This window comes from Enterobacter sp. ECC-219 (assembly GCF_043966805.1).
GTDB lineage: Bacteria > Pseudomonadota > Gammaproteobacteria > Enterobacterales > Enterobacteriaceae > Enterobacter > Enterobacter cloacae_N.
The window spans coordinates 856,937-914,607 of the sequence record NZ_CP143680.1 but is presented as its reverse complement, the minus strand read 5'-3'; the positions used below and the strand labels follow the sequence as shown (position 1 = coordinate 914,607).

45 protein-coding genes, 6 tRNA genes, 3 rRNA genes and 1 riboswitch (2 of these 55 running past the window's edge) are annotated in these 57,671 nt (G+C 55.1%); of the genes, 18 read left to right on the top strand and 36 right to left on the bottom strand.

What is annotated here, in order from left to right; all coding sequences use genetic code 11:
- The 7 genes from aceA to V1603_RS04200 all read right to left on the bottom strand — a co-directional run.
- Positions 1–1,184, bottom strand: partial view of an isocitrate lyase gene (aceA, locus tag V1603_RS04230; RefSeq protein WP_192984274.1) — the 5' portion only. Its footprint begins 121 nt before the window's first position; 1,184 of the gene's 1,305 nt are visible here — the first part of the coding sequence; the start codon lies at positions 1,182–1,184; its stop codon lies off the left edge, out of view.
- Between the two features lie 31 nt (positions 1,185–1,215).
- Entirely contained in the window at positions 1,216–2,817 is a 1,602-nt protein-coding gene (gene aceB, locus V1603_RS04225; protein WP_163330881.1) for a malate synthase A, read from the bottom strand.
- Between the two features lie 270 nt (positions 2,818–3,087).
- Complete coding sequence (metA, locus tag V1603_RS04220; RefSeq protein ID WP_061099595.1) at positions 3,088–4,017, bottom strand: homoserine O-succinyltransferase; 930 nt, start codon at positions 4,015–4,017, stop codon at positions 3,088–3,090.
- A gap of 177 nt (positions 4,018–4,194) precedes the next feature.
- Positions 4,195–4,310: ribosomal RNA gene (gene rrf / locus V1603_RS04215) — 5S ribosomal RNA — on the bottom strand.
- 68 nt (positions 4,311–4,378) lie between these two features.
- Positions 4,379–7,283, bottom strand: a 23S ribosomal RNA gene (locus tag V1603_RS04210).
- Positions 7,284–7,466: 183 nt separating this feature from the next.
- Positions 7,467–7,542: transfer RNA gene (locus V1603_RS04205), tRNA-Glu, on the bottom strand.
- A gap of 85 nt (positions 7,543–7,627) precedes the next feature.
- Positions 7,628–9,167: ribosomal RNA gene (locus tag V1603_RS04200) — 16S ribosomal RNA — on the bottom strand.
- Together the 16S, 23S and 5S rRNA genes with 1 tRNA gene alongside form the textbook arrangement of a ribosomal RNA operon.
- 560 nt (positions 9,168–9,727) lie before the next feature.
- On the opposite strand from V1603_RS04200, the gene purH reads away from it, so the two are divergent.
- Together purH and purD are read left to right on the top strand one after the other, a co-directional pair.
- On the top strand, positions 9,728–11,317 hold the full coding sequence (purH, locus tag V1603_RS04195; RefSeq protein WP_116344065.1) for a bifunctional phosphoribosylaminoimidazolecarboxamide formyltransferase/IMP cyclohydrolase: 1,590 nt from the start codon (positions 9,728–9,730) through the stop codon (positions 11,315–11,317).
- A gap of 15 nt (positions 11,318–11,332) precedes the next feature.
- Positions 11,333–12,625: a phosphoribosylamine--glycine ligase gene (gene purD / locus V1603_RS04190; protein WP_395313529.1), complete on the top strand. Its 1,293-nt coding sequence runs from the start codon at positions 11,333–11,335 to the stop codon at positions 12,623–12,625.
- A 37-nt stretch (positions 12,626–12,662) separates the two neighbouring features.
- Here the strand turns inward: purD and V1603_RS04185 are convergent, their stop codons facing one another.
- The 6 genes from V1603_RS04185 to nudC form a co-directional block, all read right to left on the bottom strand.
- On the bottom strand, positions 12,663–13,355 hold the full coding sequence (locus V1603_RS04185) for a DUF1481 domain-containing protein (RefSeq protein ID WP_395313967.1): 693 nt from the start codon (positions 13,353–13,355) through the stop codon (positions 12,663–12,665).
- A gap of 11 nt (positions 13,356–13,366) precedes the next feature.
- Complete coding sequence (gene hupA, locus V1603_RS04180; protein WP_002445246.1) at positions 13,367–13,639, bottom strand: nucleoid-associated protein HU-alpha; 273 nt, start codon at positions 13,637–13,639, stop codon at positions 13,367–13,369.
- A 186-nt stretch (positions 13,640–13,825) separates the two neighbouring features.
- Positions 13,826–14,416 carry a YjaG family protein gene (locus tag V1603_RS04175; RefSeq protein ID WP_116344068.1) on the bottom strand — a complete coding sequence of 197 codons (591 nt, stop codon included), beginning with the start codon at positions 14,414–14,416 and terminating at the stop codon, positions 13,826–13,828.
- A 41-nt stretch (positions 14,417–14,457) separates the two neighbouring features.
- Positions 14,458–15,129 (bottom strand): deoxyribonuclease V, encoded by a 672-nt coding sequence (gene nfi, locus V1603_RS04170; protein ID WP_023331768.1) that lies wholly within the window; start codon positions 15,127–15,129, stop codon positions 14,458–14,460.
- A 9-nt stretch (positions 15,130–15,138) separates the two neighbouring features.
- Positions 15,139–16,203, bottom strand: coding sequence for a uroporphyrinogen decarboxylase (gene hemE / locus V1603_RS04165; RefSeq protein WP_163331134.1), 1,065 nt, complete (start codon positions 16,201–16,203; stop codon positions 15,139–15,141).
- A 38-nt stretch (positions 16,204–16,241) separates the two neighbouring features.
- Positions 16,242–17,015 carry an NAD(+) diphosphatase gene (gene nudC / locus V1603_RS04160; RefSeq protein WP_166709750.1) on the bottom strand — a complete coding sequence of 258 codons (774 nt, stop codon included), beginning with the start codon at positions 17,013–17,015 and terminating at the stop codon, positions 16,242–16,244.
- 95 nt (positions 17,016–17,110) lie between these two features.
- Between nudC and V1603_RS04155 the strand changes: the two genes are divergently transcribed.
- From V1603_RS04155 to V1603_RS04110, 10 genes are all read left to right on the top strand, one after another.
- A complete protein-coding gene (locus tag V1603_RS04155) occupies positions 17,111–17,608 on the top strand; it encodes an Rsd/AlgQ family anti-sigma factor (RefSeq protein ID WP_061096558.1) in 498 nt (165 codons plus the stop codon).
- 54 nt (positions 17,609–17,662) lie between these two features.
- A riboswitch (TPP riboswitch) is annotated at positions 17,663–17,774 on the top strand.
- Positions 17,775–17,852: 78 nt separating this feature from the next.
- Positions 17,853–19,748: a phosphomethylpyrimidine synthase ThiC gene (gene thiC, locus V1603_RS04150; RefSeq protein WP_233003724.1), complete on the top strand. Its 1,896-nt coding sequence runs from the start codon at positions 17,853–17,855 to the stop codon at positions 19,746–19,748.
- Complete coding sequence (gene thiE, locus V1603_RS04145; protein ID WP_163331137.1) at positions 19,748–20,383, top strand: thiamine phosphate synthase; 636 nt, start codon at positions 19,748–19,750, stop codon at positions 20,381–20,383. Before thiC ends, thiE begins: the two co-directional genes overlap by 1 nt.
- On the top strand, positions 20,376–21,131 hold the full coding sequence (locus tag V1603_RS04140; protein WP_116344073.1) for a HesA/MoeB/ThiF family protein: 756 nt from the start codon (positions 20,376–20,378) through the stop codon (positions 21,129–21,131). The genes thiE and V1603_RS04140 overlap by 8 nt, the downstream gene beginning before the upstream one ends.
- Positions 21,115–21,315, top strand: coding sequence for a sulfur carrier protein ThiS (thiS, locus tag V1603_RS04135; protein WP_163331138.1), 201 nt, complete (start codon positions 21,115–21,117; stop codon positions 21,313–21,315). The genes V1603_RS04140 and thiS overlap by 17 nt, the downstream gene beginning before the upstream one ends.
- Position 21,316: 1 nt before the next feature.
- Entirely contained in the window at positions 21,317–22,087 is a 771-nt protein-coding gene (gene thiG / locus V1603_RS04130; RefSeq protein WP_116344075.1) for a thiazole synthase, read from the top strand.
- Positions 22,084–23,211, top strand: coding sequence for a 2-iminoacetate synthase ThiH (thiH, locus tag V1603_RS04125; protein ID WP_233003723.1), 1,128 nt, complete (start codon positions 22,084–22,086; stop codon positions 23,209–23,211). The genes thiG and thiH overlap by 4 nt, the downstream gene beginning before the upstream one ends.
- A gap of 337 nt (positions 23,212–23,548) precedes the next feature.
- The gene (locus V1603_RS04120; protein WP_395313528.1) at positions 23,549–25,090 is read left to right on the top strand and encodes a diguanylate cyclase domain-containing protein; all 1,542 of its coding nucleotides are present in this window, start codon (positions 23,549–23,551) and stop codon (positions 25,088–25,090) included.
- A gap of 180 nt (positions 25,091–25,270) precedes the next feature.
- Positions 25,271–25,579 (top strand): PTS sugar transporter subunit IIB, encoded by a 309-nt coding sequence (locus V1603_RS04115; protein ID WP_010425948.1) that lies wholly within the window; start codon positions 25,271–25,273, stop codon positions 25,577–25,579.
- Positions 25,579–25,896: a PTS lactose/cellobiose transporter subunit IIA gene (locus V1603_RS04110; protein WP_116344078.1), complete on the top strand. Its 318-nt coding sequence runs from the start codon at positions 25,579–25,581 to the stop codon at positions 25,894–25,896. The genes V1603_RS04115 and V1603_RS04110 overlap by 1 nt, the downstream gene beginning before the upstream one ends.
- A 58-nt stretch (positions 25,897–25,954) precedes the next feature.
- Here the strand turns inward: V1603_RS04110 and rpoC are convergent, their stop codons facing one another.
- The 13 genes from rpoC to V1603_RS04045 form a co-directional block, all read right to left on the bottom strand.
- Entirely contained in the window at positions 25,955–30,178 is a 4,224-nt protein-coding gene (gene rpoC / locus V1603_RS04105) for a DNA-directed RNA polymerase subunit beta' (protein WP_116344079.1), read from the bottom strand.
- A gap of 76 nt (positions 30,179–30,254) precedes the next feature.
- Positions 30,255–34,283: a DNA-directed RNA polymerase subunit beta gene (gene rpoB, locus V1603_RS04100; RefSeq protein ID WP_061096566.1), complete on the bottom strand. Its 4,029-nt coding sequence runs from the start codon at positions 34,281–34,283 to the stop codon at positions 30,255–30,257.
- 319 nt (positions 34,284–34,602) lie between these two features.
- Entirely contained in the window at positions 34,603–34,968 is a 366-nt protein-coding gene (rplL, locus tag V1603_RS04095; RefSeq protein ID WP_002445276.1) for a 50S ribosomal protein L7/L12, read from the bottom strand.
- Between the two features lie 66 nt (positions 34,969–35,034).
- Positions 35,035–35,532, bottom strand: coding sequence for a 50S ribosomal protein L10 (gene rplJ / locus V1603_RS04090; protein WP_003862338.1), 498 nt, complete (start codon positions 35,530–35,532; stop codon positions 35,035–35,037).
- A gap of 289 nt (positions 35,533–35,821) precedes the next feature.
- Positions 35,822–36,526 (bottom strand): 50S ribosomal protein L1, encoded by a 705-nt coding sequence (rplA, locus tag V1603_RS04085; protein ID WP_006810530.1) that lies wholly within the window; start codon positions 36,524–36,526, stop codon positions 35,822–35,824.
- Positions 36,527–36,529: 3 nt separating this feature from the next.
- The gene (gene rplK / locus V1603_RS04080; RefSeq protein WP_008503452.1) at positions 36,530–36,958 is read right to left on the bottom strand and encodes a 50S ribosomal protein L11; all 429 of its coding nucleotides are present in this window, start codon (positions 36,956–36,958) and stop codon (positions 36,530–36,532) included.
- A gap of 156 nt (positions 36,959–37,114) precedes the next feature.
- The gene (gene nusG / locus V1603_RS04075; protein WP_003862341.1) at positions 37,115–37,660 is read right to left on the bottom strand and encodes a transcription termination/antitermination protein NusG; all 546 of its coding nucleotides are present in this window, start codon (positions 37,658–37,660) and stop codon (positions 37,115–37,117) included.
- A 1-nt stretch (position 37,661) separates the two neighbouring features.
- Complete coding sequence (secE, locus tag V1603_RS04070) at positions 37,662–38,045, bottom strand: preprotein translocase subunit SecE (RefSeq protein ID WP_013094999.1); 384 nt, start codon at positions 38,043–38,045, stop codon at positions 37,662–37,664.
- A 229-nt stretch (positions 38,046–38,274) separates the two neighbouring features.
- Positions 38,275–39,459 carry an elongation factor Tu gene (gene tuf, locus V1603_RS04065; protein WP_023309456.1) on the bottom strand — a complete coding sequence of 395 codons (1,185 nt, stop codon included), beginning with the start codon at positions 39,457–39,459 and terminating at the stop codon, positions 38,275–38,277.
- Between the two features lie 118 nt (positions 39,460–39,577).
- Positions 39,578–39,653: transfer RNA gene (locus V1603_RS04060), tRNA-Thr, on the bottom strand.
- A 6-nt stretch (positions 39,654–39,659) separates the two neighbouring features.
- Positions 39,660–39,734, bottom strand: a tRNA-Gly gene (locus V1603_RS04055).
- 117 nt (positions 39,735–39,851) lie between these two features.
- Positions 39,852–39,936 (bottom strand) — tRNA-Tyr (locus V1603_RS04050).
- Between the two features lie 8 nt (positions 39,937–39,944).
- Positions 39,945–40,020: transfer RNA gene (locus tag V1603_RS04045), tRNA-Thr, on the bottom strand.
- Positions 40,021–40,337: 317 nt separating this feature from the next.
- On the opposite strand from V1603_RS04045, the gene coaA reads away from it, so the two are divergent.
- Positions 40,338–41,288 carry a type I pantothenate kinase gene (gene coaA, locus V1603_RS04040; RefSeq protein WP_032654569.1) on the top strand — a complete coding sequence of 317 codons (951 nt, stop codon included), beginning with the start codon at positions 40,338–40,340 and terminating at the stop codon, positions 41,286–41,288.
- Positions 41,289–41,331: 43 nt separating this feature from the next.
- On the opposite strand, the gene dppF is transcribed toward coaA, so the two are convergent.
- From dppF to V1603_RS03995, 9 genes are all read right to left on the bottom strand, one after another.
- Entirely contained in the window at positions 41,332–42,345 is a 1,014-nt protein-coding gene (gene dppF / locus V1603_RS04035; protein WP_116343104.1) for a dipeptide ABC transporter ATP-binding subunit DppF, read from the bottom strand.
- Positions 42,342–43,325, bottom strand: coding sequence for a dipeptide ABC transporter ATP-binding protein (dppD, locus tag V1603_RS04030; RefSeq protein WP_008502772.1), 984 nt, complete (start codon positions 43,323–43,325; stop codon positions 42,342–42,344). The genes dppF and dppD overlap by 4 nt, the downstream gene beginning before the upstream one ends.
- Positions 43,326–43,335: 10 nt before the next feature.
- Positions 43,336–44,238 carry a dipeptide ABC transporter permease DppC gene (gene dppC, locus V1603_RS04025; RefSeq protein WP_233003603.1) on the bottom strand — a complete coding sequence of 301 codons (903 nt, stop codon included), beginning with the start codon at positions 44,236–44,238 and terminating at the stop codon, positions 43,336–43,338.
- A gap of 9 nt (positions 44,239–44,247) precedes the next feature.
- On the bottom strand, positions 44,248–45,267 hold the full coding sequence (dppB, locus tag V1603_RS04020) for a dipeptide ABC transporter permease DppB (RefSeq protein ID WP_028015092.1): 1,020 nt from the start codon (positions 45,265–45,267) through the stop codon (positions 44,248–44,250).
- Positions 45,268–45,428: 161 nt separating this feature from the next.
- On the bottom strand, positions 45,429–47,036 hold the full coding sequence (gene dppA, locus V1603_RS04015) for a dipeptide ABC transporter periplasmic-binding protein DppA (protein ID WP_080329898.1): 1,608 nt from the start codon (positions 47,034–47,036) through the stop codon (positions 45,429–45,431).
- A 620-nt stretch (positions 47,037–47,656) separates the two neighbouring features.
- Positions 47,657–47,733: transfer RNA gene (locus V1603_RS04010), tRNA-Pro, on the bottom strand.
- Between the two features lie 91 nt (positions 47,734–47,824).
- A complete protein-coding gene (eptB, locus tag V1603_RS04005) occupies positions 47,825–49,519 on the bottom strand; it encodes a kdo(2)-lipid A phosphoethanolamine 7''-transferase (RefSeq protein ID WP_116343100.1) in 1,695 nt (564 codons plus the stop codon).
- Between the two features lie 237 nt (positions 49,520–49,756).
- Positions 49,757–50,959 carry an MFS transporter gene (locus V1603_RS04000; protein ID WP_320720949.1) on the bottom strand — a complete coding sequence of 401 codons (1,203 nt, stop codon included), beginning with the start codon at positions 50,957–50,959 and terminating at the stop codon, positions 49,757–49,759.
- Positions 50,960–51,197: 238 nt separating this feature from the next.
- Positions 51,198–51,896, bottom strand: a complete 699-nt coding sequence (locus V1603_RS03995) for an autotransporter domain-containing protein (protein WP_116343085.1) — start codon at positions 51,894–51,896, stop codon at positions 51,198–51,200.
- Between the two features lie 162 nt (positions 51,897–52,058).
- On the opposite strand from V1603_RS03995, the gene tag reads away from it, so the two are divergent.
- Together tag and V1603_RS03985 are read left to right on the top strand one after the other, a co-directional pair.
- The gene (gene tag, locus V1603_RS03990) at positions 52,059–52,640 is read left to right on the top strand and encodes a DNA-3-methyladenine glycosylase I (protein ID WP_116343083.1); all 582 of its coding nucleotides are present in this window, start codon (positions 52,059–52,061) and stop codon (positions 52,638–52,640) included.
- Positions 52,618–53,064: an N-acetyltransferase gene (locus V1603_RS03985; RefSeq protein ID WP_116343081.1), complete on the top strand. Its 447-nt coding sequence runs from the start codon at positions 52,618–52,620 to the stop codon at positions 53,062–53,064. The genes tag and V1603_RS03985 overlap by 23 nt, the downstream gene beginning before the upstream one ends.
- Here V1603_RS03985 and V1603_RS03980 read toward each other — a convergent pair.
- Complete coding sequence (locus V1603_RS03980; protein WP_233003645.1) at positions 53,027–55,306, bottom strand: molybdopterin guanine dinucleotide-containing S/N-oxide reductase; 2,280 nt, start codon at positions 55,304–55,306, stop codon at positions 53,027–53,029. The genes V1603_RS03985 and V1603_RS03980 overlap by 38 nt on opposite strands.
- 212 nt (positions 55,307–55,518) lie before the next feature.
- Between V1603_RS03980 and V1603_RS03975 the strand changes: the two genes are divergently transcribed.
- From V1603_RS03975 to V1603_RS03965, 3 genes are all read left to right on the top strand, one after another.
- Entirely contained in the window at positions 55,519–56,181 is a 663-nt protein-coding gene (locus V1603_RS03975) for an OmpA family lipoprotein (protein WP_008502762.1), read from the top strand.
- Positions 56,182–56,310: 129 nt separating this feature from the next.
- Positions 56,311–57,327, top strand: coding sequence for a LacI family DNA-binding transcriptional regulator (locus V1603_RS03970; protein WP_116343076.1), 1,017 nt, complete (start codon positions 56,311–56,313; stop codon positions 57,325–57,327).
- A 103-nt stretch (positions 57,328–57,430) separates the two neighbouring features.
- On the top strand, positions 57,431–57,671 hold the 5' portion of the coding sequence (locus V1603_RS03965) for a sugar phosphate isomerase/epimerase (protein WP_116343074.1). Its footprint extends 509 nt past the window's final position; 241 of the gene's 750 nt are visible here — the first part of the coding sequence; its start codon is at positions 57,431–57,433; its stop codon lies off the right edge, out of view.

The window sequence follows — 57,671 nt, the reverse complement described above, 5'->3', positions numbered from 1 at the left end:
GTGTAACCGTCTTTGCCCGCGGCAAATTCCGGCTGCTGCACCTTCTCAACGTAGTGCTTCATGCCCTCGCCCTGCGCATAGGCATGCGCCAGGTCGAACATGTTGAACCACATGCTGTGGATGCCTGCCAGGGTGATGAACTGGTATTTGTAGCCCATGTCGGACAGCTGCTGCTGGAAGCTGGCGATGGTTTTGTCATCCAGCTTTTTCTGCCAGTTGAAGGACGGCGAGCAGTTGTAGGCCAGCAGTTTTCCCGGGAACTTCGCGTGAATGGCGTCGGCAAAGCGTTTTGCCAGCGCCAGATCCGGCGTAGAGGTTTCACACCAGACCAGGTCCGCATAGGGGGCGTACGCCAGGCCGCGGCTGATCGCCTGTTCAATGCCGGCATGGGTGCGGTAGAAGCCTTCGCTGGTGCGCTCGCCGGTAATGAATTCGCTGTCGTACGGGTCGCAGTCAGAGGTGATCAGGTCCGCCGCGTCCGCATCGGTACGGGCAATCACCAGCGTCGGCACGCCGAGCACGTCAGCAGCCAGACGCGCGGCAACCAGCTTCTGAATCGCTTCCTGAGTCGGAACGAGCACCTTACCGCCCATGTGTCCGCATTTTTTCACTGACGCCAGTTGGTCTTCGAAGTGAACGGCCGCTGCACCGGCCTCAATCATCGATTTCATCAGCTCGAAGGCGTTCAGCACACCGCCGAAGCCCGCTTCCGCATCCGCGACGATCGGCAGGAAGTAGTCAGTAAAGCGCGGATCGCCAGGTTCGATACCGGCGGCCCACTGGATCTGATCCGCACGACGGAAGGTATTGTTGATCCGATCCACCACCGACGGCACGGAGTTTGCCGGATAGAGCGACTGATCCGGGTACATGCTGGAGGCCAGGTTGGCGTCCGCCGCGACCTGCCAGCCGGAGAGGTAGATAGCTTCAATACCGGCCTTCGCCTGCTGCAGCGCCTGACCGCCGGTCAGCGCGCCGAGGCTATTGATGTAGCCTTTTTTAGAGCCGCCGTGCAGCAGCTTCCACATTTTCGCCGCACCGTTCTGTGCCAGCGTGCATTCCGGGTTGACCGAGCCGCGTAATTTCACCACTTCCTCCGCGCTGTAAGGACGGCGGATGCCTTCCCAGCGAGGTTGTGTCCACTCTTTCTTTAACTCTTCGATTTGTTGGGTACGGGTTTTCATGTGCAGATGCTCCATATTGTTATGTGGTGAGTTACGCCAGGAAGCGGTAGCCCGGCAGGGTCAGGAAGTCGATTAAGTCATCTGATGTGGTGATTTGCTCCATCAGGCGCGCGGCGTCATCAAAACGTCCGCTGCTGAAGCGGTGCTCACCCAGCTCGTCCTGGATCACCCGCATCTCTTCGGCCAGCATCTGGCGGAACAGCGCTTTTGTCACCGGCTTGCCGTTGCTGAGCGTTTTTTGATGGTGGATCCACTGCCAGATGGAGGTACGAGAGATTTCCGCCGTGGCGGCATCTTCCATCAGGCCGTAGATAGGCACGCAGCCGTTGCCGGAGATCCACGCCTCGATGTACTGGACCGCGACGCGGATATTGGCACGCATGCCCTCTTCCGTACGCTCACCTGCGCATGGCGCCAGCAGCTGTTCTTCAGCCGTTGGGGCATCTTCTTCGCGCGTGACAAACAGCTGGTTTTTGTTATCGCCGAGCACGCGGTTGAAGACCTCCATCGCCGTATCGGCCAGACCCGGATGTGCAATCCACGTGCCGTCGTGACCGTTACGGGCTTCAAGCTCTTTATCGGCTTTCACCTTGTTGAGCACCTGATTATTGCGCTCCGCGTCTTTGCTCGGGATAAAAGCCGCCATGCCGCCCATCGCAAAGGCGCCGCGCTTATGGCAGGTTTTGATCAGCAGACGCGAGTAGGCGCTCAGGAACGGTTTATCCATGGTCACAACCTGACGATCCGGCAGCACGCGATCGGGATAATTTTTGAGAGTTTTGATGTAGCTGAAGATATAGTCCCAGCGTCCACAGTTCAGGCCGACAATGTGATCGCGCAGGGCGTGCAGAATTTCATTCATCTGGAACACGGCAGGCAGCGTTTCAATCAGCAGCGTGGCCTTGATGGTGCCGCGCGGCAGGTTGAAACGATCTTCCGCGTAGCTGAATACTTCACTCCACCAGGCCGCTTCCTGCCAGGCCTGCGTTTTTGGCAGGTAGAAATAGGGACCGCTACCTTTTGCCAGCAGGTTCTTGTAGTTGTGGAAGAAATAGAGTGCGAAATCAAACAGGCTGCCCGGAATGGCTTCCCCACGCCATGTGACATGTTTTTCAGGCAGGTGCAGACCGCGTACGCGACAGATCAGCACCGCCGGATTCGGTTTGAGCTGGTAGATTTTCCCGGCTTCGTTGGTATAGCTGATGGTGCCGTTCACGGCGTCGCGCAGGTTGATCTGCCCGTCGATAACTTTGTTCCAGTCTGGTGCCAGCGAGTCTTCAAAATCGGCCATAAAGACTTTAACGTTGGCGTTCATGGCGTTGATCACCATTTTGCGCTCTACCGGACCGGTGATCTCAACGCGACGATCCTGTAAATCTTCAGGGATGCCGCGGATTTTCCACTCACCGCGGCGAATGGAAGCGGTTTCCGAAATGAAGCCAGGCAACTTGCCATCGTCAATTTCCTGCTGCTGATGAATGCGTGCCGCCAGCAGCTTATTACGCTGTGGCGTAAAGCGGGTCACCAGTTCAGTCAGAAATTCTACCGCTTCCGCCGTCAACACTTGCTGTTCTTGCTCGCCATACGGCTGGGTAAAGGCCAGTTCATCGACCGTCGTTGCCTGTTGAGTCATTAATCTGCTCCTCATCAAAGATCCAAAATCACGCCCCCGATGCGAACGAAAGATCGTTGGGTAGTTTTCGCTCAGCAGAATTAAGACTATCTATATTTTTTCCAAAATCAAAAACAATTTCCATTTTAATTGTTAATCGCAATTAATTTCTTGATTTAATTGGAATTAAAGTTTTATCGAATGATGAGTGATATTTCGGAAATAAAAAAGGCACCCGAAGGTGCCTGATCTGAATAGCTGAAACGCTTTAGGATCGTTTCACGCAGAAGATTACTCCAGCGTCGGATTCATGTGGCGAAGATCGTACGGTGTAATCTGGTAGACGTAATAGTTGAGCCAGTTGGTGAACAGCAAATTTCCGTGGCTGCGCCAGGTCGCTCTCGGTTTGTTTTGCGGATCGTTTTTCGGGAAATAGTTGTACGGCACATCCGGATTAAGGCCCGCCTCGACATCACGGAAATACTCTGACGCAAGGGTATGCGGATCGTACTCAGGATGCCCGGTCACAAAGGCGATACGCTTATCCTTGCTGGCAAACAGGTAGGCATCTCCATCTTCCGTTTCGGCCAGGATCTCCAGATCGGTGTAGTCACGAATCAGCTGGGCCGGGAAGTCGGCGTATCGGGAATGCGGAGCCAGGAAGGAGTCGTCAAACCCGCGCGTCAACAGCGCGTGTGGATGAAGAATGTGGTGTTCGTATACGCCGGAGAGCTTTTCAGTGCGGGTCTGTTTGGGAATACCGTAGAGAATGTTGAGTGCAGCCTGTACCGCCCAACAGACAAACAGCGTAGACGTGACGTGATCTTTTGCCCACTCCAGCACCTGTTTGATCTGCGGCCAGTAGGCGACATCGTTAAATTCCACCAGGCCAAGCGGCGCGCCGGTTACAATCAGTCCGTCGAAGTTTTCCCCCTGAATATCTTCGAAGTTACAGTAGAAGTTATTCAGATGCTCAGAGGGCGTGTTGCGTGACTCACGGGCATCAATACGCAGCAGCTGAATATCGACCTGCAGCGGGGAGTTCGACAGAAGACGCAGGAACTGGTTTTCTGTTTCGATCTTTTTTGGCATCAGATTGAGAATAAGCACCTTCAGCGGGCGAATTTCCTGACCTGTCGCACGCGAAGCCGTCATCACGAAGACGTTTTCTTCACGCAAGAAATTGACGGCTGGTAGCTCGTCCTGCACCCGAATCGGCATAACTTAATATCCTCACAGCATACGTATAAACGTTTAGACATCCAGATAGCTAACGATACCCAGAAACTATCGGAATGTCGAGTCTGCAAGTTGAAGGTGAGAAAGTTTCAGGAAGAGGGGTGAAAAACAAAAGCAAAAAACCCCGCACCTTACGGTACGGGGTTCTTCTTGATTGATGCCTGGCAGTTCCCTACTCTCACATGGGGAGACCCCACACTACCATCGGCGCTACGGCGTTTCACTTCTGAGTTCGGCATGGGGTCAGGTGGGACCACCGCGCTAAAGCCGCCAGGCAAATTCTGTTAATCTGTATCAGGCTGAAAATCTTCTGTCTCTTCCGCCAAAACACCTTCGGCGTTGTAAGGTTAAGCCTCACGGTTCATTAGTATCGGTTAGCTCAACGCATCGCTGCGCTTACACACCCGACCTATCAACGTCGTCGTCTTCAACGTTCCTTCAGGACTCTCAAGGAGTCAGGGAGAACTCATCTCGGGGCAAGTTTCGTGCTTAGATGCTTTCAGCACTTATCTCTTCCGCATTTAGCTACCGGGCAGTGCCATTGGCATGACAACCCGAACACCAGTGATGCGTCCACTCCGGTCCTCTCGTACTAGGAGCAGCCCCCCTCAATTCTCCAGCGCCCACGGCAGATAGGGACCGAACTGTCTCACGACGTTCTAAACCCAGCTCGCGTACCACTTTAAATGGCGAACAGCCATACCCTTGGGACCTACTTCAGCCCCAGGATGTGATGAGCCGACATCGAGGTGCCAAACACCGCCGTCGATATGAACTCTTGGGCGGTATCAGCCTGTTATCCCCGGAGTACCTTTTATCCGTTGAGCGATGGCCCTTCCATTCAGAACCACCGGATCACTATGACCTGCTTTCGCACCTGCTCGAGCCGTCACTCTCGCAGTCAAGCTAGCTTATGCCATTGCACTAACCTCCTGATGTCCGACCAGGATTAGCTAACCTTCGTGCTCCTCCGTTACTCTTTGGGAGGAGACCGCCCCAGTCAAACTACCCACCAGACACTGTCCGCAACCCGGATTACGGGTCCACGTTAGAACACCAGCCATTAAAGGGTGGTATTTCAAGGACGGCTCCACGCAGACTGGCGTCCACGCTTCAAAGCCTCCCACCTATCCTACACATCAAGGACCAGTGTTCAGTGTCAAGCTATAGTAAAGGTTCACGGGGTCTTTCCGTCTTGCCGCGGGTACACTGCATCTTCACAGCGAGTTCAATTTCACTGAGTCTCGGGTGGAGACAGCCTGGCCATCATTACGCCATTCGTGCAGGTCGGAACTTACCCGACAAGGAATTTCGCTACCTTAGGACCGTTATAGTTACGGCCGCCGTTTACCGGGGCTTCGATCAAGAGCTTCGCGTTGCCGCTAACCCCATCAATTAACCTTCCGGCACCGGGCAGGCGTCACACCGTATACGTCCACTTTCGTGTTTGCACAGTGCTGTGTTTTTAATAAACAGTTGCAGCCAGCTGGTATCTTCGACTGATTTCAGCTCCGCCCGCAGGGGCTTCACCTACATATCAGCGTGCCTTCTCCCGAAGTTACGGCACCATTTTGCCTAGTTCCTTCACCCGAGTTCTCTCAAGCGCCTTGGTATTCTCTACCTGACCACCTGTGTCGGTTTGGGGTACGATTTCGTGTTACCTGATGCTTAGAGGCTTTTCCTGGAAGCAGGGCATTTATCACTTCAGCACCGTAGTGCCTCGTCATCACGCCTCAGTGTTAAAGTGAACCGGATTTGCCTGGAACACACACCTACACGCTTAAACCGGGACAACCGTCGCCCGGCTGACATAGCCTTCTCCGTCCCCCCTTCGCAGTAACACCAAGTACAGGAATATTAACCTGTTTCCCATCGACTACGCCTTTCGGCCTCGCCTTAGGGGTCGACTCACCCTGCCCCGATTAACGTTGGACAGGAACCCTTGGTCTTCCGGCGAGCGGGCTTTTCACCCGCTTTATCGTTACTTATGTCAGCATTCGCACTTCTGATACCTCCAGCAGCCCTCACAGGCCACCTTCAACGGCTTACAGAACGCTCCCCTACCCAACAACGCATAAGCGTCGCTGCCGCAGCTTCGGTGCATGGTTTAGCCCCGTTACATCTTCCGCGCAGGCCGACTCGACCAGTGAGCTATTACGCTTTCTTTAAATGATGGCTGCTTCTAAGCCAACATCCTGGCTGTCTGTGCCTTCCCACATCGTTTCCCACTTAACCATGACTTTGGGACCTTAGCTGGCGGTCTGGGTTGTTTCCCTCTTCACGACGGACGTTAGCACCCGCCGTGTGTCTCCCGTGATAACATTCTTCGGTATTCGTAGTTTGCATCGGGTTGGTAAGCCGGGATGGCCCCCTAGCCGAAACAGTGCTCTACCCCCGAAGATGAGTTCACGAGGCGCTACCTAAATAGCTTTCGGGGAGAACCAGCTATCTCCCGGTTTGATTGGCCTTTCACCCCCAGCCACAGGTCATCCGCTAATTTTTCAACATTAGTCGGTTCGGTCCTCCAGTTAGTGTTACCCAACCTTCAACCTGCCCATGGCTAGATCACCGGGTTTCGGGTCTATACCCTGCAACTTAACGCCCAGTTAAGACTCGGTTTCCCTTCGGCTCCCCTATACGGTTAACCTTGCTACAGAATATAAGTCGCTGACCCATTATACAAAAGGTACGCAGTCACACCACGAAGGTGCTCCCACTGCTTGTACGTACACGGTTTCAGGTTCTTTTTCACTCCCCTCGCCGGGGTTCTTTTCGCCTTTCCCTCACGGTACTGGTTCACTATCGGTCAGTCAGGAGTATTTAGCCTTGGAGGATGGTCCCCCCATATTCAGACAGGATACCACGTGTCCCGCCCTACTCTTCGAGTTCACAACCTGTGCATTTTCGTGTACGGGAGTATCACCCTGTACCCTGCGACTTTCCAGACGCTTCCACTAACACACAAGCTGATTCAGACTCCGGGCTGCTCCCCGTTCGCTCGCCGCTACTGGGGGAATCTCGGTTGATTTCTTTTCCTCGGGGTACTTAGATGTTTCAGTTCCCCCGGTTCGCCTCGTTAACCTATGTATTCAGTTAACGATAGTGTGACGAATCACACTGGGTTTCCCCATTCGGACATCGCCGGGTCAAAGGTTCATATCACCTCGCCGGCGCTTTTCGCAGATTAGCACGTCCTTCATCGCCTCTGACTGCCAGGGCATCCACCGTGTACGCTTAGTCGCTTAACCTCACAACCCGAAGATGTTTCACTTCATGATTGCGAAAATTTGAGAGACTCGAACACACATAACATGTGTGTCGTTTCAATTTTCAGCTTGATCCAGATTTTTAAAGAGCAAATATCTCAAACATGACTCGTAAGTCAGTTTTGAGATATGACGGCAGGTGACTTTCACTCACGCACCAGCAAGTGGCGTCCCCTAGGGGATTCGAACCCCTGTTACCGCCGTGAAAGGGCGGTGTCCTGGGCCTCTAGACGAAGGGGACACTGAAGTCTCAATCGCAAGACGCCTTGCTGCTTACTTTTCATCAGACAATCTGTGTGAGCACTGCAAAGGCAGGTTCTTTAAGGTAAGGAGGTGATCCAACCGCAGGTTCCCCTACGGTTACCTTGTTACGACTTCACCCCAGTCATGAATCACAAAGTGGTAAGCGCCCTCCCGAAGGTTAAGCTACCTACTTCTTTTGCAACCCACTCCCATGGTGTGACGGGCGGTGTGTACAAGGCCCGGGAACGTATTCACCGTGGCATTCTGATCCACGATTACTAGCGATTCCGACTTCATGGAGTCGAGTTGCAGACTCCAATCCGGACTACGACGCACTTTATGAGGTCCGCTTGCTCTCGCGAGGTCGCTTCTCTTTGTATGCGCCATTGTAGCACGTGTGTAGCCCTACTCGTAAGGGCCATGATGACTTGACGTCATCCCCACCTTCCTCCAGTTTATCACTGGCAGTCTCCTTTGAGTTCCCGGCCGGACCGCTGGCAACAAAGGATAAGGGTTGCGCTCGTTGCGGGACTTAACCCAACATTTCACAACACGAGCTGACGACAGCCATGCAGCACCTGTCTCAGAGTTCCCGAAGGCACCAATCCATCTCTGGAAAGTTCTCTGGATGTCAAGAGTAGGTAAGGTTCTTCGCGTTGCATCGAATTAAACCACATGCTCCACCGCTTGTGCGGGCCCCCGTCAATTCATTTGAGTTTTAACCTTGCGGCCGTACTCCCCAGGCGGTCGACTTAACGCGTTAGCTCCGGAAGCCACGCCTCAAGGGCACAACCTCCAAGTCGACATCGTTTACGGCGTGGACTACCAGGGTATCTAATCCTGTTTGCTCCCCACGCTTTCGCACCTGAGCGTCAGTCTTTGTCCAGGGGGCCGCCTTCGCCACCGGTATTCCTCCAGATCTCTACGCATTTCACCGCTACACCTGGAATTCTACCCCCCTCTACAAGACTCTAGCCTGCCAGTTTCGAATGCAGTTCCCAGGTTGAGCCCGGGGATTTCACATCCGACTTGACAGACCGCCTGCGTGCGCTTTACGCCCAGTAATTCCGATTAACGCTTGCACCCTCCGTATTACCGCGGCTGCTGGCACGGAGTTAGCCGGTGCTTCTTCTGCGGGTAACGTCAATCGACAAGGTTATTAACCTTATCGCCTTCCTCCCCGCTGAAAGTACTTTACAACCCGAAGGCCTTCTTCATACACGCGGCATGGCTGCATCAGGCTTGCGCCCATTGTGCAATATTCCCCACTGCTGCCTCCCGTAGGAGTCTGGACCGTGTCTCAGTTCCAGTGTGGCTGGTCATCCTCTCAGACCAGCTAGGGATCGTCGCCTAGGTGAGCCGTTACCCCACCTACTAGCTAATCCCATCTGGGCACATCTGATGGCAAGAGGCCCGAAGGTCCCCCTCTTTGGTCTTGCGACGTTATGCGGTATTAGCTACCGTTTCCAGTAGTTATCCCCCTCCATCAGGCAGTTTCCCAGACATTACTCACCCGTCCGCCACTCGTCACCCGAGAGCAAGCTCTCTGTGCTACCGTTCGACTTGCATGTGTTAGGCCTGCCGCCAGCGTTCAATCTGAGCCATGATCAAACTCTTCAATTTAAGTTTGATGCTCGTGAATTAAACTTCGTAATGAATTACGTATGTTCACTCAGAGACTTGGCATTCATTTATTGTCCGAAGACATTAAGAATCCATGTCACTTTGAGTGCCCACACAGATTGTCTGATAAATTGTTAAAGAGCAGTGCAACGCGGCTTTCGCTCACCGTTGCGAGGTGGCGTATATTACGCTTTCCTCTTTCAGAGTCAACCCGTTATTTCAGGATTTTTTCTCTTCAACCGACCGGGTTGTCTGTGAAGTGATTCACATCCGCCGTGTCGATGGAGGCGCATTATAGGGAGTTCTCCGCAGGCCGCAACCGCTAAATGACAGAAAAATGACTGACTGCTGCATTCCACAGCAAAACCCCGCCTTATACCTTTTTACACACAGACTTATCCACAATGATACGAAAAAGTGAAAATATGCGAGCGTTGCGCAAACGTTTTCGTTAAAATGCTCGCGCTTAATAAGGATGCCCCGTCAGGTGTGTTAGATGAGTTTTTCACTGGAAAATTCATCTAACGCTCTCTGTAATCGTGAAATCCAGGGGATTTACCATGCAACAACGTCGTCCAGTCCGCCGCGCTCTGCTCAGTGTTTCTGATAAAGCCGGTATCGTCGAATTCGCTCAGGCACTTTCCGCACGCGGTGTGGAGCTGCTTTCCACAGGCGGTACCGCTCGCCTGTTAGCAGATAAAGGTCTGCCGGTAACCGAAGTGTCCGATTACACCGGTTTCCCGGAAATGATGGATGGACGCGTCAAAACCCTGCACCCGAAAGTACACGGCGGTATTCTTGGCCGTCGCGGTCAGGACGACGCCATTATGAAACAGCATGACATCGCCCCAATCGACATGGTGGTCGTTAACCTCTACCCGTTTGCCCAAACCGTTGCCCGCGAAGGCTGTTCTCTTGAAGATGCCGTAGAGAATATTGATATCGGCGGCCCGACCATGGTGCGCTCCGCGGCCAAGAACCATAAAGATGTGGCCATCGTGGTGAAGAGCAGCGATTACGAAACCATTATTAATGAGATGGATGCTAACGAAGGGTCGCTCACACTGGAAACGCGTTTCGACCTCGCCATCAAAGCCTTCGAACACACCGCGGCGTACGACAGCATGATCGCCAACTACTTCGGTAGCCTGGTGCCGGCTTACCACGGTGAAAGCAAAGATCCTTCTGGCCGCTTCCCGCGCACCCTGAACCTGAACTTCATTAAGAAGCAGGATATGCGTTACGGTGAGAACAGCCACCAGCAGGCAGCCTTCTATATAGAAGAAGAGGTAAAAGAAGCCTCTGTTGCGACTGCCAGGCAGGTGCAGGGCAAAGCGCTCTCCTATAACAACATTGCCGACACCGACGCCGCGCTGGAGTGCGTGAAAGAATTCAGCGAGCCGGCCTGCGTTATCGTCAAGCATGCGAACCCATGCGGCGTTGCCGTGAGCAACTCTATTCTGGATGCCTACGATCGCGCGTACAAAACCGACCCAACCTCCGCGTTCGGCGGCATTATCGCCTTCAACCGCGAGCTGGATGCTGAAACCGCACAGGCCATCATCTCCCGCCAGTTCGTTGAAGTGATCATCGCGCCGTCCGCATCCGAAGAAGCGCTGAAAATCACCGCGGCAAAACAGAACGTGCGCGTACTGGTTTGCGGCCAGTGGGCCGAACGCGTGCCGGGCCTGGACTTCAAGCGCGTGAACGGCGGTCTGCTGGTTCAGGACCGCGATCTGGGTATGGTGACAGAAGCCGACCTGCGCGTGGTGACCAAGCGTCAGCCGAGCGAACAGGAACTGCGTGACGCGCTGTTCTGCTGGAAGGTCGCCAAGTTCGTCAAATCAAACGCCATTGTCTACGCCAAAGAGAACATGACCATCGGGATAGGCGCCGGCCAGATGAGCCGCGTTTACTCCGCGAAAATTGCGGGCATTAAAGCAGGCGATGAAGGTCTGGAAGTGAAAGGCTCCGCCATGGCTTCTGACGCTTTCTTCCCGTTCCGTGACGGTATCGACGCGGCTGCTGCTGTGGGCATCACCTGCGTGATCCAGCCTGGCGGCTCTATCCGCGACGACGAAGTGATTGCCGCCGCCGACGAACACGGCATCGCGATGATCTTCACCGACATGCGTCACTTCCGCCATTAATTCCCGGAGCAGAAAATGAAAGTATTAGTGATTGGTAACGGCGGGCGCGAGCACGCTCTGGCGTGGAAAGCGGCGCAGTCTCCGCTGGTTGATACCGTCTTCGTGGCACCGGGCAACGCCGGTACCGCGCTGGAATCCGCGCTGCAGAACGTGGCTATCGGCGTGACCGATATCCCGGCGCTGCTGAGCTTTGCCCAGAGCGAGAAAATCGACCTGACGATTGTGGGCCCGGAAGCACCGCTGGTAATTGGCGTGGTGGATGCGTTCCGCGCAGCAGGCCTGAAAATCTTCGGCCCAACGGAAGGTGCAGCCCAGCTTGAAGGCTCTAAAGCCTTCACCAAAGATTTCCTCGCGCGTCATAACATTCCGACGGCGGAGTATCAGAACTTCACCGAAGTGGAGCCAGCCCTGGCCTACTTACGTGAAAAAGGCGCGCCGATTGTCATCAAGGCCGACGGTCTGGCCGCCGGGAAAGGCGTTATCGTCGCGATGACCCTCGAGGAAGCCGAAGCCGCTGTTCACGATATGCTGGCCGGCAACGCCTTTGGCGACGCGGGCCACCGCATCGTGATCGAAGAGTTCCTCGACGGTGAAGAGGCGAGTTTTATCGTGATGGTCGACGGCGAGCACGTTCTGCCGATGGCCACCAGCCAAGATCACAAGCGCGTGGGCAACGGCGATACCGGCCCGAATACCGGCGGGATGGGCGCCTACTCCCCTGCTCCGGTAGTGACTGACGAAGTGCACCAGCGCACCATGGACCGCATCATCTGGCCTACCGTGAAAGGGATGTCGGCGGAAGGCAATACCTACACTGGTTTTCTTTACGCAGGTCTGATGATCGACAAGCAGGGCAACCCGAAGGTGATTGAATTCAACTGCCGCTTCGGCGATCCGGAAACACAGCCTATCATGCTGCGCATGAAATCCGATCTGGTGGATCTGTGTCTGGCAGCCTGCGAAGGCAAGCTCGACGAGAAAACCTCAGAGTGGGACGAGCGCGCGTCTCTGGGCGTGGTGATTGCTGCGGGCGGGTATCCGGGTAGCTACAGCACCGGCGATGAAATCCACGGCCTGCCGCTGGAAGAAATTGACGGTGCGAAGGTGTTCCACGCCGGGACGAAGCTGGCTGACGACGATCGCGTCCTCACCAACGGTGGCCGCGTGCTGTGCGCCACCGCGCTGGGCCATACCGTGGCAGAAGCGCAGAAGCGCGCTTATGCGCTGATGGCGGATATTCACTGGGACGGCAGCTTCAGCCGCCAGGATATCGGTTATCGCGCGATTGCGCGTGAGCAGGGCGAGTAATTTCACACCCTCTCCCTCAAGGGAGAGGGAACTTAAATCAAAAACTTTTCTCTGTCGGCTGCCAGGTGCAGAAGTCTTCGTTCGCCACCAGCAGCAGCTGAGAGCCTTCCGGCGCTTCCAGCCACGCCACACTCACCTCCATTGATGAATGACGCTGACGGCGTTGAATATGTTCGGTCGCCCAGGATTCGAGCTCAGGCTTCACCGTCTGCCCTTCGCAGGTGGTCACCGTCCCATCGGTATGCCAGCGCCCCTGGCGCAGCACAACGCGTCCCAGACGCAGCGCGTCGCTTGTCTGGCGGATTTGTTCGGCACGGTAACGGTAGAGGGCGATTTGATCGCTGGAAAGCTGCTGTTTTTGACCGCCGACTTCACGCTGCATAAAGCTCAGCTCGCCATGGTCATCAAAACGCACTTTCACGTGTTCGGGGGTTTTGCTGTAGACGTTCAGTTCAATCAGCGACAGGTCATCTCCCTGCCAGCGATATTCCGCAGTCGACGTATTGCCGCTATGCCACGGGCTGAAGGCAGAAAGCAGATGCACTTCGCCACCGGAATCTTTGCGCCAGATCCTGACCGCCCCCTGGTTGTCCGCGTAACCGCTGGCGGTAAACGGAGGGAGGGAGGAATCGTGGCTACAGGCTGACAGCAACAGCACGCCTGCCAGCGCGAGCGTTTCACGCCAGAAAGACAAAAGGGGCGTTGCCGCCCCTTCGCTAAAACTGTTCACTGCCACGCGTCTTACTTAACAGCGTCTTTCAGTGCTTTACCAGAAACAAATGCCGGCACGTTAGCTGCGGCGATTTTGATTTCTTTACCGGTCTGCGGGTTGCGGCCAGTACGCTCAGCGCGGTGGTTCACTTTGAAGGTACCGAAACCAACCAGTTGTACAGCATCGCCTTCTTTCAGAGACTCAGTAATAGCAGCCAGGGTAGATTCCAGAGCAGCTTTAGCCTGCACTTTAGACAGATCAGCCTTGTCCGCAATTACATCAATCAGTTGAGTCTTGTTCATAAGTTATCCTTTCAATGTGTTTATCGCTTGCTAAGCATCGAGTGCGACGAAAATGCCAAAAAAGCACTCTCCTGCATACACGCACCGATAGCCACTTTTTTTCGCCCCCCAAATGTAGACCAGACGGGGGGCAGAAGGGAAGAGTCGAGGAGCGACAAAACAGGCGTTAAATCACGTTTTGTTGTCTCATTGGTTAAAAATTATACCAATATTGCTCTCACCGGCCTCACGTAAGTCCGCTCGCAGACCTTTGATCAGCTCAATATCGCGTTCTTCACACTCTGCCAGCAGGCGGAAAATTTCCCACTGGATGTCCCATTCTTGCTCTACGGCCGGATTGGCACGCAGCTCTTCGTCGGTCATTTCACGACCTGCCTGGGTCATCTCCAGCATGGCGACGGTGGTAATCGAGGCCTTACTGACTTCGATAGCGTGCTCCAGCGTTTCACCGCTCAGACGAGAGTGGAGCAGCTCGCTTAACGCGACGCAGGCATCAATCGCTGGATAAACTCCGTACAGGTCAAAATCATCCGCAACCGGGATCGCCTCTTCCAGCTTTTCCAGCTGAGAGTCGAAGTTCACCTTCGCGTCTTTCACCGTCAGCGTCTCCCAGATTAAATCCAGGATGCGGCGATAAATCTGGCCTTCGCCAAACTCCGTTTGCTTACAGAACGCGGCGTAGTTGGGATACATGCGCTCGCACAGGCAAGCCATAAACGTCACGTGCTGCCAGCTTTCCAGCTTCTCAAGGCGCAGATGAATCGGGTTTTGTAGCATGATGATGTCTCGAATCGAAAATTAGCCGCAGTTTACCTGAATCACGGCTGAATTTCCTGCCAACGAACAAAAGCCGGACGCGAGGAGGCAACGGCGTCCGCCCAGCGCGTCGGCTCAGGTAAACGGTAGCCCTTCATGCAGCGCTGAACCCACGCCAGGGCGCTGTCCATACTGACCCGGTGCCCGGTGGCGATGAACAGCGGGTTACAGCGCGCCTTGCTGCGCCAGACCCACGCCAGCTGCTCGCCTTTATGGATGAGCGGCGCCAGCGCGCCAGGCTCTGGGGAGAGCGGCTCAAACGCCCCACACAGGCGCTTCTTGGCAACGCCGATGGTCGGCACATCCACCAGCAGCCCAAAGTGGCTGGCAACGCCTAAGCGGCGCGGGTGGGAAATACCGTGTCCATCGACAAACAGCAGGTCAGGTTTTTGCGAGAGCTGTTCCCACGCTGCCAGCAGCGCGGGATATTCGCGAAAGGAGAGGAAACCCGGAATGTACGGCATGGTGGTCGCGATACGCGCCACCTTGTACTCCACCAGCTCAAGCGAAGGGTATTTCAGTACGACCATCGCCGCTCGCGTCACTTCCCCACCCTGCTCGAACCCGACGTCCGCTCCACCAATGTACTGCGGAGGATCCTTATCCAGACGATCCTCACGGATCACCGATGAAGCCAGTTCGATTTGCTGAGCGCGTAGCGACGCGAGATCCATAACCTCTCCTTACTTGTGATACTGGGCTGAAAGCCTATGCACCGCCTCCACAAATACGCCTGCGTGTTCTGGCGGCACATCCTGATGGATGCCGTGGCCGAGGTTAAACACGTGGCCTTCACCCTGGCCGAAACCAGACAGTATAGTCGACACTTCTTCTTCAATGCGGGCTGGCGGCGCATAGAGCATGGACGGATCCATATTGCCCTGCAGCGCCACTTTGTCGCCCACGCGACGGCGCGCTTCGGCGATATCGGTGGTCCAGTCGAGGCCCAGCGCGTCGCAGCCGGTTGCCGCCATCGCTTCCAGCCACTGGCCGCCACCTTTGGTGAACAGCGTCACCGGCACGCGGCGGCCTTCGTTTTCACGCAGCAGGCCGTCGACGATTTTGTGCATGTAGTACAGGGAGAACTGCTGATAATCGCGCCCGGTCAGCACGCCGCCCCAGGTATCGAAAATCATCACCGACTGCGCGCCCGCTTTAATCTGCGCGTTCAGATAGAGGGTGACGCTCTTCGCCAGCTTGTCGAGCAGCGCATGCAGGGCCAGCGGCTCGGCGTACATCATCTTTTTAATCATGGTGAAGGCTTTGCTGCTGCCCCCTTCAACCATATAGGTCGCCAGCGTCCACGGGCTGCCGGAGAAGCCAATCAGCGGCACTTCACCTTTCAGCTCACGGCGAATGGTGCGTACGGCGTTCATCACGTAGCCCAGCTCGCCTTCCGGATCGGGGATCGGCAGCTTATCCACGTCGGCTTTGCTTTTGATTGGGGAGGTGAAGCGCGGGCCTTCGCCGGTTTCAAAATAGAGCCCAAGGCCCATGGCGTCCGGAATGGTGAGAATGTCCGAAAAGAGAATGGCGGCATCCAGCGGGAAGCGGCGCAGCGGCTGGAGCGTTACTTCACAGGCCAGCTCGGCATTTTTGCACAGCGACATAAAATCACCCGCCTGCGCGCGCGTGGCTTTGTACTCTGGCAGATAGCGTCCCGCCTGGCGCATCATCCACACCGGGGTGACATCAACGGGCTGGCGCAGCAGCGCACGCAGATAACGATCGTTCTTCAGTTCGGTCATTTTTGCAGTTCCTTAAGCGTCATGGCCTCAGTGTAACACTACTCATACTCGGCCCGACACATCGCCACGGTATCTTCTATCAGCCGACGCGCCACCGTACCCGGTGGGGGTAAAAGAGGCAGATCGTCATAACGATACCAGTTTGCCTCCAGCAGCTCTTTCTGGTCGATAACGATCTCGCCGCTATCATATTCAGCCATAAACGCCGTCATCAGCGACATCGGGAACGGCCACGGCTGCGAGGTGACGTAGCGCAGGTTTTTCACCTTGATTCCGCTCTCTTCCATCACCTCGCGCGCTACCGCCTGCTCCAGCGTTTCGCCCACCTCGACGAACCCGGCGAGGACGGTATGAATGCCGTTGCGATGGCGGGTATGCTGCGCCAGCAGGATGGAATCTTCCCGACGGATAGCGACGATGATGCACGGCGCGATCTGCGGATAATAACGTTCACGGCAGTGGCCGCAGAGCAGCGCCCACTCGGTTTTGCTTGGGTGCATGGTATGCCCGCAATAGCCGCAGTATTTGTGCGAGCGATAAAACTCCGCCAGCTGCACGCCCCGCCCCGCGAGCTGGAACAGTCCCGCATCCAGATCAAGCACCTGGCGAACGGATCCCATATCCTGACGACGCGCTTGTTGGATCAACCATACGGGCTCACCCTGCCACTCGCCGATCCTGAGCGCAGGCAGGCCCACGAGATCGAACGTTTCTGCCGCACCGTAGGGTATTTCTCCACCGGGCAGCCACAACTTCTGTTCGTGACTGACGATCCACCAACCCAGATCTGATTTTTCAATAATACGATCCATATCTATTGCACTACCTTCGCTTCACTGACATGTTGTTAGCATTGTGGTTACATTTTGGATAAGTAGATCCCATTCTAAACTTTGCGGAGTCGACCATGTTAAACCAGCTAGAAAGCCTGACGGAGCGCGTTGGAGGAAGTAACACACTGGTGGATCGCTGGCTACATGTACGCAAGCATCTCCTCGTGGCGTATTACAATCTGGTCGGTCTTAAGCCTGGCAAAGAATCCTTTATGCGGCTGAACGAAAAAGCGCTGGATGATTTTTGTCAGAGCCTGGTCGACTACCTTTCCGACGGCCATTTCAACATTTATGAACGTATTATCCGCGAAATGGAAGGCACAAATCCCTGTTTAGCGGCCAGCAAACTTTGTCCACTACTGGAAGCCAATACCCAGCAGATCATGGATTACTACGATTCCACGCTCGAGAATGCCATCGATCACGATAATTATCTTGAGTTCCAGCAGGCGCTTTCCGACCTTGGCGAAGCGCTGGAAGAGCGATTCACGCTGGAAGATAAGCTGATCGCCCTCGCCCTGGATAACGGCCTGGACGTCAGCCACGAAGATAACGTCGTGCGCCCGGCTTGAGTTCTTAATCGTTAACGAGTAATTTACAACCATTCGCCCCTCTGCGGAGGGGGATTTTTCTTGTCGGAGTGCCCAGCGCCTGAACGCGCGGGCTGAGACCGTTAATTCGGGATCCGCGGAACCTGATCAGGCTAATACCTGCGAAGGGAACAAGAGTTACACTGCTGTTGAATCGCCCCTGGGCGATCTTCTCTTGCTTCATCCGTCGTCTGACAAGCCATGTCCTTCACTTTTGGAATGAGCTATGTCTATCGTTAAATTGACCCGTCGCGAACAGCGCGAACACGCCCAACGCTTCATCGATACCCTGGAAGGGACCGCCTTCCCAAACTCGAAACGTATCTACATCACCGGCTCGCAGGCCGATATCCGCGTGCCGATGCGTGAAATCCAGCTTAGCCCGACGCTTATTGGCGGCAGCAAAGAGAACCCGCAGTACGAAGACAACGAAGCCGTGCCGGTGTATGACACCTCAGGCCCGTACGGTGACCCTGATGTTGCCATCAATGTCCAGCAGGGCCTGGCAAAGCTACGCCAGCCGTGGATTGACGCGCGTAACGACTGCGAAGAGCTGAGCGTGCGCAGCTCTGCGTATACCAAAGAACGTCTGGCCGACGACGGTCTGGACGAGCTGCGCTTTACCGGCCTGCTGACGCCAAAACGCGCCAGAGCGGGCAAATGCGTGACCCAGTTGCACTATGCGCGCCAGGGCATCGTCACGCCGGAGATGGAGTTCATCGCCATCCGTGAAAACATGGGCCGTGAGCGCATCCGCAGCGAAATATTGCGCCACCAGCATCCGGGCGAAGGCTTTGGCGCTCGCCTGCCGGAAAACATCACGCCAGAGTTTGTGCGCGACGAAGTGGCCGCAGGCCGCGCTATTATCCCCGCCAACATTAACCATCCGGAATCCGAGCCGATGATTATCGGCCGTAACTTCCTGGTGAAGGTCAATGCCAACATCGGCAACTCGGCGGTGACGTCATCCATCGAAGAAGAGGTGGAAAAGCTGGTCTGGTCAACGCGCTGGGGCGCGGATACGGTAATGGATCTTTCTACTGGCCGCTACATCCACGAAACCCGCGAATGGATCCTGCGTAACAGCCCGGTGCCGATCGGTACCGTCCCGATTTATCAGGCGCTGGAGAAGGTCAACGGCATCGCCGAAAACCTCACCTGGGAAGCGTTCCGCGACACGCTGCTGGAGCAGGCGGAACAGGGTGTGGACTACTTCACCATTCACGCAGGCGTGCTGCTGCGCTATGTGCCGATGACGGCGAAGCGTCTGACCGGCATCGTCTCGCGCGGCGGTTCCATTATGGCGAAGTGGTGCCTGTCCCATCATCAGGAAAACTTCCTCTACGAGCACTTCCGCGAGATCTGCGAAATCTGCGCCGCCTATGACGTCTCGCTGTCGCTGGGCGACGGCCTGCGTCCGGGCTCAATTCGCGACGCCAACGACGAAGCGCAGTTTGCCGAGCTGCACACGCTGGGCGAACTGACCAAAATCGCCTGGGAGTATGACGTGCAGGTAATGATTGAAGGCCCGGGCCACGTGCCGATGCAGATGATCCGCCGCAACATGACCGAGGAGCTGGAACACTGCCACGAAGCGCCGTTCTACACCCTGGGGCCATTGACGACCGATATTGCGCCGGGCTATGACCACTTCACGTCAGGCATTGGGGCGGCGATGATCGGCTGGTTCGGCTGCGCCATGCTCTGCTACGTGACGCCGAAAGAGCACCTCGGCCTGCCTAACAAAGAGGACGTGAAGCAGGGGCTGATTACCTACAAGATTGCCGCCCACGCGGCGGATCTGGCGAAAGGCCACCCGGGTGCGCAAATCCGCGACAACGCCATGTCCAAAGCGCGCTTTGAATTCCGCTGGGAAGACCAGTTTAACCTGGCGCTCGATCCCTTCACCGCCCGCGCCTACCACGATGAAACCCTGCCGCAGGAATCGGGTAAGGTGGCGCACTTCTGCTCCATGTGCGGGCCGAAGTTCTGCTCGATGAAAATTAGCCAGGAGGTGCGCGACTACGCCGCCGCGCAGACCATTGAAGTCGGCATGGCGGACATGTCAGAAACCTTCCGCGCGAAAGGCGGCGAAATCTACCTCAAAAAAGAGGAGGCGTAATGTACCAGCCTGATTTCCCCTCCGTGCCCTTCCGTTTAGGGCTCTATCCGGTGGTGGACAGCGTGGAGTGGATCGAACGCCTGCTTGAGGCCGGCGTTCGCACCCTCCAGCTGCGCATCAAGGATAAGCGCGATGAAGAGGTAGAGGCCGATGTGGTCGCCGCCATCACGCTGGGACGCCGTTACGACGCGCGTCTGTTTATCAACGATTACTGGCGACTGGCGATTAAGCACCAGGCGTATGGTGTCCATTTGGGTCAGGAGGACCTGGAAACCACCGATTTGAACGCCATCCGCCAGGCTGGCCTGCGCCTTGGCGTTTCAACACACGATGACATGGAGATCGACGTGGCGCTGACGGCCCGCCCCTCTTACATCGCGCTGGGTCACGTCTTCCCGACGCAAACCAAGCAGATGCCCTCGGCGCCGCAGGGGCTGACGCAGCTGGCGAGTCACGTTAAGCGCCTTGCCGATTACCCGACCGTCGCCATTGGCGGAATCAGCCTTGAACGCGCCCCGGCAGTGCTGGAGACCGGCGTCGGCAGTATCGCCGTCGTCAGCGCCATCACCCAGGCCGCAGACTGGCGGTCCGCCACCGAACAGCTTTTACAGCTGGCAGGAGCTGGCAATGAATGACCGCGATTTTATGCGCTACAGCCGTCAGATCCTGCTGGAAGATATCGCCATCGACGGGCAGCAAAAGCTGCTCGCCAGCCGGGTGCTGATTGTTGGCCTGGGAGGATTAGGCGCGCCCGCCGCGCTCTATCTGGCCGGTGCGGGCGTGGGCACGCTGGTGCTGGCCGATGACGACGAAGTGCACCTCAGCAACCTGCAGCGGCAAATCCTCTTCACGACAGACGATGTCAACCAGCCTAAAGCGCAGGTTACGCGCCAGAGGCTGAATCAGCTCAACCCCGATATCGAACTGATTGCACTTCAGACGCGGCTGAGCGGTGAACATTTGCAGCGTGAAGTCGCCCTTGCCGACGCGGTGCTGGACTGCACCGATAATATGGCGACGCGTCAGGCCATCAACGCCGCCTGCGTGGCAGAGAATACGCCGCTGATCACCGCCAGCGCGGTGGGGTTCGGCGGGCAGATGATGGTCCTGACGCCGCCGTGGGCGCAGGGCTGCTACCGTTGCCTGTGGCCGGACGATGCCGAGCCAGCGCGCAACTGCCGCACGGCGGGTGTGCTTGGTCCGGTGGTGGGCGTGATGGGCACGCTGCAGGCGCTGGAGGCCATCAAGCTGCTCAGCGGCATGGAGACGGAGCGCAACACGCTGCGCCTGTTCGACGCCCGCTCCAGCGGCTGGCGCCATCTGGCGCTACACCGCGCCAGCCGCTGCCCGGTATGCGGAGGCCGCGATGCGCATTCTGTTTAACGATGAGCCGATGAGCTGCGACGACGGGCTTACCGTTGCCGTACTGCTCGATAAATTACGCCAGCTTAAGCCGGGAACGGCGCTGGCGCTCAATCAACAGATCCTGCCGCGCGAGCAGTGGGAACATCAGCAGGTCAATGAAGGCGACCAGATCCTGCTGTTTCAGGTTATCGCAGGGGGCTGATATGTTACGTATTGCCGATAAAGTCTTTGATTCGCATCTGTTTACCGGAACCGGAAAATTCGCCTCGCCACAGCTGATGGTGGATGCCATTCGCGAAAGCGGCAGCCAGCTGGTGACGCTGGCGCTTAAGCGCGTGGATCTGCGTCATCACAGCGATGCCATTCTTGCACCGTTGCTTGAAGCTGGCGTCACGCTGCTGCCTAACACCTCCGGCGCCAAAACGGCCGAAGAGGCGATTTTCGCCGCACAGCTGGCGCGGGAAGCGCTCGGCACCCGCTGGCTGAAGCTGGAAATTCACCCGGATGCCCGCTGGCTGCTGCCCGACCCGATCGAGACGCTGAAAGCGGCAGAAAAGCTGGTGCAGCAGGGGTTTACCGTTCTGCCTTACTGCGGCGCGGATCCCGTGTTGTGTAAGCGTCTGGAAGAGGTCGGCTGCGCCGCCGTCATGCCCCTGGGCGCCCCCATTGGCTCCAATCAGGGGCTGGAAACCCGCGCAATGCTGGAGATCATCATCGAGCAGGCGACCGTGCCGGTGGTGGTGGATGCGGGCATCGGCGTTCCCAGCCACGCCGCGCAGGCGCTGGAGATGGGTGCCGACGCGGTGCTGGTGAATACCGCGATTGCGGTAGCTGACGATCCGGTGATGATGGCGCGCGCGTTCCGTCTTGCCGTGGAGGCTGGCGTGCTGGCCAGAGAATCAGGTCCCGGCTCACGCAGTTTCCAGGCACAGGCTACCAGCCCGCTGACCGGTTTTCTGGAGGCGCTCTCATGAGCACGTTTACCGAGCGCTGGCGCGAGCTTAACTGGGACGACATAGCCCTGCGCATTAACAGCAAAACGGCGGCTGACGTGGAACGCGCGCTGAATGCCCGTCATTTGACCCGTGAGGATCTGATGGCCCTGCTCTCTCCGGCAGCCAGCGCCTACCTTGAACCGATGGCACAGCGCGCTCAGCGCCTCACCCGGCAACGGTTTGGCAACACGGTAAGCTTCTACGTCCCGCTCTATCTTTCGAACCTGTGCGCCAACGACTGTACCTACTGTGGTTTCTCCATGAGCAACCGCATCAAGCGGAAAACGCTCGATGAAGAGGAGATCGCACGCGAGTGTGCCGCCATTCGTGAAATGGGGTTTGAGCATCTTCTGCTGGTTACGGGCGAGCATCAGGGGAAAGTGGGAATGGACTACTTCCGTCAGCATCTTCCGGCGATACGTCGGGAGTTTGCGTCGTTGCAGATGGAGGTTCAGCCCCTGTCGCAGGACGAGTATGCAGAGTTAAAAACGCTCGGGCTGGATGGGGTCATGGTCTATCAGGAAACTTACCACGAGACGACGTACGCCCGGCATCACCTGAAGGGGAAGAAGCAGGATTTCTTCTTCCGGCTGGAAACGCCGGACAGGCTGGGCCGTGCCGGGATCGACAAAATCGGGCTGGGTGCGCTAATTGGGCTTTCAGACAGCTGGCGGGTTGATTGCTACATGGTGGCAGAACATCTGCTGTGGCTGCAGCAACACTACTGGCAAACCCGATACTCCATCTCCTTCCCGCGCCTTCGCCCCTGCGCAGGAGGCATTGAACCGGCTTCGCTGATGGATGAGCGCCAGCTGGTGCAGACCATCTGCGCGTTTCGCCTGCTCGCCCCGGAAGTAGAATTATCGCTCTCAACACGTGAGTCCCCGGCGTTTCGCGATCGCGTCATTCCCCTTGCGATTAACAACGTCAGCGCGTTTTCCAAAACGCAGCCGGGCGGGTATGCAGACGACCATCCGGAGCTGGAGCAGTTTGCACCGCATGACGGACGGCGTCCAGAAGCCGTTGCCGCCGCCCTGACGGCACAGGGTCTGCAGCCTGTCTGGAAAGACTGGGACAGCTGGCTGGGAAGAGCCTCGCAATGACGATGAAACGCACTGCAACACGGTAAAAAATTGTCGAGGCGCTACGGAAAGGCAAAACCGGATGATTGTCAGCTATCGTCCGGTTTTTTATTGTCATCAGGTCAGCAACGGACGCTGACCAGGGCGAAAAGCTTCTTCCTCGTTTCGCCCTGCCTCAGACTCCGTGCATAAGATGGGCGACATGGCTTGAATAAGATATTTCTTAGTGATTCTTAAGATAAATCATCTCGTCTTAAATCGGGTTCCGTATAATTCACCGCTAACCGCAGGACAGCGACTATGCTGAGAGGATATCGGCAGACGAAAAGTATTCACCATCAGGATCGATGTACAACTCATGGCACTTCACAGCAAAAAGCTCTCTTTTACCCGGCCAATCATGCTTAGCTTCGCGGGGATCCTGTGCAGTTTTGCGCTGATCGCAGTCGTGGTCACGCTTTCGCAACAAAAGGATTTTCTTGAGGACTATCATAAGATTAATGGGAATTTCACCCATAACCTTGCGGTGAACTACACCGAGTCTATCCTGCGTGAAAATGACTATATTCTGGGACGCTCCGCCATCTACTTTGCGCGCGACGACAAGCTAAACGAGACCCTCAACCTTAACCCGACGCAAGGTCTGCAGATGATGATGCATTTGCAGAATCTGATGCCGACCGTGTCATCCATCTCGCTGGTAGACACGCAGGGACATTATCTGCGCGCGCCGGAAGTGCTCCCCACGGAAAAGAGCAAAACTTTCGATCCCCGGACGCGGCCGTGGTTTGTCGCCCAGGCTGAAGCCAGTATCTTTAGCCACTATACCCGCCCCTATATGGATTACTTCACCGGCCACCCAACGGTAACAGTCTATAAGCCGTTAATTTCACCAGAAGGCCGCCTTAAGGGCACGCTCGCGTTTCATCTTGATTTGACGTCAATGGGCTACACTCTGCGTCAGATGGTCGCCCCTGTTCAGGGGGAATTCTTCGTCGTCGAACGTGATGGCGCCGTCGTGCTGCACCCTGATACTGGCGCGCTCTTCAAACAGTACGTGAGCGAAGCGCTGATGGACAAAATGACCAGTGGTGAAGGCCATCTCTACGACAAGAAAACCAACGCCTGGTATTACTACTACTCTTTCACAAACCCGGACTGGTTTGTTATCTACCGGGTCTCTGGCGCAACGCTTACCGATATTACCCGCCACGAAACGACGATCGTAGGCTGGGGTTTCGCGCTGGCGGCCATCATTATCATTCTCTTCGGCCTCTATCTGCGCCATGCCTCACGTACCGTGCTGATGACCATTATCAACGCGATCAAAACGGGCGATGTCAGCCAGGCACCGCGTCTGGAAGCGATGCTGAGCCACACCATCCAGTCCAATAAAGAGCGTGAGATGGCATATGTCCGCCAGGCCACTCACGATGCGCTGACAGGCTGCAAAAACCGCCGTGCGTTCGATAGCGATGTAGAGGAATTATTAAGCGCCCACCAGCCTTTCGCGATGGCGCTGGTTGATATTGATAACTTCAAGTCAATTAACGACACGTGGGGACATCTGAGCGGTGATATCGTCCTGCGTAACGTGGCGCGTGAGGGGATCCAGATAATGCAGCCCCACAACGTCTCGGTCTACCGCTACGGTGGCGAAGAGTTCGCGGTGATCTTCCAGGCCGAGCAGATCGCTGCCGCATTCTCATTGCTTGATGCATGGCGCACCGCCGTTGAAAGGCGCGCCTGGCGGGAAGAAAACCTGCACGTCACGTTCAGTGCGGGTCTCGGTGAATGGCACTTCGAACCGCTGGAACAATTTGTCGAAAGCGTTGATAGTGCCCTCTACAGCGCGAAACGGCAGGGTAAAAACCGCATTATCCGAACAGCCATCAGCTAATCCCCCACCTCACAGCCCGCCCGTTCCCCACGGGTGAGGTTGACGGTCATACAAATTGTAACCGGTTTCAGAAATTCGCCGGTTTCTTTGTGATGCCTGACACACAATCGTGGTAAAGCGGTTGTTGAAGCCCTCTGTGCGAGATAATTATCAATAAACACATGTAGATCGAGGCTGATTATGAAGAACATCGTTTTATGCTGTGCAGCGGGAATGTCAACCAGCATGCTGGTTCAACGTATGAAAGACGCCGCGCAGAAAAAAGGGGTTGAAGTCACCATTAAAGCCGTTCCGGTTGCGGAGTTTAAAGACAACATCGCGACGGCCGACATCGTATTGCTGGGGCCACAGGTTAAATACGAGCAGGCTAAACTGCAGGCGCAGGCCGACCCGCTGGGCAAAAAGGTCGCGGTGATCGACATGATGGATTACGGCATGATGAAAGGCGATGCCGTACTGGAAAAAGCGCTCAAGCTGCTGGAGTCATAATGGACGACTTAGAAACCACGATCATGGAACTGCTGGTCAATGCAGGTGCGGCACGCAGCGCGGCCCTGACGGCCCTGCAGATGGCGCGTAAAGGTGAGTTTGACGAAGCTGAGAAAGCGATGGAAGAGTCGCGCGAATATGTGAAGCACGCGCATACGATCCAAACGCAGCTTATCGGCCTTGACGAAGGGACCGGGAAACTGCCGGTTAACCTGATCACCGTTCATTCTCAGGACCACCTGATGAACGCGATGGTTATTCAGGATCTGGCGGGCGATATGATTGAGCTTTATCGACGCATCCCGCTAGTGAATTAAAGACATGCAGATATAAAAAAACCCGCCGAGGCGGGTTTTTTATTTACGGCATCAACGATTACTCGTTGTCGGAACCGCCCAGACCTGCGTTCAGCAGTTCTGCAAGGCTCGCGGAGGCATCTTCAGCAGTAACCTGCGGTGCAGCTGGCAGTTCGCCCGCTGCGCGACGACGCATACGATCCTGGTGGTACGCATAACCGGTACCGGCCGGGATCAGACGACCCACGATGACGTTCTCTTTCAGACCGCGCAGTTCATCACGTTTACCTGCAACAGCGGCTTCGGTCAGGACACGAGTCGTCTCCTGGAACGATGCTGCAGAGATGAAGGACTCGGTTGCCAGAGACGCTTTGGTGATACCCAGCAGATCGCGTGCGAAGGTCGCACCGATTTTGCCATTCGCTTCGAGATCGCGGTTAGCGATCTTAACGCGTGAGTATTCAACCTGCTCGCCTTCCAGGAAGTCGGAGCTGCCCGCGTTTTCGATGGTTGCTTTACGCAGCATCTGACGAACGATAACTTCGATGTGCTTATCGTTAATCTTAACGCCCTGCAGGCGGTATACGTCCTGTACTTCGTTAACAATGTAACGAGTAACAGCATGCACACCACGCAGACGCAGGATGTCGTGCGGCGCTTCTGGACCGTCGGAAACCACGTCACCACGTTCTACACGTTCGCCTTCGAACACGTTGAGCTGACGCCACTTAGGAATCATCTCTTCGTACGGCTCGCTGCCATCTACTGGCGTGATAACCAGACGGCGCTTGCCTTTGGTCTCTTTACCGAAGGAGATGATGCCGCTGATTTCAGCCAGGATTGCAGGCTCTTTCGGACGACGTGCTTCGAACAGGTCCGCAACGCGTGGCAGACCACCGGTGATGTCCTTGGTACCGCCGGATTCCTGAGGAATACGCGCCAGGGTGTCACCAGAGCTGATCTGTACGCCATCTTCCAGCTGTACAATCGCTTTACCCGGCAGGAAGTACTGCGCAGGCATATCGGTACCCGGGATCAGAACGTCGTTACCCTGAGCATCAACGATTTTCAGCGCAGGACGCAGATCTTTACCACCGGTAGTACGTTCTGCAGAATCCAGAACCACCAGAGAAGACAGACCGGTCAGCTCGTCGGTCTGACGAGTAATGGTCTGGCCGTCGATCATGTCAGTAAAGCGGATGAAACCACTTACTTCGGTGATAACCGGCATGGTGTGTGGATCCCAGTTTGCAACGGTTTCACCGCCGGCAACCTGCTCGCCATCACCTTTCGCCATAACAGCACCGTAAGGCACTTTATAGCTCTCTTTGGTACGACCGAATTCGTCGATCAGCTTCAGCTCGGTGTTACGAGAAGTGATAACCAGTTTACCGCTGGAGTTCACAACCGATTTCGCGTTGCTGAGCTTGATGCTACCTTTGTTTTTCACCTGGATGCTGGATTCAGCAGCCGCACGAGATGCCGCACCACCGATGTGGAACGTACGCATCGTCAGCTGTGTACCCGGCTCACCGATGGACTGTGCCGCGATAACGCCGATGGCTTCACCTTTGTTGATGATGTGGCCACGCGCCAGGTCACGACCGTAGCAGTGCGCACATACACCAAAGTCGGTGTCACAGGATACAACGGAACGCACTTTTACGGAGTCAACAGAGTTCGCTTCCAGCAGGTCACACCACTGTTCGTGCAGCAGCGTGTTGCGTGGAACCAGAATGTCTGCGGTGCCCGGCTTCAGGATGTCTTCCGCGGTTACACGACCCAGTACGCGATCGCGCAGCGGCTCTTTAACATCACCACCCTCGATAACCGGGGTCATGGTGATACCTTCGAGGGTGCCACAATCGTCTTCGGTCACAACCAGATCCTGCGCAACGTCAACCAGACGACGCGTCAGATAACCGGAGTTCGCTGTTTTCAGTGCGGTATCCGCCAGACCTTTACGCGCACCGTGCGTGGAGATGAAGTACTGGAGTACGTTCAGACCTTCACGGAAGTTCGCGGTGATTGGCGTTTCGATGATGGAGCCATCCGGCTTCGCCATCAGACCACGCATACCTGCCAGCTGACGAATCTGTGCTGCGGAACCACGCGCACCGGAGTCGGCCATCATGTAGATGCTGTTGAAGGAAACCTGCTGCTCTTCTACGCCGTCACGGTTAATCACGGTTTCGGTTTGCAGGTTATCCATCATCGCTTTGGATACACGATCGTTCGCCGCAGCCCAGATATCGATAACTTTGTTGTAACGTTCGCCCGCGGTGACCAGACCAGACTGGAACTGCTCCTGGATTTCCGCAACTTCAGCTTCCGCTTCAGAGATGATCTCGTGTTTCTTCTCTGGGATGACCATGTCATCGATACCAACAGATGCACCTGAACGCGCTGCATAAGCAAAGCCGGTATACATTGTCTGGTCAGCGAAGATAACGGTCGGCTTCAGACCCAGAATGCGGTAACAGGTGTTCAGCATTTTGGAGATCGCTTTCTTACCCAGCGCCTGGTTGACGATGGAGAAAGGCAGACCTTTCGGTACGATCATCCACAGAATGGCACGGCCAACGGTCGTGTCTTTCAGGCTGGTTTTCGCAACGAATTCGCCGTTTGCATCTTTTTCGTATTCGGTGATACGCACTTTAACGCGCGCATGCAGAGAGGCCAGGCCAGCGCGATAAATACGCTCAGCTTCTTTCGGGCCAGTCAGCACCATGCCTTCGCCTTTGGCGTTAACACAGTCACGGGTCATGTAGTACAGACCCAATACAACGTCCTGAGAAGGAACGATGATTGGCTCACCGTTCGCTGGAGACAGGATGTTGTTGGTAGACATCATCAGCGCACGCGCTTCGAGCTGGGCTTCCAGCGTCAGCGGTACGTGAACAGCCATCTGGTCACCATCGAAGTCGGCGTTATAAGCCGCACAGACCAGCGGGTGCAGCTGGATAGCTTTACCTTCGATCAGTACTGGCTCAAATGCCTGGATACCCAGACGGTGCAGTGTTGGTGCACGGTTCAGCAGTACCGGGTGTTCGCGGATCACTTCGTCCAGGATATCCCAAACGACAGCTTCTTCACGCTCAACCATTTTCTTAGCGGCTTTGATGGTAGTGGCGAGTCCTCGCAGCTCCAGCTTGCCGTAGATGAACGGTTTGAACAGCTCCAGTGCCATTTTCTTCGGCAGACCGCACTGATGCAGACGCAGGTATGGACCTACGGTGATTACAGAACGACCGGAGTAGTCAACACGCTTACCGAGCAGGTTCTGACGGAAACGACCCTGTTTACCTTTGATCATGTCGGCCAAAGATTTCAGAGGACGTTTGTTAGAACCGGTGATCGCACGACCACGACGACCGTTATCCAGCAGGGCATCTACCGCTTCCTGCAGCATACGTTTTTCGTTGCGTACGATGATATCCGGCGCAGCCAGATCCAGCAGACGTTTCAGACGGTTGTTACGGTTGATCACGCGACGATACAGATCGTTCAGATCGGACGTTGCGAAACGACCACCATCCAGCGGAACCAGCGGACGCAGATCTGGCGGCAGAACCGGCAGAACGGTCAGGATCATCCACTCTGGTTTGTTACCAGACTGAACGAACGCTTCCAGCAGTTTGATACGCTTGGTCAGCTTTTTACGCTTGGTTTCGGAGTTGGTTTCGTTCAGCTCTTCACGCAGCTGCTCGCACTCTTGCTCCAGATCCATGCTCTTCAGCAGGGCCTGAATAGCTTCCGCACCCATCTTCGCGTCGAATTCGTCACCGAACTCTTCCAGCGCGTCCAGATACTGCTCTTCAGTCAGGATCTGGTGACGTTCCAGGTTCGTCATCCCGCCTTCGATAACCACATAAGATTCGAAGTACAGTACACGTTCGATATCGCGCAGCGGCATATCCAGCAGCAGGCCGATACGGGACGGCAGAGATTTCAGGAACCAGATGTGAGCAGTCGGAGACGCCAGCTCGATGTGGCCCATACGCTCACGGCGTACTTTGGTCTGGGTCACTTCAACGCCGCACTTCTCACAGATCACACCACGGTGTTTCAGGCGCTTGTACTTACCGCACAGGCACTCGTAATCTTTTACTGGCCCGAAAATACGTGCACAGAAAAGGCCGTCACGCTCAGGTTTGAACGTACGGTAGTTGATGGTTTCCGGCTTTTTAACTTCACCGAAAGACCATGAACGGATCATGTCTGGCGAAGCCAGAGCAATTTTGATCGCATCAAACTCTTCGGTTTTAGTTTGCGCTTTCAGAAACTTTAATAAGTCTTTCACGGATTTGCTCCCGTCGGAGTTAGCACACTCTGCTGTCGGGCGTTAACCCGACAGCAGTGACCTGTTTGAGCGAGAATTACTCGTCTTCCAGTTCGATGTTGATACCCAGCGAACGAATCTCTTTCAACAGTACGTTGAAGGATTCTGGCATGCCCGGCTCCATCTGATGGTTGCCGTCCACGATGTTTTTATACATCTTGGTACGACCGTTCACGTCATCAGACTTAACGGTGAGCATTTCCTGCAGGGTGTATGCCGCGCCGTATGCTTCCAGCGCCCACACTTCCATCTCCCCGAAGCGCTGACCACCGAACTGTGCCTTACCACCCAGCGGCTGCTGAGTAACCAGGCTGTAAGAACCGGTAGAACGAGCGTGCATCTTGTCGTCGACCAGGTGGTTCAGTTTCAGCATGTACATGTAACCAACGGTTACTGGACGCTCAAACTGTTCACCGGTACGGCCGTCAAACAGCGTAATCTGACCAGACGTTGGCAGACCACCCAGTTGCAGCAGCTCTTTAATTTCAGCTTCTTTTGCACCGTCGAATACCGGCGTTGCAATTGGCATACCTTTGCGCAGGTTCTCTGCCAGACGCAGCACTTCTTCATCGCTGAAGGTGTTCAGGTCGACTTTCTGACGCACATCGGTACCCAGATCGTAGGCACGCTGGATGAATTCGCGCAGTTTCGCGACTTCCTGCTGCTGTTTCAGCATGGCGTTGATTTTGTCGCCAATACCTTTCGCAGCCATACCCAGGTGGGTTTCCAGAATCTGACCGATGTTCATACGAGACGGTACGCCCAGTGGGTTCAGTACGATATCTACCGGCGTACCGTTAGCATCGTGCGGCATATCTTCGATCGGGTTGATCTTAGAGATAACACCCTTGTTACCGTGACGACCTGCCATCTTATCACCAGGCTGGATCTGACGTTTAACGGCCAGATACACCTTAACAATCTTCAGCACGCCTGGTGCCAGATCGTCGCCCTGAGTGATTTTGCGGCGTTTCGCTTCGAGCTTTTTCTCGAACTCGTGTTTCAGTTCGTCATACTGCTCAGCCAGCTGTTCCAGCTGATTTTGTTTCTCTTCGTCGGTCAGGCCCAGTTCCAGCCAGCGATCGCGTGGCAGTTTGTCGAGCTTCTCAGCTTCAACGCCACCGGCAACCAGCACCGCATAAATACGGCTGAACAGACCCGCTTCGAGGATCTGCAGTTCTTCAGACAGGTCTTTCTTAGCCTGCTTGAGCTGCATCTCTTCGATTTCCAGCGCACGCTTATCTTTCTCAACGCCATCACGAGTGAAGACCTGAACGTCGATAACCGTACCGGAAACACCGTTTGGTACGCGCAGAGAAGAGTCTTTAACGTCAGACGCTTTCTCACCGAAGATTGCACGCAGCAGTTTCTCTTCTGGCGTCAGCTGGGTTTCACCTTTCGGCGTAACCTTACCAACCAGAATGTCGCCGCCGGTCACTTCCGCACCGATGTAAACAATACCGGATTCATCCAGTTTGGAGAGCGCAGCTTCACCCACGTTAGGGATGTCGGCAGTGATCTCTTCTGGCCCCAGCTTGGTGTCACGGGACACGCAGGCCAGTTCCTGAATGTGGATGGTGGTGAAACGATCTTCCTGAACCACACGCTCGGAGACAAGGATGGAGTCTTCGAAGTTGTAACCGTTCCACGGCATGAACGCTACGCGCATGTTCTGACCGAGCGCCAGTTCACCAAGGTCGGTGGACGGACCGTCTGCCAGCACGTCGCCGCGCTCAACTGGCTCACCCAGAGATACACAAGGCATCTGGTTGATACAGGTGTTCTGGTTAGAACGGGTGTATTTGGTCAGGTTGTAGATGTCGATACCCGCTTCGCCCGGATACATCTCGTCTTCGTTAACTTTGATAACGATACGGGATGCGTCGACGTACTGAACGGTACCGCCACGCTTAGCAACTGCAGTAACACCGGAGTCAACGGCAACAGCACGTTCCATACCGGTACCAACCAGCGGCTTATCAGCACGCAGAGTTGGAACGGCCTGACGTTGCATGTTCGCACCCATCAATGCACGGTTGGCGTCATCGTGTTCCAGGAACGGGATCAGGGACGCACCAACGGATACCACCTGCTGGGTGGAAACGTCCATGTAGTCAACCTGGTCGCGGCTGAACAAGCTGGATTCGCCTTTGCTACGGCAGGTAACCAAATCTTCTACAAAGTGGCCTTCGTCATCCAGGTTGGAGTTCGCCTGAGCGATAACGTAGTTGCCTTCTTCGATAGCAGACAGGTAGTGAATTTCGTCGGTAACAACACCGTCAGTCACTTTACGGTACGGGGTCTCGAGGAAACCGTATTCGTTCGTCTGTGCGTAAACGGACAGGGAGTTGATCAGACCGATGTTTGGACCTTCAGGCGTTTCGATTGGACATACGCGACCGTAGTGCGTCGGGTGTACGTCTCGAACTTCGAAGCCTGCACGTTCACGGGTCAGACCGCCCGGGCCGAGTGCGGAGATACGACGTTTATGCGTAATCTCAGACAGCGGGTTGTTCTGGTCCATGAACTGAGACAGCTGGCTGGAACCGAAGAACTCTTTCACTGCTGCAGAAATCGGCTTGGCGTTGATCATATCCTGAGGCATCAGGGTATCCAGATCGCCCAGAGACAGACGCTCTTTCACCGCACGCTCTACACGTACCAGGCCAACGCGGAACTGGTTTTCCGCCATTTCGCCCACGGAGCGGATACGACGGTTGCCGAGGTGGTCAATATCGTCCACTTCGCCTTTACCGTTACGGATATCGATGAGCTTCTTCATCACTTCGATGATGTCGTCTTTGCTCAGGATACCGGAACCTTCGATTTCATCGCGCAGCAGAGAACGGTTGAACTTCATACGACCTACCGCGGACAGATCGTAGCGGTCTTCGGAGAAGAACAGGTTCTCGAACAGGCTTTCAGCCGCTTCGCGAGTTGGTGGCTCACCAGGACGCATCATGCGGTAGATTTCGACCAGCGCGCTCAGACGATCGGTCGTTGGGTCGACGCGTACAGTCTCAGAGATGTACGGACCGTGGTCCAGATCGTTGGTGAACAGCGTTTCGATACGTTTGTGGCCAGACTGGCTCAGCTTAGCCAGCAGATCCAGGCTCAGCTCCATGTTAGCCGGGCAGATCAGCTCGCCAGTTGATTCATCAACGTAATCTTTCGCGGCTACTTTTCCTGCAATGTATTCAACCGGAACTTCGATGTGTTTGATATCATCTTTTTCCAGTTGGCGGATGTGGCGCGCGGTGATACGGCGACCTTTTTCCACATACACTTTGCCGTCGGCTTCGATGTCGAACGACGCGGTCTCACCACGCAGACGTTCCGGCACCAGCTCCATCTGCAGCTTGTTGTCGCGGATTTCAAAGATCACTTTCTCAAAGAACAGGTCCAGGATCTGCTCAGTGGTATAGTTCAGTGCACGCAGAATGATGGTTGCAGGCAGTTTACGACGACGGTCGATACGGACAAACAGGTTGTCTTTTGGATCGAACTCGAAGTCCAGCCATGAACCACGGTAAGGAATGATGCGTGCGTTATACAGTACTTTACCGGAAGAGTGTGTTTTACCTTTATCGCTGTCGAAGAAGACGCCCGGGCTACGATGCAGCTGGGAAACGATAACACGCTCAGTACCGTTGATGACGAAAGTACCGTTGTCTGTCATGAGTGGAATCTCACCCATGTAGACTTCTTGTTCTTTAATGTCTTTTACGGTGCCTTCCGGCGCTTCGCGCTCGTAGATCACCAGACGCAGTTTTACGCGCAGCGGTGCGGAATAGGTCACGCCACGGATCTGACATTCCTGAACGTCAAACACCGGTTCGCCAAGGCGGTAGCTGACGTACTGCAGCTCGGAGTTACCGCTGTAGCTCTGAATCGGGAACACGGAACGGAAGGCTGCTTCCAGACCGTACTGCCCTTCAGGATCTTGCTCGATAAACTTCTGGAACGAGTCAAGCTGGATAGAAAGGAGATATGGAATGTCCAGAACTTGTGGACGTTTACCAAAATCCTTACGAATACGTTTTTTCTCGGTATAGGAGTAAACCATAGGGTTCCTCAGCTCGCTGACAAGTCGACCCATCTGTCCGACGAAGGGACAGTTTGTGCAACACCATTTTGTGGACCGGAAAATTGAATACTTTCCGCAATACCTGTTGCTATCACGCTTAAACCATTTCATTGCGATTTACACAGAGCGAGCACCCTGTCGCAGTATATTAAGTCGTCGATAGAAACAAGCATTGTCAGGACAATCAGCAGTCAAACAGTGTGAAATGCTACTGATGCCTTACAGCGCAAAAAGGCTGGTGACTAAAAAGTCACCAGCCATCAGCCTAATTGCTTAGGCTGCAACCAGAAAAGTTGGCTTATTTAACTTCAACTTCAGCGCCAGCTTCTTCCAGAGATTTTTTCAGTGCTTCTGCGTCGTCTTTGCTCACGCCTTCTTTCAGCGCAGCTGGAGCAGATTCTACCAGGTCTTTAGCTTCTTTCAGACCCAGGCCAGTTGCGCCACGTACTGCTTTGATAACAGCAACTTTGTTCGCGCCAGCAGCTTTCAGAATTACGTCGAATTCAGTTTTTTCTTCAGCAGCTTCAGCCGGGCCAGCAGCTACAGCTACAGCAGCAGCAGCAGAAACACCGAATTTTTCTTCCATTGCAGAAACCAGCTCTACAACGTCCATTACGGACATAGCTGCTACTGCTTCAATGATTTGATCTTTAGTGATAGACATTTAAATTGTTCCTGAAAATCAGAATAAGTTTATACGTAAGCAAATGCTTTATAAAGATAACTGCAATTAAGCAGCTTCTTTCGCATCGCGTACAGCAGCCAGAGTGCGAACCAGTTTGCCAGCCGCAGCTTCTTTCATGGTTGCCATCAGGCGTGCAATTGCTTCTTCGTAGGTCGGCAGGGTTGCCAGGCGATCGATTTGCGATGCCGGGATCAACTCACCTTCAAAGGCTGCAGCTTTGACCTCAAATTTTGCATTCGCTTTCGCGAACTCTTTGAACAGACGAGCAGCAGCGCCCGGGTGTTCCATAGAGTATGCAATCAGGGTCGGACCAACAAACGTGTCTTTCAGGCACTCGAACTGAGTACCTTCAACTACGCGGCGCAGCAGGGTGTTACGAACAACACGCATGTATACGCCAGCTTCACGACCTGCTTTACGCAGTTCAGTCATTTTGTCTACAGTAACGCCACGGGAATCCGCAACTACTGCAGACAGCGCGCCTTTGGCTACTTCGCTGACTTCAGCAACAATCGCTTGTTTGTCTTGAAGATTTAAAGCCATTAGCTTTGCTCCTGGATGTTTGCCGGAACTCATGTTCCGGAACTCACTTCACTCTTCCCAACGGGAAGAGCGTCTTAATACGGTGAGCAGAAACAAGCCAGAGTATTAAAAATAATCTTAGCGTTCTGTCACCGTCTACGCAGGGGATTAAGTCTCTTTCGAGACACCTGCGGTCTTCGACGGAGGCCTGGATAGGCCAGGCTCCAACGAACAATTCTTTTAGCCGCTAACTTTCGTTAGCAAACGTGGGGGTAAGATTGTAGACAAAATCACCGCCCACGTAAAGGCATTAGTTTGCAGCAGCGCTCAGGCCAGCCTGGTCAACTGCAACACCTGCACCCATAGTGGTGGAGATGCTAACTTTCTTGATGTACACGCCTTTCGCCTGAGTTGGTTTTGCTTTTTTCAGCGCAACCAGCAGAGCTTCCAGGTTTTCTTTCAGTTTGTCAGCGTCAAAGTCCACTTTACCGATGGTGGTGTGGATGATGCCGTTTTTGTCGTTACGATAACGAACCTGACCCGCTTTAGCGTTCTTAACCGCTTCAGCAACGTTAGGAGTTACAGTACCAACTTTCGGGTTTGGCATCAGGCCGCGTGGACCCAGAACCTGGCCCAGCTGGCCAACAACGCGCATTGCATCTGGAGATGCGATAACAACGTCAAAGTTCATTTCGCCTTTCTTGATCTGATCAGCCAGATCTTCCATACCTACCAGTTCAGCACCGGCAGCTTTAGCAGCTTCAGCGTTTGCACCCTGAGCAAATACAGCTACGCGAACGGAACGGCCAGTACCGTGTGGCAGTACAGTTGCGCCACGAACGTTCTGATCGGATTTACGAGCGTCGATGCCCAGGTTAACGGCAACGTCAACGCTTTCAACGAACTTAGCAGTTGCCAGTTCTTTCAGCAGAGCGATAGCTTCGTTGATGTCGTACTGTTTGGTCGCATCAACTTTGTCACGGATCACGGACATGCGCTTGGTCAGTTTAGCCATTTCTTAGTCCTCCACTACCAGGCCCATGGAACGTGCAGTACCTTCGATGGAGCGAGTCATCGCTTCAATGTCGGCACCAGTCATGTCGGCAGCTTTGGTCTGCGCGATTTCCTGCAGCTGAGCGCGGGAAATTTTACCCACTTTGTCTTTGTTCGGTTTACCGGAACCAGACTTGATACCAGCCGCTTTCTTCAGCAGAACTGCTGCTGGAGGGGTTTTGGTAACGAAAGTGAAAGAACGGTCAGCGTAAACAGTGATTACGACTGGGATTGGCAGACCTTTTTCCAGGGATTCAGTTTTTGCGTTGAACGCTTTACAGAATTCCATGATGTTCACACCCTGCTGACCCAGAGCTGGACCAACTGGTGGACTTGGGTTCGCCATACCAGCTGCAACCTGCAGCTTGACGTAGGCTTGTACTTTCTTAGCCATTCTAAAATCCTCTGATTGGGTAATAGCGCCTCAGGGAGGCTCCCCGTGAATAAAATTCGTTTTACGGACCGAGACCCATAAAAACAAAAGGCGCGAAATTGTATTCCAATCCCGCGCCTTGTGCAACGATTAAATCGTCGCTTTTTTGATCGCTGCTTAGGCTTTTTCTACCTGGGCAAAGTCCAGTTCTACCGGGGTCGCACGACCGAAGATAGAAACAGAAACTTTCAGGCGGGACTTCTCGTAGTCCACTTCTTCAACCACGCCATTAAAGTCAGCAAACGGACCGTCATTAACACGAACCATTTCACCCGGTTCAAACAGCGTTTTCGGACGCGGCTTATCACCTACCTGCTGCAGGCGGTTCATAATCGCATCAACTTCTTTGTCGCTGATTGGCGCCGGACGGTCAGACGTGCCGCCGATAAAGCCCATCACGCGCGGTACGCTGCGCACCAGGTGCCAGCTCGCGTCGTTCATAACCATCTGAACCAGCACGTAACCCGGGAAGAATTTGCGCTCGCTTTTGCGACGCTGGCCGCCACGGATCTCAACCACTTCTTCGGTTGGAACCATAACTTCGCCAAACAACTCTTCCATGTTGTGTAATTTGATATGCTCACGCAGCGACGTGGCTACGCGGCCTTCAAAACCGGAAAACGCCTGAACGACGTACCAGCGCTTTTTAGGGGCTTCAGACATCTCAGAACCTCAGGCCAGTGATAAAGGATACCAGGCGAACCAGAATACCATCCAGTCCCCACAGGATCAGTGACATTACAGCGGTAACCGCCGCTACGATCAGCGTGGTGTGCAATGTTTCCTGGCGAGTCGGCCAAATTACCTTGCGGACTTCGGTACGCGCTTCGCGGGCAAAAGCGACAGTCGCTTTGCCTTTCGTCGTCAACAGCGCGACACCACCCGCTGCAGCAATCAGAATTACCACTGCAAGCGCGCGTAGCGGCAGCATAATGTCACGATAAAGGTAGTTGCCGACAATCGCTACGATCAGCAGAACGGCTACTACTACCCATTTCATCGCTTCCAGGCCGCGCCCGCTCCCTTGAGCTTCGGTATTCGCACTCATAAACCAACCTGTCAGAAGTATTCTACAAACATTTTCACCCCGCGATCGCGAGGCAAACCAAATCGAAATGCTAATTCGCTTTTCGGATTATACGCTCTCTGCAGAGCCTGTCTCAGCAATGATTATGACAAAAATAATCACTGATGAGCCAGGTTCTGGCGTGAAAGCGTGCAAAAAGGGCATCAAATGATGCCCTTTTATTGCGCATTGCGTCAAATGTTATCAGCAATTAGCCGAGAACTTTAGCAACCACGCCCGCGCCAACGGTACGGCCACCTTCACGGATTGCGAAACGCAGACCGTCGTCCATCGCGATTGGGTGGATCAGAGTCACTACCATCTTGATGTTGTCGCCTGGCATTACCATCTCTACGCCTTCTGGCAGTTCGATGGTACCGGTCACGTCAGTTGTACGGAAGTAGAACTGTGGACGGTAGCCTTTGAAGAACGGAGTATGACGGCCGCCTTCGTCTTTGGACAGGATGTACACTTCAGATTCGAACTTGGTGTGTGGCTTGATTGAGCCTGGCTTCGCCAGAACCTGACCACGTTCGATTTCTTCACGCTTGATACCACGCAGCAGAACACCAACGTTCTCACCAGCACGGCCTTCGTCCAGCAGTTTGCGGAACATTTCAACGCCAGTACAGGTAGACTTCGCAGTCTCTTTGATACCAACGATTTCAACTTCTTCACCAACTTTGATGATACCGCGCTCTACACGACCGGTAACAACGGTACCACGACCGGAGATGGAGAATACGTCTTCGATTGGCAGCAGGAATGGCTTGTCAATCGCACGCTCTGGTTCTGGGATGTAAGAATCCAGGAAGCCAGCCAGTTCGATGATTTTCGCTTCCCACTCTGCGTCGCCTTCCAGCGCTTTCAGCGCGGAACCACGAACGATTGGGGTGTCGTCGCCTGGGAAATCGTACTGAGACAGCAGTTCACGAACTTCCATCTCTACCAGTTCCAGCAGCTCTTCGTCATCAACCATGTCGCACTTGTTCAGGAACACGATGATGAAAGGAACGCCTACCTGACGACCCAGCAGGATGTGCTCACGGGTCTGAGGCATTGGGCCGTCAGTCGCAGCAACAACCAGGATCGCGCCGTCCATCTGCGCAGCACCGGTGATCATGTTTTTAACATAGTCGGCGTGGCCTGGGCAGTCTACGTGTGCGTAGTGGCGAGTCGGGGTGTCGTATTCAACGTGAGAGGTGTTGATGGTGATACCACGAGCTTTTTCTTCTGGTGCGTTATCGATCTGGTCGAATGCACGAGCAGAACCACCGTAGGTTTTTGCCAGAACGGTAGTGATTGCAGCGGTCAGCGTTGTTTTACCATGGTCAACGTGGCCGATAGTACCGACGTTAACGTGCGGTTTTGTACGTTCAAACTTTTCTTTAGACATCGATTGTCCCTCTAAGACACGGATAAATCGGTGATATCACCACATCAACCAGGCGAAATGCCCGAATTGTTGAATACAGTAAAATTAAAACAGAGAGAAACGGGAAGGAGAAGTGAAGTGGTGCTGATACCCAGAGTCGAACTGGGGACCTCACCCTTACCAAGGGTGCGCTCTACCAACTGAGCCATATCAGCACGTATTGGAGCGGGCAGCGGGAATCGAACCCGCATCATCAGCTTGGAAGGCTGAGGTAATAGCCATTATACGATGCCCGCATCCTGAAACTCGGCTACCCAGTTCTTTCTGTAACAAAAAAAGAGATTTCTCTCTTTTTCAGTTTGAGCTGGCTAATTTTTCCAACCAGCTCCGGCGGCATTTACGCTGCCAGAAAGTGGTGGTGGGGGAAGGATTCGAACCTTCGAAGTCTGTGACGGCAGATTTACAGTCTGCTCCCTTTGGCCGCTCGGGAACCCCACCGGACTTGATGGTGCCGACTACCGGAATCGAACTGGTGACCTACTGATTACAAGTCAGTTGCTCTACCTACTGAGCTAAGTCGGCATCAAGTAGCGCGCATTCTATGGATACCTGCGCGGTCATGCAACTAAAAATTTGCATAAAACGTTCTTTCGCTCACATTTTATGCGAACAGCGCACTAAGCGCTGTAAAAGTAGTCATCCACGGTCAAATAATCAACATGAAAGGGTGTTTTGCACGGTATACACCGTAGCGTGACGGCTTCCGCGTAACGCAGCGCTTTCCATCTTTTTTCTTATTATTCCCGCCATCTGGTGTTAACCTCCTGCCCATTGTCCAAAATTAACTGTGTGATGAGCCACGTCCCGGCAGCATAGCGCTGGCTCACTGAAGCATGCTTATGAGCAAAAAAGAGCAAACGTTAATGACGCCTTATCTTCACTTTAACCGCAGCCAGTGGGCTGCCCTGCGTGATTCCGTCCCTATGACGCTGACGGAAGGTGAAATCGCACGGTTAAAAGGGATAAACGAAGATCTGTCCCTGGAAGAGGTGGCAGAAATTTATCTCCCCCTCTCTCGCTTGCTTAACTTCTATATCAGCTCCAACCTGCGCCGTCAGGCGGTGCTGGAGCAGTTCCTCGGCACGAACGGTCAGCGCATTCCTTATATCATTAGCATTGCAGGCAGCGTGGCCGTGGGTAAAAGCACCACCGCACGCGTACTGCAGGCGTTATTGAGCCGCTGGCCGGAACACCGCAGCGTTGAGTTGATCACGACCGACGGCTTCCTGCACCCGAACGAAGTATTAAAAGAACGCGGGCTGATGAAGAAGAAGGGCTTCCCGCTCTCTTATGATATGCACCGTCTGGTGAAATTTGTCTCTGACCTGAAATCTGGCGTGCCTCACGTCACGGCGCCGGTCTATTCACACCTGATCTACGACCGCATCCCGGATGGGGATAAAACGGTAGTCCAGCCGGACATCCTGATTCTTGAAGGTTTGAACGTGCTGCAAAGCGGAATGGATTATCCACATGACCCGCATCATGTGTTCGTTTCGGATTTCGTCGATTTCTCTATCTATGTTGATGCGCCGGAAGACCTGCTGCAGAACTGGTATATCAACCGCTTCCTGAAGTTCCGCGAAGGGGCATTCACCGACCCGGACTCCTATTTCCACCACTACGCCCAGCTTTCTGAAGAAGAAGCGATTAATGTGGCGACGGGGCTGTGGAATGAGATCAACTACGTGAACCTCAAAGAGAACATCCTGCCGACGCGCGAGCGTGCGAGCCTGATCCTCACCAAGAGCGAGAAGCACGCCGTCGACCAGATTCGCCTGCGGAAATAGCCAGGCAGATATAAAAAAACCGGCTTAACGCCGGTTTTTTACTTTATGCATGGGGCTTCTCGCCGTTTTCATCCTGATCGACCGCGAAGCAGGCAACCAGCTGCCCGCCATACTCCTTCAGCTGCGGCTGGAGCTGGGTGCACGGGCCAAAGCGACGGCTGCACCGGGCATTGAATGCACATCCCGGAGGTGGATTCAGCGGACTAGGCAGTTCACCCGTCAGCTTAATGCGCTCACGACGATCGTCCGGGTTCAGACGCGGCGTGGCAGACAGCAGCGCCTGGGTGTACGGGTGACGAGGGTTATTAAAGATCTGATCTTTGGTCCCCTTCTCCACGCAGCGCCCCAGATACATCACCATCACTTCGTCAGCGATGTGCTCCACCACCGACAGGTCGTGGGAGATGAACACGTAAGAGAGCCCCAGCTCCTGCTGGAGATCCATCATCAGGTTCAGCACCTGCGCGCGTACGGAGACGTCGAGCGCCGAAACCGGCTCATCGGCAATCACCACGTCCGGGTCAAGCATCAGACCGCGGGCAATAGCGATACGCTGACGCTGGCCACCGGAGAACATATGCGGGTAGCGATCGTAATGCTCGGTTTTGAGGCCGACCTTCGCCATCATCGCCAGGGCTTTTTCACGGCGTTGCTCTTTGCTCAGATTGCTGTTAATCAGCAGCGGCTCTTCCAGAATCTGTCCCACTTTTTTACGCGGGTTCAGAGAACCGTACGGGTTCTGGAACACAATCTGGATTTTCTGGCGACGCAGCTTCTGCGCCTGCGGATCGTGCTTGAGCAGATCCTGCCCCTGATAATAGAGCTCACCGCCGGTCGGCACTTCAATCATCGTCAGCAGACGACCGAGCGTGGACTTACCGCAGCCTGACTCCCCCACCACCGCCAGCGTTTTACCGCGTTCGAGGGTAAAGGAGACGCCGTCCAGCGCCTTCACCAGGCGTTCAGGGGCAAAAATCCCCTTTTTAACCGGATAGTGTTTTTTCAGGTCGATGGCCTGCAACAGCGGCTGTTGCGTGGTGGCCTGTTGCGTACTCATAGTGTTGGCCTCCCGGCATCATCGAGTGGGTAGTGACATTTCGACTGGCGGCCGTCAGCAAGCTGGTTTAGCTCTGGCTCTTCCGCCCGGCACTTATCCGTCGCGTACGGACAACGCGGATTGAGCAGACAGCCCTGCGGTCGGTCATATTTACCCGGTACCACACCAGGCAGCGACGCCAGCCGCGCTTTATCCTGGGCAAACTCCGGCAACGCACGCAGCAGCGCCTGCGTATACGGGTGACGCGGCGCGCGGAAGATATCGTGCGAATTACCGGTCTCGACCACCTGGCCGGCATACATCACGATGATTTTGTGCGCGGCTTCGGCCACCAGCGCCAGATCGTGCGTAATCAGCACCAGCGCCATGTTCTCTTTCTGCTGCAGCTCCAGCAGCAGCTCGATGATTTGCGCCTGAATGGTCACATCCAGCGCCGTTGTCGGTTCATCCGCAATCAGCAGCTTTGGCCGACAGGCAATCGCCATGGCGATCATCACGCGCTGGCTCATCCCTCCGGAGAGCTGGTGCGGGTAAACGTCCAGGCGCGATGCCGGATCAGGGATACCGACCTGATTCAGCAGGTCGATCGCGCGCTGGCGACGGGTTTTCTTGTTACCGCCCTGGTGCACCTTAATCGCTTCCATAATCTGGAAACCGACCGTGTAACACGGGTTCAGGCTGGTCATCGGGTCCTGGAAGATCATTGCCACTTCGGCGCCCACCAGCTGGCGGCGCTGTTTCTCAGAAATGCGCTTCAGGTCCTGACCGTTGAACTGCAGGTTTTCCGCCATCACGCGGCCCGGGTAATCAATCAGCCCCATGATCGCCAGTGAACTCACCGACTTACCGGAACCGGACTCCCCGACAATGCCAACCACTTCGCCCTGATTTACGCTGTAGCTGATGCGGTCCACGGCGCGAAACGGGGTGCCTTCGTCGCCGAAGTGCACCGATAATTTATCTACATTTAATAACGCCATCTCGTGCCTCTTACTGCTTCAGTTTGGGATCAAGCGCATCACGCAGACCATCACCCATCAGGTTAAATGCCAGCACCGTCAGCAGGATTGCCAGACCCGGGAAGGTGACAACCCACCAGGCGCTTTGTGCGAACTGCAACACGTCGGAGAGCATGGTGCCCCACTCCGGTGTTGGCGGCTGCGCACCCATGCCCAGGAAGCCAAGAGCGGCCATATCAAGAATGGCGTTAGAGAAACCGAGCGACGCCTGAACAATCAGCGGCGCAAGGCAGTTAGGGAAGATATTCACGAACATCTGGCGCATCGCACCCGCACCCGCCACGCGAGACGCGGTGACATAGTCGCGGTTCACTTCCACCAGCACCGCCGCACGGGTTAAACGTACGTAGTGAGGGAGCGCCACGAAGGTCAGCGCAAGCGCGGCGTTACCGATCGACGGACCGAAGATCGCCACCAGCACCAGGGCCAGCAGCAGGCTTGGCAGCGCCAGCATGATGTCGACAATACGCATGATGATGTTATCAACGATGCCGCCGAAGTAACCGGCAACCAGACCGAGTACGATCCCCATAATCAGGGAGAGCACCACCACCAGGCAGCCAACCAGCAGCGACAGACGCGCGCCGTACATCAGACGCGACAGCACGTCGCGGCCCACATCATCGGTACCCAGCAGGTGCGCCAGGCTACCGCCGTCCTGCCAGGCAGGGGGAGCCAGCAGCGCATCGCGGAACTGATCCGCCGGGTTATACGGCGCAAGCACGTTTGCAAACACCGCAATCAGGATCATGATGGATACATACACCAGCCCGACTACCGCGCCTTTATTGCGCTTGAAGTAGTGCCAGAACTCCTGCAGCGGCGTCATCGGAACCGGTGCAGCAACAGCTTTGTTTTCAGAAACCTGTGACATGATGGCCCCTTACTTCTTATGACGAATACGCGGGTTCACCACGCCGTACAGCAAATCGACCAGCAGGTTGACGAGGATAATCATCGTCGCGACCAGCAGCACCCCGCCCTGCACCACCGGATAGTCGCGGCGTTGCAGCGCATCAATCAGCCAGCGTCCGAGGCCCGGCCAGGAGAAGATGGTTTCGGTCAGGATCGCTCCCGCCAGCAGCGTACCCACCTGGAGGCCGATAACGGTCACCACCGGCAGCATGGCGTTACGCAGCGCGTGGACAATGATGACGCGCATCCGGGTTAACCCTTTAGCGCGTGCGGTACGAATGTAATCCTCGCCCAGCACTTCCAGCATGGAGGAACGGGTCATACGCACGATCACTGCCAGAGGAATGGTGCCCAGCACCATGGCAGGCAGGATCATGTGCGCGACGGCATCAATGAAGTTGCCCTCCTCGCCCCAGATGGCCGTGTCGATCAGCATAAAGCCGGTTAACGGGTTGGTATCATCAAGGAAGACCATATCGCTGACGCGCCCGGAGACCGGCGTCAGGTTCAATTGCACCGAGACCAGCATGATCAGCATCATGCCCCACCAGAAAATAGGCATGGAGTAACCGGTCAGCGCCAGGCCCACGGCGGTATGGTCGAAAATAGAGCCACGCTTAACGGCAGCCAGTACCCCGACAGGAATACCCACCGCAGTGGCAAAAATCATGGCGCAGATGCCAAGCTCCAGCGTCGCTTTAAAACGCGGCACGAACTCGTCCCACACCGGAAGACGGCTTTTTAACGAAATCCCCAAGTCACCGTGCATCACGCCCCAGATATAGTGGAGGTACTGCTGCCACATCGGCTTATCAAGGCCGAGTTCAGCCAGCAGCTGCGCATGACGTTCAGGGGAGATACCACGCTCGCCCGCCATAATCATTACCGGGTCGCCGGGGATCATATGAACGAAGGCAAAAGTGAGAAGGGTGATACCGATAAACGTCGGGATAACAAGTCCCAGACGTCGGAGGATGAACTGCAACATAACCCGGATTCTCTCTGATGACGCACGACCAGTGGCGTGACGTCTGTATTGCTCACAAATGTAAATTCCCTCTCCCTTCGGGGGAGGGTTAGGGTGAGGGGATGCATGCACGCCCCTCACACCTGCCCTCTCCCACAGGGAGAGGGAGAACACCCTACTTATTATTCAACCGATACGTTTTCGAAGTGGTGTTTGCCCAGTGGATCAACCACGTAGCCCTTCACTTCTTTACGCACTGGCTCATACACGGTGGAGTGAGCAACAATCAGCGCCGGAGCCTGATCGTGCATAACAACCTGAGCCTGCTTGTAGAGTTCAATACGTTTGTTGTGATCGTCGGTGGCACGCGCCGGCTGGATCAGGTCTTCAAACGGCTTGTAGCACCAGCGAGAGTAGTTAGAACCGTCTTTTGCCGCCGCGCAGCTGAACAGGGTAGCGAAGAAGTTGTCCGGATCCCCGTTGTCACCGGTCCAGCCCATCATCACCGCCTGGTGCTCACCCGCTTTGGCGCGCTTCAGATACTCGCCCCACTCGTAGGTCACAATCTTGGCCTGAACGCCAATCTTCGCCCAGTCAGCCTGAACCATTTCCGCCATACGGCGGGCGTTCGGGTTGTACGGACGCTGAACAGGCATCGCCCACAGCTCAACGGTAAAGCCTTTATCCTGACCCGCTTCTTTCAGCAGCGCTTTCGCTTTTTCAGGATCGTAGCTGTAGTCTTTAACGTCGTCGTTATAGCCCCACATGGTTGGCGGGATCAGGTTTTTGGCCGCAACGCCCGCGCCCTGGTAAACGGCTTTGATGATCGCTTCTTTGTTCACCGCGTAGGTCAGCGCCTGACGCACTTTCACGTCATCAAACGGTTTCTTCTCGGTGTTGAAGGAGAGATAGCCCACGTTCAGGCCCGCCTGCTCCAGCAGGTTGATGTTTTTATCCTGCTTCATGCGCGCGATGTCAGCCGGGTTCGGGTACGGCATAACCTGGCATTCGTTTTTCTGCAGTTTTGCATAACGAACGGACGCATCAGGCGTAATGGAGAAGACCAGACGGTCGATCTGCGGCTTGGTGCCCCAGTAGCCCGGGAAGGCTTTATACAGAATACGGGAGTCTTTCTGGTACTGCAGCAGCTGGAACGGACCGGTACCGATTGGGTTCAGGTCCACTTTTTCCGGCGTGCCGGCTTTCAGCATGTTATCCGCATACTCTTTAGAGAGAATAGAGGCGAAGTCCATGGCCAGGTCAGCCAGGAATGGCGCTTCCGGGCGCGTCAGTACGAACTGAACGGTTTTATCGTCCACTTTTTTCACTTCGGCGATCAGGTCCGGCAGACCCATCCCTTCGAAGTATTCGTAGCTGCCGCCAGACACTTTGTGGTACGGGTTCTGCGCGTTTTTCTGACGGTCAAAGGAGAACACAACGTCGTCGGCGTTAAAGTCGCGCGTTGGTTTGAATTCTTTGCTGTCCTGCCACTTCACGCCCTGGCGCAGGTGGAAGGTATAGGTTTTACCGTCTTCGCTGATGTCCCACTTCTCGGCCAGACCCGGAATCACTTCCGTGGTGCCGGTTTTGAATTCAACCAGACGGTTATAGATCGGTACAGAGCTTGCGTCGTAAGTCGTACCAGAGGTAAAGAGCTGTGGGTTAAAGCCTTCCGGCGAGCCTTCAGAACAGTAAACCAGGGTTTTTGCCTGTACGCTTGCTGCCACGGTCATAGCCACCAGGCTCAGACCAAGCTTCAGCATCCCTGACTTCTTCAAGGAAATACTCATTATTCTGCTCCAATGTGATGTTTTGCTTTGTTGTGTTACGCCGCCAGACCTTTATTTATTTTTTACCCGGTCCGGTCGGAGGTGCCCGAAGGCGTTAAAGGGATGGAGAATCCTTTCAGAAGAGCGTTTGAGTTGCAGCGCAGATCGTCCCTGAAATGCCCCTCATGCCCTACAATCTGTCAACAGAATGTGAAAACGTCAATACAGGTGACGGGGATTTGCGCTGAGTGTGAGAAACCGCAAACAAAGATTAAAAAAACCCTGAACGCCAGTTTTCAGCAGGGAAATTTATGCTACTCGCCAACTTGCAGCACAACTATCTTCATATTTCGCAACAATCAGTGATTAACTTTTATTCAGAATGGGTAAATTTTCTTGCAGAATGGTGATTATCTGAGCACTAAATACCGCGAACGTTAAAACGCACAGCGAAAAATGCTGAGGTTATCCATAAGCAACGCGAAAAAAGATCAATCTATATATAAAAAAATACAATGGATTATGTCACAAAATCGTTAACAGGCAGGAAGAAGCAGGTCTAAGGGGCGTTTTGGATACTCTGACAGGATAAGGTCATAATGCAAAAAGGGCTAACCTTGCGGTTAGCCCTTTTCAGAATGTGGTCGGCGAGAGAGGATTCGAACCTCCGACCCACTGGTCCCAAACCAGTTGCGCTACCAAGCTGCGCTACTCGCCGAATGCGGAGCGCATCTTACTGCTGAGGTACGCCCCCGTCAATCCCTTATTTTCAAAAAGCCATTCAACTGGCGATATTCTCGCCAGAGCTGCTACTGCGCGGCTTTTGCGGTGTTATCAGGGAGTTTACACCAGTTGTTGTTTTCGTTAATCCCACCGTTTGGTGAGGTATAGCCGAGACACCCCATAATGGTGTCGTACAATTCAACGTGACGGCGAGGTACCTTGATTTCTGCCTGCTGTTTCAGATGGGCAAACATTTTCGCCTTATCAGGATTCTCCAGATACTTATCGGACATCCACATGATCATCGGCACGCGGAACTGCTCCGGCGGCGCCAGCTTACGCGGTGTACCGTGCAGATGCTCTTTCTCGTTGATGGACTCACCGTGGTCTGCGGCGTAGATAACAATCGCTTTTTTATCACGCAGCTGGTCGATTACGCGGCTCAGGAACGTATCCACATACAGAACGGAGTTATCGTAGGCGTTGATCAGCTCCTGCTTGCTGCAATCTTTATTAATGCCAACGCACTCCGGTTTCCACTTCGCGAAATCACGGGTATAGCGCTGGTAATAGCTATAGTGCGACCCTTTGGTATGAAGAATGACAAGATGCTTACCTTTCGGATGGTTCTTCAGAGATTGCGACATCTCTTCCAGCAGCAGCATGTCATCAACGTTTTTGCCTCGGTTACGCGGCTCGGCGCCAATCTGCTCACGGTACGCGATGTTATCTGCCAGCGTGTTGGTGTAGAACCACATCTCACTCTGCATGGCGAACAGGTCAGCGCTAAATCCAAGCTGCTTCAGCACGGCAAAGACGTTTTGCTCTTTCAGCGTGCGCTGTGGGTTATCGCTTGCCCCGCCTTCACGCACAAACATACAGCGCAGCGAGAGCTTCGTTGCGGTATCGCAGGAGTAACCCCGATAGGCCACCAGGTTCTTTTCCTGCGCCAGTTTTGGCGTGGTATCACGGTCATAGCCGAGAATACCCATATGATCCCAGCGCGTCGTTTCACCGATGACAAAGACCACGTAAGTATCATCCAGCCCGTCAGCAGGCGCCTGATAGGTGAATTTTTTGGTCGGGTTCATCAAGGATTTCACATCGCTGGACTCGTCCGCCTGTGCCCAGGCATACAGACCTAACGCTGACAGCCAGTTAGACGGCAAATAGGAGTTCGCCACTACGCCGCCATAGCTTGGCATATCCACGCCCGTCGCTTTTTCGATACGTTTTTGCTGTTTTTCCATCAAACGAATCGGCGCCCACACCAGCAGACCCGCCAGCAGAACGACGAGGACGTTGCGGATACGTTGCTCCCGCGTACGCAGCTGGCGTAACAGGGTATAGCGGCAGGTATTACTCCAGATAAAGAAGAGCGGTATCAGGCAGGTTAATACCGTCCAGACGATAAAGCCTTTTCCTACCACCTCTTTCGAGAGGTCGATATCCGTGGTCATCACCGAGGCAACGATGCCGTAGCCAATCACCACGTTCATGAATGTCATGTAATAGCTTGCAGCGGCGGAAATAATCACCACCAGCGAGGCCAGAATTTGCCAGGTACGTCGGCCAAAGAGCGAGAGCAGACGCAACAGGAAGAAGGTAGCGAGAACAGAGCCAAACACTTCAATCGCGGCAAAAATTCCATTTCTTACGGTGAGGTGTTCAAAATAGCCTTCCACTCTTCTGAACAGCACCGCGCCATTCAGAAACAAACCGATATAGACAGCCAGCATCAGACATAATCTTTGCTGGGTAAGAGACCTAATATATTTCATGCAAACAACCCTGGGGGAAGGGGTATAAAGACCCGCCGAATCTCATCGAGAAAGCAGACAGAGTAAGTAGATGCGAGAGAAACCGTTATCAGAAACGTCCACAAGCGCGATAAGTAGACCACAGCGGGGAAAAAAAGTGGCAGCAGAGAGTGTGATCGATGAAGATTTTTACAAAATAACAGGTCAGGCAGCGATACGGAGATAAAAAAAGAGGCCCTGCGGCCTCTTTTCATCGAATCATGCGTGCGCTTCTTTATACACTTCACGCTGCGGCTGACGGATCGTCGTGGACAGCGCCAGCGAAATAATCAGCAGGGCAAAGATAACGCAGAAGGTGACATAGAACCCGCCAAACAGCGAGGCAATCAGCGAACCGCAAATACTGCCGATACCGAAGCCGAGATAAATGACACCGTAGTTTTTCGCCAGGTTGTTCAGGCCAAAGAACTCGCTCACCAGCGACGGGAAGACGGTAATGGTGCCGCCGAAGTTAAAGGCCACGCAGGCAATCGCCGCAAAGAAGGTCGCTTCATTCAGTGGTGCAAACAGCAATGCCGCCATTCCTACCAGCGAAACCACCTGCCCAATCGTAATCACGCGGATGCGGGCAATTTTGTCAGACAGGATACCGAGCACCAGGCGACCCGAGAGGTTGGCAATGGAGATGACCGTCACCGCATTCGCCGCCGTCGCGGCATCCAGTTTTACCATCCCCTGAGCAATATCTTTCGCCACACCGATAACATACAGACCGCTCATGCAGGCCGTCAGGAACATCACCGCCAGCATCCAGTACTGCGGCTTACGCATGGACTGCGCGAGGGTGAAATCGTTCTCTACCACGCCGTTAACGGATTTCACTTCCTGCTGCGGGGCATCTTTCATCAGCGTAGCGCCAAACAGGATCATCACCAGGACGATTGCGCCCCAGATCATAAACGTTTTTTCGAGGCCAACGGATGCCAGCAGTTGGGAGTCGATAAATTTAAAGCCGAGGCTGCCCAGGCCATAGGAGCCGATGGCGAACGCGGAGATTAAGCCTTTACGCTCCGGGAACCACTTCACGCAGTTCGACAGCGTCAGCAGGTAACCTGCACCGTCTGCCAGCCCCACCAGCACGCCGGCGCTCAGCCACAGCATCATCAGGTTGCTGGAATGCGCCGTCAGGAAAAAGCCCAGCCCCAGCAGTATGCCGGACGCCATGGTCACACGCTTCACGCCAAAACGCTCCTGCAGCTTGCCCGCGACGGAAGACGAAATCGCCAGACCCAGGCTCAGCAGGCCGAAGGAGAACGCTACCTGGCTGACCGGGGCGTCGAGTTTGTCGGAAAGCGCGCTGTTAAACAGGCTCCAGGTATAGACCGATCCCAGCGCGAACTGGGTAACGATGGTGCCGAAGAGCGTGAGCCAGCGCGTACGGTTATAGGTTGATGTGTTCATGGCCGTTGTCCTGCAACAGAAATTAAGGGAATTCGCTGAGGACAACGATAAACAAAACCTTAATACCGATGGGGTAAAACGTCATGAAATGCAGGAAGAACGGAATGAAATGCCTGGAATCGGGAATGAATGACCTTGCCGGGGAAGAAAGCGATGGCAGGTTAGTACCTGCTATCGCTGCAAAGCCTGTGGTCATTGTTTTTAAGATGTTATCGTAACGTTTAAAAAAGTAACAATACTAAAAATTCGCGCTCACCCCCAGGGTATACAGAAACTCCTCACCAGTGGTGGTGCGTTCCCCCTGAGCCAGCGACGCATAGGCCGCCATGTGCGTATTAAACGGAATGTCTGTTCCCACGGTGACGTCCATCCAGTTACCGCTTTGAACAGGGGCTGGCGTTTGCGGCATGCCAAACTGCGATTTCCACTGGTTTTCACCAAACTGCTGGTTATAGCTAATCTGTGCCCAGGGACGAAGATCGCCGTACTGGGTATTCACGCGCCAGCCTAGCGTACTCACGCTGGCATGCCAGAGCGGATCGGCGAGCGTCTGCGTCGTCGCGCTATCACCAAACTCATTGATCATCATCGGCGTAGAGCCGTCATACCGCCAGGCCATCACCGGACCGGTGGTTACCCGCGCCGAAACCGGAAAATTCCAGCCTACGCTCATCGCCGCTTCCGTTTTAGCACCAGATGGCAGAGCAAGGGCCAGCCCCGGCGAATTTTGGGAAGACTGAATTCGCTCAGCCAGAATATCCTCGTAACGCGGTTGGTGATCCGCGTCCCATGTATAGCGTTCAGCCGTATTATTTTGGGCGTCTGAAACGATATATTCCTGTTGCCATGCAGACGCTGTATTACACAACAACAGGCAGGCTGAAATCCCCACCAGGCCAGAAGCGGCATGGCGACCACTGATTTTTTTTATCATCATCAAAGCGACCCCAGAGAGAGCCGAATTCGGCGATATTTGTCGTTATTCAGGAAGACTTGAGAGAGCATATGGCCCTGTATTAACTATTGTCTTTATAGTAAACACGTCAAGCCAGTCAGAACGAAATTTTTGCGAAATCAGTATCAATAAGGGAGAGGACGAATGGAACGTTGCGGTTGGGTTAGCCAGGATCAGCTTTATATCGACTATCACGATCGGGAATGGGGCATACCGGAGACGGATGGCAAAAAACTCTTTGAGATGATCTGCCTGGAGGGCCAGCAGGCAGGATTATCATGGATTACGGTACTGAAGAAACGCGAAAACTACCGCAACGCCTTCCACCAGTTCGATCCCGTTGCCGTCGCCGCCATGACCGAAGATGACGTAGAACGGCTGGTGCAGGATGCCGGTATCATCCGCCATCGCGGTAAAATCCAGGCCATCATCGGCAACGCCCGCGCCTGGCTGGCGATGGAACAAAACGGCGAACCGTTCTCAGCGTTTGTCTGGTCGTTCGTGAATAACGATCCGCAAATCACGCAGGCCGCCACGCTGGCGGAGATCCCGGCGTCCACGCCTGCGTCGGACGCGCTCTCTAAAGCGCTGAAAAAACGCGGCTTTAAGTTTGTCGGCTCCACCATCTGCTACGCCTTTATGCAGGCCTGTGGACTGGTCAACGACCATGTCACCGGCTGCTTCTGTCATCCGGGGAGGCAACATGATCCGCAAATGGCAAAGTGAAAATGCCGATCCGCTCATGAGCCTGTGGCTTGAAAGCACCACCGAGGCGCACCCGTTTATTAGCGCGAGCTACTGGCAAGAGAATGAAGCCATGGTGCGGGAGGTCTACCTGCCCGCGGCAGAAACCTGGGTGTGGGAAGAAGAAGGCGCGCCGCGCGGGTTTATCAGCGTCATACAGTCGCAGTTTGTGGGGGCGCTGTTCGTTACGCCTGCGTATATCGGGCACGGTATTGGACGCGCGCTGCTGAACCATGTTCAACAGCGCTTCCCGCACTTAAGCCTGGAGGTGTATCAGAAAAACGTCCGGGCGGTGAATTTCTATCATGCTCAGGGCTTTCGCATCGAAGACAGCGCCTGGCAAGATGATACTCAGCACCCGACGTGGATCATGAGCTGGCAGGCGGATCAAACGCCGTTAAGGTAAGCTCGGGCCCCTCATATTTCTCGACCCAGGCCAGCGCCGTGTTCCCCGCGCAACCGTTCCCCAGCTTCGAGCTGGGGAGATCTTTGGTCAGCACGTTAACCGCCCCGTTTTTACAGATACCGCCTTCGGCGGGCTCAAGGTCGGGCCATGCCCCCTGGTGAATACAGATCACGCCCGGCTTAATCCCGTCGCTGACCACCGCTCCTGCCAGCACCTGTCCACGCGAGTTCCAGACGCGCACCACGTCGCCGTCTGCAATCCCGCGGGCTTTCGCGTCAAAAGTATTCAGCGTAATCGGCTCTCGCCCGGCAACCGCATACTGCTCACGCAGTGAGGTGTAGTTAAGCTGGCTGTGGAGACGATGCGCGGGATGGGCAGACAATATCTGGAGCTGTTCCGGCAGCGCATTGCCGTGCCACTCGTCCGGCTCCAGCCACGAAGGGTGTGGCGGACAATCAGCATAACCAAAGCTGGCGATGCGCTCGCTGTAGATCACAATCTTGCCGCTCTCCGTTTTCAGCGGATGGTTTTCCGGGTCCCGGCGGAAATCGGCGAAACGGACAAACCGGGCGTTTTGTTCGCTTTCCGGCATTTCGAGAATCTGGTTCGCCTCCCAGAACTCAGCAAATGGCGGAAGCGTCACGCCCTGCGCCGCACCGCGCTGCCCGGCGATCTGATAGAAACTCTCCAGCCACTGCAGGTCATTTTTCCCTTCAGTAAAGCGTTCGCGACCGCCCGCTTCCCACAGCTCGCTCAGTTCGGCAAATACGTCAAAATCATCACGCGCTTCATCACGCGGGGCCACAACGCGCTTCATCGGTACCATATGCTGGTTGCTGTAATCGCCGGTCATGGTGAGATCGTTACGTTCAAACGACGTGGTCGCCGGCAGCACGATATCGGCGTGTTTGGCCGAGGCGGTCCAGAAGCACTCGGAAATCACCACCAGCTCAGGCTTTTGCCAGGCGCGGATCAGGCGATTGGTATCCTGGTGGTGCGTAAAGTTCGCCCCGCCCGCCCACCAGACAAACTTAATGTCCGGGAAGTGGCGGTCCAGACCGTTGTGCTGATAAAAACCGCCCGGCTTTTCCAGGGCTTCAACGATCCGCGCCACCGGAATTTTATCCACGGCATCCACGCCGCCCTGCACCGAGCCTTGCAGGGACGCCAGCACCGCCGCTTTACGCGTTGGGTTACCGCCGTTCGCAAAATGATAGGAAAGACCAAAACCTCCCCCCGGCGTACCAATCTGTCCGAGCATTGCGGCAAGCGTCACCAGCATCCAGTGTTTCTGCTCGCCGAACTGCTGGCGCTGCATCCCCCAGCCGGACATTAACATCGTGGTGTTTTTATGGAACAACCCCGCCAGTTCGCGGATTTTAGCCGCAGGAATGCCACAAATCTCTGCGGCCCACTCTGCCGTTTTCACTACCCCATCGGACTGGCCCGTCAGGTAGTCGGCGAATTTGTCGAAGCCAGAGGTGCAGCGGGCGAGGAAATCGCGGTCGTGCCAGCCGTTCTCCAACAGCGTATGGGCGATGCCCAGCATCATCGCCACGTCGGTGCCCATATGCGGAGCAATCCACTCGGCGCTGTCGCCGAAGAAATCCATGGTTTCAGAGCGCATCGGATCAATGCAGATGATGTGCTTGCCGCTTTTGCGCAGCGCGTCGAAATACCCAATCCCCTGCTCGTCGCTGGCATTCCAGGCAATTTTCAGCGTATTCAGCGGATTGGCGCTCCACAGTACCACCACGTCGGTGTGCTCCAGCACCAGCGGCCAGCTGGTCTGCTGCTGGTACACTTCGTTCCCCCCCACGACATAGGGCATGATCGCCTGCGCCGCGCCGGTGGAGTAATCACCCAGATGACCGGTATAGCCTCCTGCCAGGCTCATGTAGCGCTGCAGCAGCGTCGAGGCCTTGTGCAGCACGCCGTTCGAACGCCAGCCGTAAGAACCGGCGAAAATGGATGACGGACCGTAGCTGTCGCGGATGCGCTTATGCTGGGCGTGGATCAGTGCCAGCGCGTCATCCCAGCTCACGCGAACAAACTCATCCTGACCACGGATCCCCTGCGGCTTGTCCGGCGAGGCCAGAAAACCTTTACGCACCATCGGCCAGCGCACGCGCGTTTTGCTGTGCACCTGATCGCGAACGACGGTCTGTAACGAGTTGGGATGTTGTGTTGGCAGTGCCCCACGGGACGACAGAACATTTTCGCCATCGGTTTCGACCAGCATCGGCCCCCAGTGGGCGGCGGTCAGAATGGTTTTTGTTGAGGTGCTCAAGCGTGCGCTCCTGGTTGCGTGCAGGTTTTACGGCCTTCTCGGTGAGGCCGTTTATGGTTTGTCACAAATTTCAGAGTTATACCCGGAATTTTCTCCGTATCTGGACGTCATAATCAACTGCCACGCTCGCCGTGGCAAAGAATAAAAAGGATTAAGGAAAGAAGATGAAAAAACGCGTACTCGTTATTGCCGCTCTGGTGAGCGGTGCACTGGCTGTTTCTGGCTGCACAACCAACCCTTACACCGGTGAGCGCGAAGCGGGTAAATCCGGCATCGGCGCGGGCATCGGCTCGCTGGTAGGCGCAGGCGTTGGGGCGCTCTCCTCCTCCAAGAAAGACCGCGGTAAAGGTGCGCTGATTGGCGCAGCGGCGGGCGCGGCTCTGGGCGGCGGCGTTGGTTATTACATGGACGTACAGGAAGCAAAACTGCGCGACAAAATGAAGGGAACCGGGGTGAGCGTCACCCGCAGCGGCGATAACATCATCCTGAACATGCCGAACAACGTCACCTTTGACAGCAGCAGCGCAACGCTGAAACCCGCGGGTGCGAACACCCTCACCGGCGTGGCAATGGTGCTGAAAGAGTACAACAAGACAGCCGTGAACGTGATTGGCTACACCGACAGCACCGGCAGCCAGGATCTGAACATGCGCCTGTCCCAGCAACGCGCCGATTCCGTGGCCAGCTCGCTGATTACCCAGGGCGTTGAAGCGAACCGCATCCGCACCAGCGGCATGGGCCCTGCCAACCCTATCGCCAGCAACAGCACGGCGGAAGGCAAAGCGCAGAACCGTCGTGTAGAGATTACGTTGAGTCCAATTCAGTAATCGCATTTCCCCCTCTCCCCGTGGGAGAGGGTCGGGGTGAGGGCATCAGACCGCACACCCCGGCATGAACCACTTGCCATCGTTGATTTTCCCGCTAAGGTATTCTCACTAAATTCAGGGAAATCAGCGATGAGCAAACCAGCCCGGGCCACCATCAGCGACGTGGCGAAAGCCGCCAAAACCGGTAAAACCAGCATTTCGCGCTACCTTAACGGCGAGAAACACCTGCTGTCCGATGCGCTGCTGGCGCGTATTGAACAGGCCATTGCCGATCTCGACTACCGTCCCAGCCTTATGGCACGCGGGCTCAAACGCGGCCGCACCCGTCTGATTGGCCTTATCATCGCCGATATCACCAACCCCTACTCCGTCAACGTCCTCAGCGGTATCGAGGCCGCCTGTCGCGAGAAGGGTTTCACGCCGCTGGTCTGTAATACCAATAATGAAGTCGACCAGGAGCTGCACTATCTCGATCTGCTGCGCAGCTATCAGGTCGAAGGAATTGTGGTTAACGCGGTAGGCATGCGTGAAGAGGGCCTGAACCGCCTGCAGCAATCCTCCCTGCCCATGGTCCTTATCGATCGTAAAATCCCGGAATTCGCCTGCGATGTGGTTGGGCTGGATAACACCCAGGCAGCCACAACCGCTACCGAGCACCTGATCGAACAGGGCTTCGAGGCGATTCTGTTCCTGAGCGAACCGCTGGGCATGGTAAATACCCGACGCGATCGCCTGGCGGCATTTCGCGCCACGCTTGCACGTTATCCCGGCGTCATCGCCGAAAATGCCGAAACGCCGCTTCACGAAGCCGACCAGCTCGACAATACCCTGCGCCAGTTCCACACCCGACATCGCGGGATGCGCAAAGCCGTTATCTCCGCCAACGGGGCGCTGACGCTGCAGGTCGCCCGCTCCCTCAAGCGCATTGGCCTGCACTGGGGCAGCGACATCGGTCTGCTGGGCTTTGATGAGCTGGAGTGGGCGGAGCTGGCAGGCGTTGGTATCACGACCCTCAAACAGCCCACCTGGCAGATTGGCTATGCCGCTGTAGAACAAGTGGTTCGTCGTATTGAAGGCACCAGCGATGCCGTACGCGAACAGGTCTTCTCCGGCGAGCTGATCGTTCGCGGCTCCACCGCCCGTTAATTTCCCCTTGTGATAGCGATCATAAATTCGACATCCTGACCTTTTCTTTGGAACCGGTTCCATCTAGCGTAATAGTATTGATATGTTGCGATGGAGTCCGAAGATGGGCAGGAAAATTATGGTGGTCACCGCCGCGTACGGCGCGGAACAGGTGCGACAGGCTGGCGGTCAGCGGGCGATGCTTCCCGTTATTGCAGGCGCAGGGGCAGACGGCGTGGAGATCCGCCGGGAACTGTTCAGCAGCGAAGAGCTGCTGGCGCTGCCTGCGCTGGGCGAATCCATTGAGCTGCTCGGCCTGCTGGCGTGCTACTCCGCCCCCGCAGCCCTGTTTATGCCCGACGGCA

Coding starts and splice junctions, on each gene's coding strand:
- nfi (WP_023331768.1), bottom strand. CDS start 15,129: ATGGATCTCGCGTCGCTACGCGCTCAGCAAATCGAACTGGCTTCATCG.
- nusG (WP_003862341.1), bottom strand. CDS start 37,660: ATGTCTGAAGCCCCTAAAAAGCGCTGGTACGTCGTTCAGGCGTTTTCC.
- purD (WP_395313529.1), top strand. CDS start 11,333: ATGAAAGTATTAGTGATTGGTAACGGCGGGCGCGAGCACGCTCTGGCG.
- dppB (WP_028015092.1), bottom strand. CDS start 45,267: ATGTTGCAGTTCATCCTCCGACGTCTGGGACTTGTTATCCCGACGTTT.
- thiS (WP_163331138.1), top strand. CDS start 21,115: ATGCGCATTCTGTTTAACGATGAGCCGATGAGCTGCGACGACGGGCTT.
- rplJ (WP_003862338.1), bottom strand. CDS start 35,532: ATGGCTTTAAATCTTCAAGACAAACAAGCGATTGTTGCTGAAGTCAGC.
- dppA (WP_080329898.1), bottom strand. CDS start 47,036: ATGAGTATTTCCTTGAAGAAGTCAGGGATGCTGAAGCTTGGTCTGAGC.
- thiH (WP_233003723.1), top strand. CDS start 22,084: ATGAGCACGTTTACCGAGCGCTGGCGCGAGCTTAACTGGGACGACATA.
- thiE (WP_163331137.1), top strand. CDS start 19,748: ATGTACCAGCCTGATTTCCCCTCCGTGCCCTTCCGTTTAGGGCTCTAT.
- dppD (WP_008502772.1), bottom strand. CDS start 43,325: ATGGCGTTATTAAATGTAGATAAATTATCGGTGCACTTCGGCGACGAA.
- secE (WP_013094999.1), bottom strand. CDS start 38,045: ATGAGTGCGAATACCGAAGCTCAAGGGAGCGGGCGCGGCCTGGAAGCG.
- rplA (WP_006810530.1), bottom strand. CDS start 36,526: ATGGCTAAACTGACCAAGCGCATGTCCGTGATCCGTGACAAAGTTGAT.
- hupA (WP_002445246.1), bottom strand. CDS start 13,639: ATGAACAAGACTCAACTGATTGATGTAATTGCGGACAAGGCTGATCTG.
- hemE (WP_163331134.1), bottom strand. CDS start 16,203: ATGACCGAACTGAAGAACGATCGTTATCTGCGTGCGCTGCTGCGCCAG.
- V1603_RS03995 (WP_116343085.1), bottom strand. CDS start 51,896: ATGATGATAAAAAAAATCAGTGGTCGCCATGCCGCTTCTGGCCTGGTG.
- thiC (WP_233003724.1), top strand. CDS start 17,853: ATGTCTATCGTTAAATTGACCCGTCGCGAACAGCGCGAACACGCCCAA.
- nudC (WP_166709750.1), bottom strand. CDS start 17,015: ATGGATCGTATTATTGAAAAATCAGATCTGGGTTGGTGGATCGTCAGT.
- V1603_RS04115 (WP_010425948.1), top strand. CDS start 25,271: ATGAAGAACATCGTTTTATGCTGTGCAGCGGGAATGTCAACCAGCATG.
- V1603_RS03970 (WP_116343076.1), top strand. CDS start 56,311: ATGAGCAAACCAGCCCGGGCCACCATCAGCGACGTGGCGAAAGCCGCC.
- thiG (WP_116344075.1), top strand. CDS start 21,317: ATGTTACGTATTGCCGATAAAGTCTTTGATTCGCATCTGTTTACCGGA.
- V1603_RS04175 (WP_116344068.1), bottom strand. CDS start 14,416: ATGCTACAAAACCCGATTCATCTGCGCCTTGAGAAGCTGGAAAGCTGG.
- V1603_RS04000 (WP_320720949.1), bottom strand. CDS start 50,959: ATGAACACATCAACCTATAACCGTACGCGCTGGCTCACGCTCTTCGGC.
- dppF (WP_116343104.1), bottom strand. CDS start 42,345: ATGAGTACGCAACAGGCCACCACGCAACAGCCGCTGTTGCAGGCCATC.
- rplL (WP_002445276.1), bottom strand. CDS start 34,968: ATGTCTATCACTAAAGATCAAATCATTGAAGCAGTAGCAGCTATGTCC.
- eptB (WP_116343100.1), bottom strand. CDS start 49,519: ATGAAATATATTAGGTCTCTTACCCAGCAAAGATTATGTCTGATGCTG.
- rpoB (WP_061096566.1), bottom strand. CDS start 34,283: ATGGTTTACTCCTATACCGAGAAAAAACGTATTCGTAAGGATTTTGGT.
- tag (WP_116343083.1), top strand. CDS start 52,059: ATGGAACGTTGCGGTTGGGTTAGCCAGGATCAGCTTTATATCGACTAT.
- V1603_RS03980 (WP_233003645.1), bottom strand. CDS start 55,306: ATGCTGGTCGAAACCGATGGCGAAAATGTTCTGTCGTCCCGTGGGGCA.
- tuf (WP_023309456.1), bottom strand. CDS start 39,459: ATGTCTAAAGAAAAGTTTGAACGTACAAAACCGCACGTTAACGTCGGT.
- V1603_RS04120 (WP_395313528.1), top strand. CDS start 23,549: ATGGCACTTCACAGCAAAAAGCTCTCTTTTACCCGGCCAATCATGCTT.
- aceB (WP_163330881.1), bottom strand. CDS start 2,817: ATGACTCAACAGGCAACGACGGTCGATGAACTGGCCTTTACCCAGCCG.
- V1603_RS04155 (WP_061096558.1), top strand. CDS start 17,111: ATGTTAAACCAGCTAGAAAGCCTGACGGAGCGCGTTGGAGGAAGTAAC.
- purH (WP_116344065.1), top strand. CDS start 9,728: ATGCAACAACGTCGTCCAGTCCGCCGCGCTCTGCTCAGTGTTTCTGAT.
- V1603_RS03985 (WP_116343081.1), top strand. CDS start 52,618: ATGATCCGCAAATGGCAAAGTGAAAATGCCGATCCGCTCATGAGCCTG.
- coaA (WP_032654569.1), top strand. CDS start 40,338: ATGAGCAAAAAAGAGCAAACGTTAATGACGCCTTATCTTCACTTTAAC.
- V1603_RS04140 (WP_116344073.1), top strand. CDS start 20,376: ATGAATGACCGCGATTTTATGCGCTACAGCCGTCAGATCCTGCTGGAA.
- rplK (WP_008503452.1), bottom strand. CDS start 36,958: ATGGCTAAGAAAGTACAAGCCTACGTCAAGCTGCAGGTTGCAGCTGGT.
- V1603_RS04110 (WP_116344078.1), top strand. CDS start 25,579: ATGGACGACTTAGAAACCACGATCATGGAACTGCTGGTCAATGCAGGT.
- V1603_RS03975 (WP_008502762.1), top strand. CDS start 55,519: ATGAAAAAACGCGTACTCGTTATTGCCGCTCTGGTGAGCGGTGCACTG.
- metA (WP_061099595.1), bottom strand. CDS start 4,017: ATGCCGATTCGGGTGCAGGACGAGCTACCAGCCGTCAATTTCTTGCGT.
- dppC (WP_233003603.1), bottom strand. CDS start 44,238: ATGTCACAGGTTTCTGAAAACAAAGCTGTTGCTGCACCGGTTCCGATG.